Raw genomic sequence first — 43,945 nt, 5'->3', positions numbered from 1 at the left:
ACACCCCACACCCCACACCCTACACTCTCTAAAATGTACTGCCTTCTTCCTGTAAAAATTCCTCTTCTTCAGAGGTAGATACACGCCCTAAGATTTGATTACGATGAGGAAAACGCCCAAACCGGGCAATAATTTCTTTATGCCTAAACGCATACTCTATAGGACTAGCACTATCAGGATCGTGACTAAGCTGCTGAAATAATTTAATGCACTTGCGCTGGTGTTCTAAATTTTCACTGTGTTCAAAAGGTAAGTAAATAAACCAACGTTGTACAGGCAGCAATTCCCGGTCATAACCTTGTGCAACAGCGTGTTGTGCTGCTGAGAGTGCTTCCCAGTCAGTTGCAAAGGCTTGGGGGGTGTTGCGAAACATATTTCGGGGAAATTGATCTAGCAGCAGAATTAAAGCTAAACAGGTTTCCGGTGTGTTTATCCAATCGTCTAAGTATCCCTGTGCAGCTTTTTGGTAATCTGAAAAAAACCGAGTCTGTATTTCTCGGTCTATATCAGGTTCTTTGCTAAACCATAGTTGTCGGGGTTTACCGTAACCTAGTTCATCAGGATGACCAAACCAAAATTCCAAAATAGCTTTTGCCTGTGACATTACTGTTATTGACTATTACAAAGCACTTGTCGCATTTTACGCATATTCGCTGGTAATTCCAAGTTTATTGCTTGTTGAATAAAAATTGAGGGGATGGGAATATTCGGTGTTGCTTGCACTGTATAGGCTAATAGCGTACCATTACCCAAGTCTTGCAGTTCTAATTTGGCGTGAAAATCCTCAAAGCTACCCTTTTCCATGCGAAATTGAATTTGCTGCCCTATCACCTCAACAACGTTGAGATAAATTTCTACTTGGGCTGTGAAAATTAAAAAAGCTTTTTGTGCCGCTTGATACAGACGTTTGACATCACCTTTGCCTAAAACTTCGCTTTTGGTAATGTCAGGAAAATATTGTACCCACCGAGGGTAATCTGTAAGCTGCTGCCATACATTTGTACGTACTAAGGGTAAATACATCCACGCGGTGACAGCACCACCCCAGATTGTATGCGATCGCGGTTGCAGCAAAATCTCACCCTGTATCAACATCCTTTGCTTGTCTTGATTCCAGAGCATATTTGTACCTTTATTATTGGAGTCTGAGATATCAAACGCAGACATAGTGATTTTAGTTACTCCTCAATTAAGAGTTATCAGTGAACTTTCTTCTCGTTTAGCTGCTATTTCCCTGAGATTTACCCATCTTGAAATGCGTCAGGTTTCAGTAGGGGTCTAAATGACTGTAAATAAAACTTGGTAACTGAATATATATGGCAGGGAATAGGGAACTCTTAACAGAAACCAGGATTGAAAGTCTTTTGGTCTTCGTGTTTTCTGATCACTGTCTGTTTTCATCCATTGACAAATGCCATAACTGATTCCCATCATCCACCAAACTAGGAGCTGTAAACCATCAAATTTTGATAAATTTTACTCCTCTAAATTTTAATTACAGTTGAATTTTTGGAATTATGCACTTTACAAATTTACCATGATATGTATTAACATAATTTTGTCGTTTCAGACTTTTGGTAATTGTTGGTTTGCACTTTCTTTGAACCAAACCTACAAAAACTCTTCACCGAAAAGTATTGGGTCGTGATGCGTCCCACAGTTAGGACAATCCCACTCCCATGTTGTGTAAATTAGTTATAATTTTGGCATCTGTGCAGAAATTCTCAAAAATATCTTTCTCCCTACTTCCTACCACTTACACCCTGTCTCGACCGGAAATTTTTTGACCTGCTGAAATTGAGAGGAAAATCAAGTGAATCAATCTTATATCAATCGCAAATTAACCCAAATACTGGGCATTCTTTTGGGTATGGGAATAGCCCTATGGACACTCAGAGGCTTGGGAATTCTCACTTTTGTTCCTGGTGGTGTAATTTGGCTGTTGTTGTTCGGAGCGATCGCATTAGGTATTTTTGGTTACTTTCAACGCAGATGGTGGCGTTTTTAATATCTATCACCGGGTATAAGCAAATAAATACATTTATATATAAATTTATATATAAACTTATAAGAAATAGCAGAAATATACACAATGATAAAATATATATGTACTGTTTGTGGATATGAATATGACCCCGAAATAGGTGATCCTGATAGTGGCATAGAACCAGGAACAGCCTTTGAAGATATCCCTGATGATTGGGTATGTCCAGTTTGTGGTGCAGTAAAATCAGATTTTGAAATGGTGGAAGAGTAAAGGGTTTAGGGGTGTAGGGGTGTAGGAGAGAAAAATAAATTCTTCCTACTGAACTACTAAACTCCTGATAGCGCAGCGTGGCGTAAGCCATACTACTGAACTACTGATAGCGAAGCGTGGCGTTAGCCATACTCCTGAACTCCTATAGTATAGGACTTACGCAAAACAACGAAAGATAAAGGTTTTGGAATGGTAGGGTGATGGTGAGATAGATAGGAGGAAAACCCCTACACCCTTACACCCTTACACCCTTACACCCAGCCCTGACGACAGATTCTGTGCGTAAGTCCTGTAGTAAAGTAGGTGTTATTGAAAAATTATTGAAGTTGTTACCCTTGCAAATTGTAGTTATTGGTGGTGGGGCAGCAGGTTTCTTTGGTGCGATCGCCTGTGCCGAAGCTAATCCTCAAGCCCAAGTTACTGTAATAGAAGCCAGTCGTCAACCACTGGCAAAAGTTCTCATTTCCGGTGGGGGACGCTGTAACGTCACTCACGCTTGTTTTGCTGCTGAAGAGTTAGTGCAGAATTACCCCAGAGGTGGTAAAGCCTTGCGGGGTGCTTTTACTCGTTTTCAACCCTTAGACACAGTAGCTTGGTTTGCCGCACATGGTGTAAATTTGAAAACAGAAGCAGATGGACGGATGTTTCCCATTACAGATCGTTCCGAAACCATTGCCGAATCTTTAATCAAGGCTGTAGCTATTGCTGATGTAGAACTTAGTATTGGTACACCTGTAATTTCTGTAAACCGAAAAAACGAGGGTTTTGAAATTGTTCTCAAATCAGGAGAAACTCTAGATTGCCATCGCTTACTTTTAGCTACAGGTAGTAATTTAATCGGTCATAAAATCGCTAGAGAATTAGGTCATCAGATTGAAACCCCTGTTCCTTCCCTATTTACTTTCAACATTCCTGAACCCAAGTTTCGAGCCTTAGCAGGAATTAGCGTTAATCCTGTAAATATACGTTTAGCAGTTGCAGGTAAAAACCCATTACAACAAACAGGACCCTTGTTAATTACCCATTGGGGTGTGAGTGGTCCAGCAGTGTTGAAATTATCCGCTTGGGGTGCAAGAATTCTCCATGAAACCCGTTATCAAGGCAAATTATATATTAATTGGTTGCCCAACTTGCCACAAGCAGAAGTTAGACAAAGGCTGTTAAATGTAAAACAAGAATGGGGCAAAAAAGCGATCGCTCTCCATCGCGGAGTAGACTTACCTCACCGTCTCTGGCAATACTTAATCGCTCGTATCGGTATTACCACTGAAGACCGTTGGGCAGAAATATCCAGCAAAACCTTAAATCAGCTAGTTCAAGAAATCTCTCAGGGAGAATATTTAATTAATGGCAAAGGTGCTTTTAAAGAAGAATTTGTTACCTGTGGTGGGGTAAACCTCAAAGAAGTGAACTTTAAAACAATGGAAAGTAAATTAGTTCCTGGTTTGTACTTTGCTGGGGAAATTTTGGATATTGATGGTATTACTGGGGGTTTTAACTTTCAAAGTGCTTGGACAACCGCTTATTTAGCTGGACAAAACATGGCGGTGTAAAGTGTAAGGGTGTGGGGAAGAAAAAGCTCCGAAGTTGAGGTACAAGCTCCTACTTTTAAGTATGGAAACAGAAAAAAGATGTATTTTGAGGTGCGTAGTGCGAAAAATACAGCGTCCTTGCTTGAAACCCCTGATTTTAATTATGGGGTTCCCTACACCCTGTTGGTGACAAAGCCTTTAAATCAACTTTCAAGATGGAATTATGAAATTTAGTGAAATTCTTAATTTATTAGCTGAAACTGTTAAAACACACAGCCTGGAAACTAACCCAGAACAAAATCCTGAAATCACTGGAGTTGCAGCTATAGATGAAGCAACCAGTGGGAGTATCAGTTATGTGGAAGGGGGAAAATTTGCCTCTTTTATCAATTCTACTCATGCTAGTGCTTTAATTTTGCCTCAAAATGAACAATTGCAGATGCAAGCAACAGAAAAGGGTATTGCATGGTTAACAACAGCAGAACCAAGATTATTGTTTGCTCAAGCGATCGCTCTTTTTTATCAACCCTATCAACCCACCCCAGAAATTCATCCCAGCGCCGTTATTCACCCCACAGCCAAAATCGGTAAAGATGTGTATATTGGCGCTCATGTGGTCATTTCTCAAGGTGCAGAAATTGGTAACGGTGCAGTTATCCATCCCAATGTCGTTGTTTATCCAGATGCAAAAATAGGCGATCGCACCACCTTACACGCCAACTGTACCATCCACGAGCGTACCCAAATCGGTGCAGACTGCGTAATTCACAGCGGTGCTGTTATCGGTGCAGAAGGTTTTGGTTTTGTTCCTACCCGCACAGGTTGGTTAAAAATGGAACAATCTGGTTATACAGTTTTGGAAGATGGGGTAGAAATTGGTTGTAACAGTGCAGTAGACCGTCCCGCAGTGGGAGAAACCAGAATTGGCAAATATACAAAAATTGACAACTTAGTACAAATTGGTCATGGTTGCCAAATTGGATCAGGTTGTGCGATCGCAGGTCAAGCAGGTATGGCTGGAGGTGTGAAGGTAGGCAATCGAGTTATACTAGCTGGACAGTCAGGAATAGCAAATCAAGTGACAATAGGAGATGGTGCGATCGCCTCTGCTCAAGCTGGTATTCACAACAATGTTGCACCAGGAGAAATTGTTTCTGGTTCTCCAGCAATTCCACACAAACTATATCTGAAAGTCTCTGCTGTTTATAGCCGTCTGCCAGATATTTATCAATCTTTAAAGGAATTAAAACGTCAATTAGGACAAAAGTAACCTTTTAACTCAACATCCTTAACTTTTCATTTTTTCTGGGAAGCACTGCTGATTAAATGTAGAGTTTCCCTGACGGATTACAAGGGCATAAATGCGATCACTTTTATCCTACATTCCGCTGTATTCGTAGGAATTTATGCAGGTAATTGAAGGGTGAGCGCACGCCATAGGACATTAAGATTTGCTAATATTCAAGCCTTACCACTCGTAAATTTTAGCTCTTTTATTTTATCATTTACAGCACGGTGTAAATTAACCCACTATTTAAAAAATCTGAGACCATTACGAATTTCGCCATACAATACTAGCTTTTGTTTTCCAATCGTAATGGAAACCTACGGAATTTGAAGAAAAAGGATATTGGCTGTATGTCCAAACCCAAACTTAGTGATGACGAAATTACCCAACGTGGCAAAGAAATCTATGAAAATAGCATTCGTCCTCTAGTAGAAACACCAGCAAATATCGGCAAAATTATCTCAATCAATGTTGAGACTGGCGAATATGAAATAGGTGATGATTTACTAACAACAAGTCTGCGGCTACGAACCAAACAAGCGGATGTAGCACTTTGGACAGAAAGAATTGGGTTTAATGCCGTCTATGCGGTTGGTGGTACATTAGTTAGGACGGTAGAGTGATCAATGGAACTGTAGTTGGGCTGCAAGCTCAAATAGGTATAATTTTGTGTCTCTCAGGAAATCCAAACATAGAAATTAAGTGCGTAGTAGATAAGGGATTTGAAGGTTTTTTGACCTTGCCACCTGCTGCAATAGCCAAACTTGGGTTGACTTATGTCACCAGGATTAATGCCAATCTTGCCGATAATTCCAACATTGCAACTGATGTTTATCTAGCAACTATTTTATGGAATGGCGTAGAGCGCAATGTTGCAGTTTTAGCTATGGGTCGTCGTCCACTTATTGGAACTGCACTACTTCAAGATTATCATCTCAGTATTGATTTTCAAGAAGGTGGTACAGTCATAGTTGATGTAATTTAAGCCTACGATAACTGGTAAAACGTAGGCTTTTAGCTGTTAGAGTCCCAATTTTTCCAAAACTGGTTTTGTCGAAACAATATGTCTATCTAAACCCAATAACTCAGGACTAACTCCCAGTGATAAAGCAATTAATTGAGGTAAATGTAAAACAGGTAAACCTAACTTTTTACCAATGACCTTTTCTACCTCTGGCTGACGAGAATCTAAATTTAAATGACACAAAGGACAAGGTGTAACAATACAATCAGCACCACTTTCTAAAGCTTCTTGAATGTGCATCCCTGCCATTTTGAATGATTCTGTAGTAGCATAACTAGAAAGAGGCCAACCACAACATTGAGTGCGTCCACGATAATATATAGGAGTTGCACCCACAGCCCGAAATACATTTTCCATTGCTTCCGGTTTGAATGGGTCGTCATTAAGCATAGATTGTTGAGCGCGGAGGAGATAACAGCCATAAAAAGCTGCACATTTGAGACTTGATAACTTGCGGGTGACACGCTGACTGATTTTTTCTAAACCATAATCTGCCACTAGGGCATAAAGAAGATGTTTCACTTCCGTAGTACCACGATAAGGCAAACAACCTTCTTTTTGTAACAACCCATTAACTTGATGCAAGTAATCGGTATTAGTTAACTGATATTCTTTCAAACGTTCATCGACATGACCAATTACTCCTTGACAAGTGCTGCAATGAGTCAATAAAGGTAAATTTAATTCTTCTGCCAGAGCGATATTTCTTGCGTTAACCGTATCTTCTAACAATTGAGAATCTTCTTTAAACGTACCAGAACCACAGCAAGCCGCTTTTTTCAGTTCAATTAGTTCAATGCCTAATGCTTTTGAGAGAGCTAGGGTAGATTGGTGAAGCTCTCGACAAGCCCCTTGAGCAACACAACCTGGAAAATAAGCGTATTTTAGCGTTGGCAATAACATAAAATTATGTTTGAGTTTGAGATGAGGATAACAAACTTGAAAAAGACAGGCAGCAAGAGGCAGTAGGCAAGAGGTAAGGATAAGGAGTAGAGTGCAGGAAAAAATTAATCAACATTTTGCATGAGTACCCCTGGCCTTTTTCCTTTTTCCACTGATAACTGATAACTGTACTGAGGATCACGCTTTCCGATAAGATGTATATGCTCAAAAAAACATTTCTCATCAAGAGCAGATCATAGCAACTAGTTAAGGACTTTTATCTATGAGCCAAGCTGACATTTTTGAAAAAGTAAAGACTATCGTAGTCAAGCAACTGGAGATTGAGGACGCTAGTAAAGTAGTACCAAATGCTTCATTTACAGATGATTTACAAGCTGATTCTCTCGATATTGTGGAATTGGTAATGGCTTTGGAAGAAGAATTTGATATCGAAATTCCTGATGAAGACGCTGAAAAGATTTTAACGGTTCAAGAGGTAGTAGACTACATCAACAGTCACGCTGCTACATCTGCCTGAAAAATTTCTGAGTCCTGATGATCCAGTGCATTGGTCAAGCAACGCAGTCCGAGGAATCTCTCCTATAAGGCACTGCCTAGCCACAACCCTCAGCCAATGTGTAGCAATTAAATTTGCTCCGTGCTGAGTAAGTCCTACTTCTGTGAAAAGCACTAAGCATAAATATAATCTTGGCTCAGGACTCACAACTCAGCACTTTATAAATTGTTCTGCTTGCTGCTTTTTCGCTACCTTTAACTGAATCATGACAGACTATAAACGTAAACGCGTTGTTGTAACTGGTGTTGGCGCGATTACACCTCTTGGTAACACACCATCTGAATATTGGGAAGGATTGTTAAGCGGACGCAATGGCATAGACTACATTACATCTTTTGATGCGTCTAAGCATGACTGTCGAATTGCGGGGGAGGTGAAGAATTTCGATCCTCATGAATACATGGTGCGTAAAGAAGCCAAGCGCACAGATCGGTTTGCCCAATTTGCGATCGCAGCTGCTAAACAGGCCATATCAGACGCGCAATTAGTTATCAATGACCTCAACGCCGAACACATAGGTGTCATGATCGGTTCAGGTGTTGGTGGCATTAAAGTATTAGAAGATCAACAAACAGTCTACCTCAATCGAGGAGCTGATCGCTGTAGTCCGTTCATGATACCGATGATGATTGCCAATATGGCAGCAGGATTAACAGCAATTCACACAGGTGCTAAAGGTCCAAATTCCTGTTCTGTGACAGCTTGCGCGGCTGGTTCCAACGCCATTGGGGACGCTTTTCGTCTAATTCAAAATGGCTATGCCCAAGCCATGATTTGTGGCGGTTCTGAAGCAGCCGTAACACCCTTATCTGTAGCAGGATTTGCCGCAGCTAAGGCCCTTTCAACTCGCAATGACCCAAACGCAGCGTCTCGTCCCTTTGACAGAGACCGAGATGGGTTTGTCATGGGTGAAGGTTCAGGAATTTTAATTCTGGAAGAATTAGAACACGCCCTCAGTCGCGGCGCTCGCATCTACGCAGAAATGATCGGCTATGGCATGACCTGTGATGCATATCATATTACCTCCCCTGTACCCGGTGGTTTAGGTGCTGCTAGAGCAATAGAACTGGCACTCAAAGATGCTCAACTAACACCAGAAATGGTGAGTTACATCAATGCTCATGGAACTAGCACTTCAGCCAATGATGTCACAGAAACAGCAGCCATTAAAAAGGCGTTAGGCGATCAGGCTTACAAGATAGCAATTAGTTCCACCAAGTCTATGACAGGACACCTGTTAGGAGGTTCTGGTGGCATTGAAGCAGTGGCCACAGTTTTTGCGATCGCTAATGATCACATCCCCCCAACCATCCATTTGGATAATCCTGATGAGGGTTGTGACTTAGATTATGTACCCCACACTAGCCGTCAGCAAAAAGTAGATGTGGCATTATCCAACTCTTTTGGATTTGGTGGACATAATGTCACCATAGCCTTTAAGAAATACCTCTAAAACTCAAGGGTGTAGGGTGTAGGGTGTAGGGTGTAGGGGGAAGAAACTTAACTTTTGCCTCCTGCCTTTTGCCTCCTGCCTCTTCCCGTCTACCTCCTTGAACTCCTTGCCTTGTGAACTCCTAAAGTGAACCTGTGGAAAGTATGATAAATATCATTCCCAGATGAACCAAGGGTTCGGCACAACCAAATTATTAGCTTTATTCATTACCAGAAACTCAGAATATCCCGCTTGTTGATCGACAGGCAGGAATGGGATGATGAGAATGATGGGATCGCTTTATTACGAACCCAGAAATAGCAAGCTACAAAGAGTGTTAACCCGTCGTTAAAAACAAGAGATTATGGCTGTTGCAACCCAATCCCTCGAAGAACTTTGTATTAACTCGATCCGCTTTTTGGCTGTTGATGCCATAGAAAAATCCAAATCGGGACACCCCGGACTACCGATGGGCGCGGCTCCAATGGCTTTTGTACTTTGGGATCGCTTCATGCGTTATAATCCCAAAAATCCCCAGTGGTTCAACCGCGATCGCTTTGTCTTGTCCGCTGGTCATGGCTCAATGTTGCAGTATGCCTTACTGTATTTGATGGGCTACGATAGCGTTACCATAGACGACATCAAACAATTTCGTCAATGGGGGTCTAAGACCCCAGGCCACCCCGAAAATTTTGTGACAGCAGGTGTAGAAGTAACAACAGGACCTTTAGGTCAGGGAATCGCTAATGCGGTTGGTTTAGCCGTAGCGGAAGCACACCTGGCTGCTAAATTCAACAAACCCGATGCTAAAATTGTTGACCACTACACTTATGTAATTCTTGGTGATGGTTGCAACATGGAAGGTATTTCTGGTGAAGCTGCTTCCATAGCAGGTCACTGGGGATTAGGCAAACTCATCGCTCTTTATGATGACAACCACATCTCTATTGATGGTTCTACAGATGTGGCATTTACCGAAGATGTTTCCAAACGGTTTGAATCTTACGGCTGGCACGTTCTGCACGTTAAAGACGGTAACACCGATTTAGAAGGAATTGCCAAAGCCATTGAGGCAGCAAAAGCTGTAACCGATAAACCCACCATGATTAAGGTGACAACCACCATCGGTTATGGTTCTCCTAACAAAGCAAACACCGCTGGTATTCACGGTGCAGCTTTAGGCCCAGATGAAACAGCATTGACTCGTACAAATTTGGGTTGGAACTACGCACCTTTTGAAATTCCCCAGGATGTACTTAACCATACCCGCAAAGCAGTAGAACGTGGTGCTAGTTACGAAACCGACTGGAACAAAACCTTCGCTGACTACACAGCTAAATATCCCCAAGAAGCCGCAGAATTTGAACGTTTCGTCAGCGGTAAATTACCAGAAGGTTGGGATAAAGTTCTTCCCACCTACACTGTTGAAGACAAAGCACAACCCACCCGCAAACACTCAGAAATCTGCCTTAACAAACTAGGGGCTGTTTTACCGGAATTAATTGGTGGTTCTGCTGACTTAACCCACTCCAACCTCACTGAACTCAAAGGTGCTGGTGACTTCCAAAAAGGACAATTCCAAAATCGCAACATCCACTTTGGTGTGCGGGAACACGCTATGGGTGCGATCGCTAATGGTATAGCTCTACATCGTTCCGGTTTAATACCCTACGGCGCAACTTTCTTAATCTTCACCGATTATATGCGGGCTGCTATTCGTTTGGCGGCTTTGTCCGAAGCTGGGTCAATTTGGGTCATGACTCACGACTCTATCGGCCAAGGTGAAGATGGTCCTACTCACCAACCCATTGAAACCCTAGCTTCTCTGCGTGCTATTCCTGATTTAACAGTAATTCGTCCCGCAGATGGCAACGAAACTTCTGGTGCTTATAAAATAGCGATCGAGAAGTCTAAGGAAAATGCTTCCACTTTATTAGCGTTCACTCGTCAAAACGTTCCTAACTTAGCAGGTACATCTATTGAAGGTGTCGCTAAGGGTGGATATGTAGTAGTGGATAGCCAAGGTACACCAGATATTATCCTCATTGGTACTGGTTCAGAATTGAGTCTCGCTATCACCGCAGCCGAAAAACTCACCGCTGAAGGTAAAAAAGTCCGTGTAGTGTCTCTACCTTCCACAACTTTGTTTGATCAACAGGATGCAGCTTATAGAGAGTCTGTGCTACCAAAAGCTGTTACTAAGCGTCTATCTGTTGAAGCTGCTAGTAGCTTCGGCTGGCATAAATATGTTGGTAGTGAAGGTGACACCGTAAGTATTGATACCTTTGGTGCTTCCGCTCCTGGTGGTACTTGTTTAGAAAAGTTTGGCTTTACCGTTGATAATGTTTTGGCAAAAGCGAAGGCATTGTTGGGTTAATTAGCAACAGTTAATTTTTCATAATTTTCTAGGGTAGGCTGAAAAGTCTACCCTTTTGTTTTAAGACTGCATTAAGATAAGCTTTATTTCAAATACTCCTTCCTATTCCCTATTCCCTAACTTGCATAGCAAACATGACTATTTCTTTGCACCCAAACAAGCCCCTAGTCTTGGTTGTAGATGATGACCTAGTGATACAGATGCAACTACGTCATGCTATGCAAAAAGAAGGATATAAAGTTGTGGAAGCAAGTGATGGCAAAGAAGCTTTAGATATTTATAATCATTTACACCCAGATATAGTTCTTTTAGATGCCATGATGCCAGTGATGGATGGGTTTACCTGCTGCGCTCAATTGCAAGCCCTAGCCAAAGATAAATTTAGAGATGAATTCAGCGACATCATCCCCATATTGATGATTACAGGATTGAATGATCCAGATTCTGTAGACAAAGCTTATGCTGTTGGTGCTAGTGATTATATTACTAAACCGATTCATTGGGCTGTGCTGCGACAAAGAGTTCGTCGTTTGCTACAAATGAGTTGGGCAATGAAGGAATTAAGACACAAAATAGAACAAGAAAAACTCATTGTGACAATTACTCACAAAATTCGGCAATCTTTAAATTTAGAGATAATTCTGAAGACGACCGTAACTGAAGTACGCAAATTACTGCAAGCTGACCGAGTGATTGTTTATCGTTTTCAAGCAGATGGTAGTGGAACTGTATTAGTAGAATCTGTAGGTTCTCAATGGGAACCTGCTCTGGGAAAAGAAGTCACAGATTGCTACTTTGTAGAAAAATGTGGAAAAGACTATAAAAAAGGTAATGTTTATGTTATCAACAATATTTATACCGCAGATATTCCCCAATGTCAAATTGATTTACTTGCCCAATTACAAGCCCAAGCGAATTTAGTTGTTCCTATCGTCCAAGATAAAAATCTATGGGGATTACTAGTTGCTTATCAATGTTCTGGACCCCGCGAATGGCAGCAATTGGATATAGACCTACTCACACAACTAGCAGATCAATTAGTTATAGCTATTCAACAAGCACATATCTATCAACAACTAGAGGCCGCTAATCAAGAATTGAAACGACTGGCAAATATAGATAGTTTAACTCAAATTGCCAATCGTCGCTGCTTTGATGAAGTCTTATTCCAAGAATGGAAACGATTGAAAAGGGAAAAATTACCCTTGTCTTTAATCTTATGCGATATTGATTTTTTCAAAAATTATAATGATACTTATGGACATCCAGCCGGCGATGAATGCCTTAAACAAGTTGCTAAAATTATTAGTCAGGCTATACAACGCCCTGCTGATTTATTAGCCCGTTATGGAGGAGAAGAATTCGTATTAATTCTGCCCTATACAGATACGGAAGGGGCAATTCACATAGCGCAATCAATCAGATATCAAATCACAAACATGGCTATTCCTCATGTTAGTTCTCAAGTTAGTCAATATGTTACCTTGAGTTTAGGAATTGCTACTTTAATTCCTGATTCTCAATGTTCTCCTCAATGTTTAATTAGTCAAGCTGATCAAGCTCTTTATCAGGCAAAACAAGCAGGACGTAATTGTTATGCGATCGCCTCTTCAAACTAAGAGGTGACAGTAAGAAATTAAGAATTAAGAATTAAGAATTAAGAATTAAGAATTAAGAATTAAGAATTAAAAAACTTTTGCCTTCCTCTACTAACAACTGATAACTGATATGGATATTCACCACGGCAATAAATGTATGAAAACAGTTAAATTTTTCAGTAATATGAAATTATTGCCGATGTTAGTGGGAATTTTACTATTGATTATAGTAACTCTGCTCTGGAACAGGTTGTTAACGGAAGAACAAAAGGATATTCAACAACTAGTTCAACAGCAAGCTATGGCTGTTAAAACTGAGTTAACACAGGAACTAACTACCCGAATTGTAGCACTAGAGCGCATGGGGCAACGTTGGGAAAAAAGTGGTGGTACTCCTTACCAAGAATGGAAAGCTGATGCTACAAATTATGTGCAGGACTTTGCTGGTTATCAAGCGATCGCATGGTTAGATCCATCGTATCGAGTCAGGTGGATAATTCCCGAATCAGGAAACGAAGTAGTAAAAAATTTTGATTTTAATCAAAAACTTCAACAAAAAGCAATTCTAGAATCATCTAAAAATAACGACCAAATCACTTTTACACCTACAGTAAATTTGATTAAAGGTAGTAAAATATTCTTAGCATATATTCCCCTATTTATAAATGATAAAATCACCAATAATCTCCAGAATAAATTTGATGGATTTATCATAGGATTTTTGGGAAATAAAATTCTGCTTGATTCTATTTTAAAAATACCATTTGGTTATCAGATCCAGATTTTTGATGGAAAAGATTTAATTTACAATTATGGCGGACAGATTACAGAATTAACTTGGCAACAAAACCTAGTCATTGACGATTATAACCTGAATTGGCACATCATTATTGCACCTAACCATGAATTATTAAAGAAGTTAAGTTCCCCCCTACCAACATTAATACTGTTGGCGGGAATAATGCTAGGGTTGATACTGACATTATTAGTTTATTTTGCTCAAACTACTCTAATCAATCAAAATAAAATAACAGCACTTAACCAAAAATTAAATCAGAGAATATCTCAACATAAACAAACAGAAATTGACCTGCGTAGCAGCGAAAATCGGTTACGGCAGTTACTAGAAACAGTCAAAGTTATTCCTTGGGAAGTAGACCTGAAAACCTGGCGATTTATTTATGTTGGACCCCAAGCAGAAGAATTGCTCGGCTACCCAACTGCACAATGGTATGAAGAAGATTTTTGGGTTAATCATCTACATCCAGATGACCGAGAAAAGTCTATCCAATTTTGCCGACAGCTAACTTCACAGTGTGAAAATCATCAATTTGAATATCGAATATTTGCAGCAGATGGAAAAATAGTTTGGTTACGAGATATTGTAAATGTAGTAGAGCAAGCAGGAACAGCAACTATGCTGCGGGGGTTCATGTTTGATATTACTGACCTGAAGTTAGTTGAAGAAACTTTAAAATTGCGAGAAAGGGCTGTAGCCAGTACCAATAACGGCATTGTTATTGCTGATGCTAAAAGAACTCATCATCCAGTTATTTATGTCAACCCAGCCTTTGAGAAAATTACTGGTTATACCGCCAGCGAAGTTATAGGTAAAAACTGTCGATTTTTACAAAGTCAAGATATTCAGCAATCAGGATTAGAAGAACTAAGAGTAGCAATTAAAGCTGGAAAAAGTTGTGATGTGGTAATTCGTAATTACCGCAAAGATGGCACATTATTTTGGAATGAATTGAGTATTTCACCTATTTATGATGATCACGGACAGTTAACTCATTTCATTGGGATTCAAAATGATATTACCAAAAGGCAAGAAGCAGAAGCAGAAATCAAAGAAAAAGAAGAACGTTGGCAACTAGCACTACAAGGTAATAATGATGGCATTTGGGACTGGAACATCAAAACCAACGCAGTCTTTTTTTCTGCTCACTGGAAAGAAATGTTAGGTTATGAAGACCATGAAATACCTAATCATCTTGATGAATGGGTGAAGCGAGTGCATCCAGATGAATTACCGTGGGTTTTAGAGGTAATTCAAGATCACTTAGCAAAAAAAACTCCCTTTTACATTAGTGAGTATCGAGTTCGCTGTAAAGACAGTAGCTATAAATGGATTCTAGACCGGGGACAAGCACTTTGGGATGAAGAAGGAAATCCTGTGCGGATGGTAGGATCACACACGGACATTACTGAGCGTGTACAAACACAAGAAGCTCTGAGCAAAGAGTTGCAGCGAACACTGTTGTTGAAAAAAATCACTGCTAAAATCCGTCAAAGTTTGGATGTCCAGGAAATATTTGCTACTTCTGCGGCGGAAATTGGCCAAGCTTTGCAAGTGGATCGTTGCTTGATTCATTCTTATATTAGCAACCCTATTCCTTGTATTCCCTTGGTAGCAGAGTATCTAGTTCCTGGTTACTCTTCCATAGTAGAAACAGAAATTCCTGTGATGGGGAATCTCCACGCAGAAACATTGATTTTGCAGGATCAAGCGATCGCCTCTCCAGATGTATACATTGATCCCTTGTTACAGGGATTTACATCTTTCTGCCAAGAAATTCAACTTAAGTCCATGTTGGCAATTCGTATCTCCTATCAAGGGCAACCTAATGGAATCATTTGTTTGCACCAATGCAGCCATTTGCGTATATGGACTACCGAAGAAATTGAATTACTAGAAGCTGTTGCTGCACAGTTGGGCATTGCTGTGGCACAAGCCCAACTTCTACAACAAGAAACTCATCAACGAGAAGAACTAACTCTCAAAAATTTGGCCTTAGAACAGGCAAAACGCACAGCAGAAGCAGCTAACCTGGCAAAAAGTGAATTTTTGGCCATGATGAGCCATGAAATTCGTACACCGATGAATGCTGTAATTGGCATGACAGGAGTCCTATTAGATACTCTTCTAACTCCCCAACAGCAAGACTTTGTAGAAACCATTCGCACTAGCTCCGAAGCTTTGCTGGCCATTATCAACGATATTCTGGATTTTTCTAAAATCGAATCTGGCAAATTAGAACTAGAAGAACAATCTTTTGATTTGCGAGATTGTGTTGAGCAAGTGCTGGATATTTTAGCTCCCAAAGCAGCAGAAAAAGATATTGAATTAGCTTACCTAATTCATTCTCAAGTTCCCACCCAAATCATTGGTGATGTGACTCGTGTGCGTCAGATACTCATGAATCTATTGGGTAATGCTATTAAATTTACCAAAATAGGAGAAGTGATACTTTCTGTACAGGCAAAACTAGTTCCACGCAATATTAGCCATTCCCCAACCCCTATTTACGAGCTTTTATTTGCCATCAAAGATACAGGTATTGGTATTTCCTCAGACAAAATGAAGCGGTTATTTCAACCTTTTTCCCAAGCTGATGCTTCCACAACCAGACAATATGGAGGTACAGGATTAGGGTTAGTGATTAGCCAGCGGTTAAGTGAAATTATGGGTGGTACTCTTTGGGTAGAAAGTCAAGGATTTGTTGGTGGTAATCCTCATCCCAGATGGCAAGATGAAGCAGCAATTTTATCTTTGCAATCTACTTCCGGCTCAATTTTTTATTTTACTGTCACTGCCCCGGTTGATACTGATTCACAACCAGCGGAATTATCAATTTATTCAGTACCTTTGACTGGAAAAAGAATATTAATCGTAGATGATAATCCTGCTCATCGGAAAATTATCAAGGTAACAACTGAGTCTTGGAATATGCAAACTTATACGGCTGCCTCTGGACAGGAAGCCTTAGCACAACTGCGTCTGGGCGCTCATTTTGATATTGGCATTCTAGATATTCGGATGCCGGAAATGGATGGAATTACTTTAGCAAAAGAAATTCGCCAGCAATCAAACTGTCAAAATATGCCCTTGGTAATTCTGACTTCTTTAGCTCAGGCGGAAATTAGTAAAGAATTTAATGATATCGAAATTGCTGCTTATTTGACTAAACCTATTAAACAATCTCAGCTTTATAATGTCCTTGTCCGTATTTTAGTGAATCAACCCATTAAACAGGATATTTTACAGACGAAAACACCAGAAATTGATTTGCATTTGGCAGAAAAATTACCTTTGCGGATTTTGTTAGCAGAGGATACAGTGGTCAATCAAAAAGTGGCTTTATTAATGCTCAAAAAAATTGGTTATCGGGCAGATGTCGCAGCTAATGGTTTAGAAGTTTTGGCAGCATTACAACGTCATTCTTACGATATTGTATTTATGGATGTACAAATGCCAGAAATGGATGGACTGGAAACAACTCAAAGAATTTGTCAACAATGGGAAGCTAGTCAGCGTCCTTATATTATTGCTATGACTGCTAATGCTATGCGGGGCGATCGGGAAATATGTTTAGCTTCTGGTATGGATGACTATATTAGTAAACCAGTTCAGATTGAGAATTTATTTCAAGCACTGATTCAATATGGACAGAAGGCAGAAGGAAGAAGGCAGAAGGTAAAATGTATAAATGAGGGAATGTTTTCGATTACTGATACTCCATGTTCCATAGATCCCAAAATTATTGAATCTTTAAAAGATATGTTGGCAGGTAACGAAATAATATTTGCTGAATTAGTTGAATGTTATTTAGTAGAATCTCCTCCACTTATACAAGCTATGAAAACATCTTTAATAACTAAAAATTCTCAGATGCTCGAACAAACAGCCCATAAATTTAAATCCAGTAGTGCTTCTATGGGAGCAATTATTCTTTCTCAACTTTGCTTACAGTTAGAAATAATGGGAAAAAATGGCAATCTCGAAGAGAGTTTAGAAATATTCTCTCAAGTTGAACAAGAATACAAGAATGTTGAAATTGCTTTGCGACAAAACCTTAAAAATTAACAATTAAACCCCAATATGCTTGAGTTAATCGTAAGTATTCATACCGTTTCTTTATGAGGCTGCGCTAAATTTCTTTAGCTATTTCTTTGTGTACTTTACGTCCTTTGCGGTTATTTATAAAATTCGGCGCATCTTTAGACAGAATTGGTATCAGCAGTCAGTAATCAGTAAATGCCTACGCCACGCTACGCGGTAAGCGCAGCTATGCCCGCAGGGCTTTACAGCTATAGCAGAAGGCAAGAGGCAAGAGTGAAACCCTGCTTATTATTAGGTTTCAAGGATCAATAATGTCCTAATTAAAGAAAATGTCCTGGAGTTGCAGATGGGATCATTAATATTCTGTTAATCATATTTATTCATTAAAGAAAGAAAATTTAGGAGAATAAAAAGATTTTTGATACATCATCAAGAATTTTGCAAACATCTTCTACACCCTCCTGTTCCCTATTCCCTACTTCAAATTTCAACAGTAAAAACTGCCCCTTTTGGTTGATTGCTTTCTACTTGAATTTTTCCTCCATGGGCTTCTACAGTCATTTTACAGAAAGCAAGACCTAACCCAATCTGAGATGCGGCTTTGTTGAAAGTGCCGATTTCGTATTTCTCAAAAATGACCTCACGTAATTCTGGTTTTACTCCTGGACCTGAATCAGCTACTTGAATTTTAGCTCGTCCTGGTGCTGGATAATCAGCCCGTAAAATAATTTGACTATGAGGATGAGAAAATTTCAGTGCATTAGAAATTAGATTATCAATAACTCGACGAAATAAATTCACATCCAAGCTGATACTGCCTCCGGGCTGAGGTAAATAACTAATTAGTTCTATATCTTTGTGAATTATAGCTGCTTCCATATCAGCAATTGCTGAAGAACAAATTTCACATATATCAATATCTGTACGTTGCAAAATCAATTTACCCGCATCTAATTTTGCCATCAGCAGCAAACTATCAATCATTGATTGTAGTTGTTGTCCAGCAGCGATGATCTGACTACTTTTTTGCACCTGACGTTCCTGTGGTAAATTAGCAACTCGCAGCATTTCTGCGGAAAGAATGATTGATGTTAAAGGATTTCGCAAATCATGAACAATCATATTGGAGAGGTCTTCCCGCAATTTTAGAGCGTCTTGAAGAGAGTCGTATTGTTGTTTGATGCGTAGCATTGATCTAACCCGTGATCGCAATTCCATCCCATTCACAGGTTTACTGATAAAATCGTCTGCACCTACAGCCATACATTGAAATAAATCTTCTTTAGCACTCAGCGCCGTAACCATAATCACTGGAATATGTTTCCACTGAGGATTGGATTTAAATTTCTCACAAAATTGGATGCCATTCATTTGCGGCATCATCACATCCAGCAATATCACATCTGGCTGGAAATGAGCTAGGAGATCAAATGCTTGCTGTCCATTGGCAACATAGCTTAATTCATAACCTTCAATATCTAATAGGGCATCAATAACATCAAAGTTATCCGGTTCATCATCAATAATTAAAATTTTTGCTGGGTTTTCCATTATCGGTGATCAGTTATTATTTCTCCGTTATTATTTATCAGTTATTCAGGTATCGCTTATCAGTGATTTCTGTCACTTGTCACCTATGTTAAGATTTAATAATTTCTGAATTTTCTCTGCTAGAAATTTCAGTTTGACGGGTTTGGTTAAATATTCATTAGCTCCAGCAGCAATACATTTTTCTTGATCACCAGGCATTACTAAAGCAGTCAAGGCAATAATAGGGGTATGTATAAACTGCTGATTGGCGCGAATGAGTCGCATTGCTTCTAATCCATCTATACCAGGCATTTGAATATCCATAATAATTAAATTAGGGTGTTGTTGTTCAGTTAGAGTAACAGCTTCTTGACCATTTTTTGCTAAAATTAGCTTATATCCCCTTGCACTCAGATAACTAGATATCGTAGTAATATTAGCTTCATTGTCTTCTGCTAATAGAATCAAGGGTGAGGTAGCTGATTCAGCTGTTCCAGGACTGGGAGTAGCTGTAAGATCAATGATCAGCGCCGTTGTTCGGGAATTATCTTGCGGTTGGAGTTTATTTAATGTGGTACGAATTTGCTCACGGCTAATCGGTTTAACTAAATAATCAGCAGCCCCTAAAGATAATGCTTGCGATCGCTCATCAACTACAGAAATTACCACTACTGGAATATTTTGCGTTTGTGGATTGGTTTTCAGTTGTCGCAATACTTCCCATCCACAAAGGTTTGGTAACATAATATCCAAAATTATCAGTACGGGTAGGACGCGGATGGCTTCATCAATTGCTTGATCACCTCTTGTATAGATGAAGGTTTGCATATTTAGTTCACTCAAACATCTAGCCACTTGTTCTGCTGCTACCATTGAATCTTCAATGATTAACACTGGTGCGTTAGGGGTTTGGGTAATGCGTAGGAGTTGACTATTCGGGGATAATTGAGTATTTTCCTCACTGGACAATTTATCTATACAGGGTATGCAAGCTGTAAAACAGCTACCCTTATTTACTTCGCTCTTCACCGTGATGTAACCACAATGCAGGTCTACCAATCTCTTTACTAGAGCTAAACCCAATCCTGTACCATTGTGCTGACGGTTCAAACTGCTGTCAATTTGTACAAAAGGTTTAAACAGTTTATTTAAATCTTCTGGTGCAATACCAATTCCAGTATCAATCACTGAAAAGCAAATCCATTGATTTGGTAAGTAGTAATTGGTAATTGGTAATTGAGAAAGCTCCTCTCCCCCTGCTTCCCGCTGCCTGGGTTCTTGACTTTTCAGAGTCCCTATTTCTTGCCTGACAATTAACTTCACTTTACCACCACTGGGAGTGAATTTGACGGCGTTATTCAGTAAATTAATGAGAACTTGACGAATACGACGCTCATCTACAATCAAATCTGGTAGATGGGGCTGTATTTCCACAGAGATTTGAATATTTTTCTTCAATGCCTGTTGTCTAACAAATGTCACACTGGAATCACAAAGATAGCTACAAGCAACAGGAGAAAGTTGAATTTCTAGTTTACCAGCTTCAATTTTGGAAAGATCGAGAATATCGTTAATCAATTCCAATAGATGTTTGCCACTGCGTTCGATAGTGTTGATGGCACGTTTTTGGATGTCTCTCATTTCCCCAAACACGCCCTCTGTTAATCCTTCTGACATTCCCAAAATGGCATTGAGAGGGGTACGCAGTTCGTGGCTCATATTTGCTAAAAACTCATCTTTGAGACGAGTAGCGCGGGCTAGTTCAGCATTGGTTTGACGTAGTTCTGCTTCTATCTGTTTGCGTTCGGTGATTTCCAAAGCCGCCCCGATAATTTGTTTGGGACGGTTTTCAGCATCCCGGTTAAACACTGTATCGTGACTCAGAAACCAGTGCCAATTACCTTGATGATCGCGCATCCGATATTCTATTTCCCAGACATCTTTATCTGTTGCTGTTGCAAAACGGGCATGGTGTTCAGCAAGTTTCAATAGGTCATCAGGATGGGCAAATTGCCACAGTAATTCTGAACCTATGCTGTGCATTTCTTGGTCAGAATAACCTAATAATCCGCCCATTTCTCGGTTAATGTAAACATTACGGTTTTCCTGTAAATCATATATATAAATGATATCCGGGCTGGCTTCTGTGATTCTTTGGATTAAATACTGACTTTCTTTTAAAGCTAATTCAGCTTTTTTGCGATCAGTGATATCAAGTCCAGCACAGGTAATGCCCTCGATATTACCATTGCGATCGCGTAGGGGGTCAATTGTTAGCACGTAGCAATTAAAATTATCTTCCGTACCAATAATAATTTCTTCTCTCATGCCTTGACCTGTGATTAACACCTGACGTTTCCAAGTTTCCAATCTTTCGGCATCTTTGGCCAGGAACAGATCAGCATCAAACTTACCAACCACATCTTCTGCTTGATAACCCAAGGCCGGATTGTAAATCCAGGTGTAACGCAGGTCAAGGTCTTGGTTGAATACCACAATGGGAGAATTATGTAAAGCAATGCGGAAGCGTTGTTCACTGTATCGCAAGGCTTCTTCGGCACTACGTCGGCTGGTAATATCTTCATAAGTTCCCAGAATCCCAATAATATTGCCATCAGCATCCCGCAACGGTACTTTATTGGTTTCTATCCACATGATAGAACCATCCGGTTTATGAAAAGTTTCTTGGATATGCATTTGTGGTTGACCAGTTGTCATCACCAGGTGATCGCATTCCAGGTAGAAATCCACTTCTGCACGAGTTGCAGACATATCATAAGGATCTTGTCCGATAATTTCTTCTGGGGCTTGACCAACATCTTCAGCAAAGGTGCGGTTACAACCTCTTACCACTGATTGTCGATCTTTCCAAAACACACGCTGCGGTATGGTATCCAGCACCAATTGCAACATGGCCTGTGATTCTCGTAAGGCTTTGGTACGTTGCTCTACTCTAGCCTCTAGTTCCTCATTCAGCTGCTGTAATTCTTCCTCTGCTTCCTTGCGTTTGGTAATATCTTCAGCAAAACCAGCAATGCGGTAAATTTCTCCAGTATCATTCTGCACAGGAAAAGCGCGATCATGTATCCAACGCATCTGGCCATCAGGTTGAACAATGCGATATTCTTCATCATACTCACCTAATGCAGCCTTAACAAAAAAAGCTTGATTGATCCGTTCTCGATCATCTTCGTGAATAGCAATTAGCCAAGTTAGAGGTTCTTGGTAAATTCTTTCACGACTACGACCCCAAATTTTTTCATATTGTTGGCTGATAAAAATTATTTCTGACCCTTCTATATTGGTCATCCAAATCACTTCTGGCAAATTTTCTGCAATTTGCCGAAATCTTTCTTCACTATCTTTGAGGGCTATTTCTGCTTGCTTGCGTTCTTTCAGGGCGGCTTGTCTTTCGCTAATATCAACAAATGTGACTATTACTTGTTGCAAATCGCCATCATTGTTAAATTCTGGAAAAGCATTCACCAATAACCAAATCTGGGTTTTACTGTCAGGTCTATTCACCCCAACCACATAGTTAATCAGGGGTTTAAGTGTGGAAATCACCTGATTAATGGGGTATTCTGAAGGTGGCATTACTGTTTCATCTTCCCTCAAAAAATGCCAAGCGGAATCGAGATCAGTTTTACCCTCCATTTGTGAGCGAGTAAGTTCTAATAATTCGCACGCTTTAGCATTGCAGGTAATAATACTAGTATCAACTGCATGAACAATTAAACCCACAGGTAAATTTTCCACTAACAGTCGATATTTGGTTTCACTACGACGCAATAATTCTTCAGTTTCTTTGAGTTCAGTAATATCTGACAATGACATCAAAAAAGCCTGTTGACCTTGCCAGTCAATGGTAGCCGCTTGCATATTTACTATGCGTCTTTGTCCAGATGCTTGCAAAATTTCAATTTCTTCTATTTGATGGGTATCATAACGATATGGTAATGCAAAAGGCCAACCGCAGAGTATTTCTACATCTCGACCAAACATTCTTCCAGCGGCCGGGTTAACAAATACTATCATACCTTCACGATCCACAGTTACAAGACCACTGGCACTGGTTTCGACGATAGTTCGCAAGCGTTTTTCGCTGTCTTTTAATGCTTTTTCTACTTGTTTGCGTTGAGTAATATTCCGACAGCAATATAATATCGTACCTTCACCAATTTGTACTTGTTTGACATTGATTAAGACTGTATATGTTCTGCCATCTTTATCAAGAATATCACGTTCAATGTTAGCAATTTCACCAGATACAGCTAATTGTTGCGGGTCAAATAAATTTTGCCCCAGGAGAACTTGAATGTTTCCCATCAGAGCTATATCTGCTACTGAATAACCAAAGAGGATATTGATATTTGGGCAGATAAAAGTAAATTTACCCCCATCATCAGTAATAAATAAGGCATCAGAAATATTGCTGAGAGTGGTACGATAAAGCTCTTCCGATTCAGCTAAAGCGACTTCGGCTTTTTTGCGTTCTAGCAGTTCTTGCTGCACAAGGTGATAAAGTTCAGCTTGCTGAATAGTAATAGCAACATGATTAGAAAGCTGTTTGAGTAATTCTATTTCTTCTAGTTGCCAATTTCGGGGCGCATCATTTTGACAAGCCAACATCAATCCCCAAAGTTCTCCACTGACAACAATGGGAACTAATATCTTGGCTCTGATTTGCAAACCTACCAGTAATTGTTGATGACAAGGAGTGATAATATTGTTGTTAATGTCATCAACAACTTGAATTTTGCCATTGATATATTTTTCAACCCAATCTGATGTAAAACAAGGATCATTAACTCCTTCTCCTACCAAAGAGATCCATCCAGGTTTAACATTTTCAGAAATAACGATACCGTTACCATTGCCATGATATTGATAGATGAGGAGGCGATCACAATTTAAAAATTGTCTGACTTCCGTTGCGATCTCAGTCAGAGTTTCCTGCAAGTCTACTGATAATCTAATTCGACTGGTAATCCCACTCAACAGCCGTTCTCGTTGTGCCTGTTTCTGCAACTCTACTGTACGTTTTTGTACCTCTATCTCTAATTCTGCATTTCTAATTTGCAATAACTCCAGTTTTTCTACTTCTAACCGCGATACCTCCTGCTTGAGATTATCCACCAAACTATAAATATCCAGCGGATTCAAAGCTTGCAACAAAGTAGTTTGGGTGACAATCCCCAATAATTCTCCCTGTTTACCAGTAATTACCACCCGATTGATCCGTTTTGATTGCATCAGCATTAACACTGACCACAAAGATTTATCAGGAGACAAGGAAAAAACTGGACTACTCATCACTGTCTGCGCTTGAGTATGAGCCAAATCCAAAGCTAATGCCTGAAACTGGACAATATCGCGTTCAGTCATCACCCCTACAGGTATGAACAGAGAATTTTTCTCCTCGACAACTATCACTGAACTCACATTTTCTCTAGCCATTAACTTGGTGATTTCCAGCACTGAATTGTGTGGATAAGCTTTGACTATGCGAAGGCTCATGACTTCCGAAACTAGACGCAACTGCAATAAATCTACTGGTCGCAACAGTTGACGCAAGCTTTCATGGGTGAGCAGTCCTACTATTTCGCCATTATCATCTAGAATTGGTAAGTGACGAATTCTATGGCGTTGAAATAAATTCAGAGCTACAAAAATATCTGTCAACTCAGATTGACGGATAGTAATCACAGAGCAAGTCATCACCTCACCAACTGTCATTTCCTCAATCCTTTGTCCTTCAGCACTCAACCTCACCACATCTCGCTCGGTAAAAATACCTTTTAGTTGAGTACCTTCCATTATTAATACACAACTAGCCCGACAATCAGTCAAAAAATAACTTTTATCACCCCCATCTTCCGGCCATGAACAACTTCCCCGTGCGTTACTCATGAGAGTGATTACGTCACTTGCTAGTGTATCCGAAGTCACTGTCAGTGGCTGATCAGCAACTGCCTGTTGTAGATGATTGGGTTCTATCAGGGAGGAGAACAACATTAGTGACAATGTGGGGTGTAAGGTGTTGCGGTTAGACCAATTCGTAATTCGTAATTCGTAATTCGCAATTCAGAAATTCAGATTTTATATCAATTTACATATTCCCTACCCGTCTAAGGTAGGGATTCTGGGGTCAAACAGCAAATGCTCGCTCCCGCAAGTCTAACATCACCTCACCCCAGCAACATTTATCATCCAGTTGAGGTGTCTATTTCACTTGTTTTCGTATAGTTTAAACTTCAGTTTCTTCATACCATTAGACTAGATGAATGAGCATCAAATTCTACTCCAACATATTTTTGCAGAAATCAAACTCAAATAGTTGACACTCCCCTGGCTAAAGCCGTTCGCGCAAGCGTCTCGCCAGAGATGGGGATTCTTGGTTCACAGACTCGCCATTAGACGACAGGTTTGCACCCTTACGGGTTCGGCAGTCGCACCCTTACGGGAAGGCTTACGCCAACATGGGAGAAACCCCCAAGACCGCGCTGACTCACCAATCGCCCGTATTATTCTCGCACTTAGTGTGTACTGGATTCCACCTCCAACTAAGGCAACTATATAATTCAATCCGGTTCAGTTAAGCCCAAAACTCTTTTTTCAAACGTTAGCGGAGCTTGGCGTATGAATCCTACGTCGTCACACAGCACACACTTTTGTGCAAACGTACCGAGTCTGGGAACTTGTGTAAACAGGATATTAGGATTGCGAAATCTTAAGAATCCCCGTCTCTTTAGAGTCTTTAGAGCGGGGAGTGTCAATTTTGGAGAGTGATCATAAACTGAATTAGTCCCCATTTAGATCAAAAATACTATGCTTGATGCATTTTCAACTAGATACAATTTTTTACCCCGCTTTTCTCGGCTGGCGAGTGTGAGTGTCTTTTCTAACATGATGGTTCCTTTAGCGGGCTTGGTAGATATTGCCTTTCTGGGGCATTTGGCAGATATCCGTCACTTGGCTGGGGTCATTTTGGGAACTATTCTTTTTGACTATCTTTATCGGGTTTTAAAATTTATGCGGTCGAGTACCAATGCTCTGACTGCTCATGCAGCAGGACTTGATGATCCTAAAGCTGTGTTAGTGGCTGGGTTAAGAAGTGGTTTGATTGCCATAACAGTTAGTCTATTGATTCTACTATTGCAATACCCTATTCAGAAGTTTGGTTTTTTTCTATTGAGTGGTTCTCCAGAAATTGAAGCCTCTGGGGTGAATTATTTCTACGGACGCATTTGGGGCGCACCTGCTGTTTTATTGAATTTTGTGTTATTTGGTTGGTTTCTAGGACGGGAAAAAAATGGTGTAGTGTTGCTAATGTCAATCGTTGGCAATGGTTCTAATGTGTTGTTAGATTACCTCATGATTGTCAAATGGGGTTGGGAAAGTGCTGGAGCAGGTTTAGCAACTGCTTTAAGTCAGTATTTGGCACTAATAATAGGTTTAGTTGCGGCTGGTTTAAGTATAGAGTGGCAAGCGTTACCAGCGGCAGTTTCAGAAATGTTTGATTGGGTAGCACTCAAAGAAGCTTTTGCACTCAAAAGTAGCATTCTGATCCGATTTTTAGCCTTGGTTTCTGTCTATTCTATTTTCACTAATTTGAGTGCAATGATGGGAACAGATGTGTTGACAGAAAATGGTTTGTTACTTCAGATTGCTTTTTTGAGTCAATTCACAGTTCAAGGTGTGGGAATGACCACACAAACGCTGATTGGTAGCTTTAAAAGCAAGGGCAATAGAGAACAAATGATCCCATTGCTCACTGTTTCTATGATAGTTAGTTTGGCGATCGCATTATTTGTTGCTGTGGTGTCAATTCTTTTCCCTGAGCAAGTTTTTGGGCTGTTGACTAATCATCAAGATGTGAATGCCAATATTACTGGTTATACAATCTGGTTGCTACCTGTTTTAGTCATCACTGCGATCGCTTTCATTCTCGAAGGTTACTTTATCGGCTTAAAGGATGGTACAACTCTACGTAATGCCATATTACTGGCTTTTTTTGTGGGTTTTATCCCTCTGGCGATCGCTGCTTGGTATTTCCAAAACAACAATTTACTATGGGCAACTATTGTTTCTTATATGACAACTATTATGCTAATTTTGGCGTTAAAAGTACCACAAACTTTACATAATCAAGACTTAGAGAAGCAAAAATCTCTGGCTAATTCTTGATCACCGAAAACAGGTTGTAGGGTGTAGGGAAAAATCAAGTCAAAAGTCAAAAGTCAAAAGTCAAAAGTCAAAAGTCAAAAGTCAAAATTAAATAACTCTTTTCTCCCTGCCCCCCTGCCTCCCCTGCCTCTTACCTATTCCCTATTCCCTATTCCCTATTCCCTCTTCACTGTCACCTGTCACCTGTCACCTGTCACCTAAATTTTTGAATTTTTAATTGTTATTACCCTGCTGACGACGTGATTTAACATTCTGTTGCATTTGTTGGAGTTTTTGACGTTGTGCTGGAGTTAGGATAGCTTTTATTTGTTGTTTTGATGACTCCTTAATTGAGCGCATTTGGTTTTTTTGGGCTTCAGTTAAGTTTAAGGATGCAAAACCGTCTTTTTTCCATTTACCTTTACCTTCACCCTGTGAACCCTGATTTCGACGTTCTTGCATCGTCGCTTTTAACTGTTCTTTTTGTTCAGGTGTTAGAATTTTGTACATTTGTGTGAGACTATTGCGGCGAATTTTCTGCATTTCCGCTTTTTGTGCATCTGTTAGTCCCAAATTTTTCCAAGACCCTTTTTCTGATAACTCTTGACCTGGTTGATCTGAAGAAGAAGTTTGTTGTGCTTGCGCTACAAAGGGGGTTGCTGTTAAAGTTAGAGCAAAAGCAGCTGCTATAAGTGATAATGTCTTGCTTTTCATAAATTATGTTGTGTTGTTTCTGGTTGGATGTCACCATAATATGATTTTACCTTCACCAAGCACATGAGGAAAAAGTCATATTTATACCCATGACCTTGGTCATGATCTAAACTTGACTAGTATGCTGCACAATAAAGTAGTCATACCAATTCTTCATAGTGCCAGAACTTACGCAAAACAGAACGAAAGTGGCGGTAATTCATGAATTACTGCTACGTAATCATAGGGTTTTCAGCCACATCTTGCGTAAGTCCTAAGTGCCTCCGGTTGTCTTACAGCATCTGGATTTTTAGGTTTGATGCTGTTGCTGGACATTGGATAATTGGATCATACCTCAGCCAATTTTTAATTATTCTATTTCCTATTCCTATGTCCCGTCCTATCAAAATTAATAATCACCCATTTAGATTTCTCTTGTATTTAGAATGGCTATTACTGGCGTTTTCTGTATTAATGGTAATTTTACCCTCACCATCACCAAAATTTGCTGCACTGTTTCCAGAGTTAACTATCTGTAGTTTAGCTTTATTTGGTGTCATGGGTTTAAGATTACCCACAAGTAGTCAATTTTGGAAAATTATATATACAGCTACTGAAGTATTTCTAATTTTAATTACTGGCTTTTTCGGCGGGAGAACGGCTAGACTTTTTCCTTTTCTATATTTAATTTTGGTAACTCGTAGCTGTTTGATTTTTCAATTGCCCGGACGTTTAACAGTTACCATGTTATCATTTATTTTATTTTTAATGACCCTAAAAACACGCTTACCTCCTAACAAAATAGCACCAGTTTTACAAGAAAAATTTAGATTTTTCAGTTTTAGTTTAGCTGTGTTATTTGGGTTAAGTTTAATATTTGTTTTACTATTGATGAATGCTGTTTTATCAGAACGTCAGAGCCGAGAAAAACTGGCTGTCGCTAACGACAAACTGCGTCAATATGCTCTGAAAATCGAAAATCAAGCTACTTTAGAAGAACGCAACCGCATTGCTAGAGAAATTCATGATTCTTTGGGACATTCTCTCACTGCGTTAAATTTACAATTAGAAACTGCTCTCAAACTTTCTAAATCTGATATGCCTAGAGCTATGACATTCTTAGCAAGAGCTAAGGAACTTGGTTCTAAAGCATTACAAGATGTACGTTACTCTGTTTCTACCATGCGATCGCCAGAGGCTGGCATTTCGCCATCGCACCCTTTAGAATCACAATCTTTAGAACAGGCAATTGGTATCTTAGCAGACGATTTTCAACGCGCCAATGGGATTTTACCAAGTTGTCTCATCTCTCTAGAATATCCACTACCTACTGAAATGAGTATCCCCATTTACCGCATTATCCAAGAGTCATTTACCAATATTTCTAAATATGCCAAAGCATCATCTGTACAACTTGAATTAACCACAACAGATGGAGGTGTAAAGTTAATAGTCCAAGATAATGGTAGAGGTTTTAATGTTACTCAAAATACAACAGGTTTCGGTTTACAGAGTATGCGCTATCGCACATTAGGATTAGGAGGAGAATTTACAATTAACTCTGCTCAAGATGCTGGTTGTCAAATTATAGTTGATATTCCTTTAACTAGGTGGAAAACATAGAATTTCTATGTGAGTTGTCAACTAACTCATGAAGAAAATAGGAATAGAAAAAAGGATTTGTGTAAGCATTCAGCTATCAGTAATCAGCTAACAACATCAAGAGCAAAGATTTATAAGCATTAGTTTCAGGAAAGTTACACGCTCTTGATTTGTTCTCATTCTTTGTATTTCAGTCTTCAAAGCTGATAGCTGATAGCTAACGGCTAAATACTTACGGATTTGTAAATGATTTAGGATTGCTATATGATTAAAGTCTTACTTGTAGATGACCAAAGTTTAATTCGTCAAGGTTTAAGAGCATTATTAGAATTAGAAACAGATTTAGAAATAGTCGCAGAAGCAGAAAACGGTGAAATTGCCATTAACTTGGTGAAAGAATTACAACCAGATGTGGTATTAATGGATATCAGAATGCCCATCATGGATGGAGTGGCAGCGACAAAAACAATTCACACCAGGTTTCCAACTACAAAAGTACTAATCTTAACTACATTTGATGATGATGAATATGTCAAAGCCGCATTGCAACATGGGGCAATGGGTTATTTACTCAAAGATACACCCTCAGAAGAGTTAGCTGTTGCCATTCGCGCTGTTGATAAAGGATATTCTCAACTCAGTCCAGGAATTGTCAAAAAACTTTTGACTCAATTTCCACCCACATCATCCAACCCAGTACAGTCTATTCCACCGAGTTTATCGGAACTTACACCCAGAGAAAAAGAAGTTTTACAGTTAATTGCTACTGGTGCTAGTAACCGAGAAATCGCCCAGACACTCTACATTTCTGAAGGAACAGTGAAAAATCATGTTACTAACATATTAACTAGATTGAATCTCCGCGATCGCACTCAAGCTGCTATTCTGGCTAATACATATTCATCCTATTTAGCTAAATCAAAAAGGTAAGAATTCAGGAGTCAGGAGTCATATCATGTCCGGTTGAATACTTATCATTAAGACAGCAGGGGACAGGGAGCAGGGAGAAAAGAATTTTTGGATTTCTGCACAACCAGTTAAGTAAGTCGGTGTGAAAAAACAGAGGTATGTAACAAGATGTAAACTTGCTAAAAGTCCCTTCCCTCATGCAAGAGGCAAAAGGGTTTTAGAAGATTTAGGTGTACGGAGTTTTGTATGGCTACGCCACGCAAGCTATCAAAATTCAAATATTATTCCTATAGTTAATTTTTGTTAAGCTAAATATACGAAAACAGCTAAGTAAGTCGGCACGAAAACCAAGGTATGTAACAAAATGTAAAACTTCTAAAAACCTCTTCCCTCCTGCCTTCTGCCTTCTGCCTCCTGCCTTGCCATAACGACAATTTTTAACGCCTACCGACTTAAAATAGAGCCTATAACCAGCAAGCTATAAATGAGTATCCACTCATTATTAACTTAAATTATATTTAATATAATTAAAACTAAATCCAGTATTTTCACGGTGTGATATTGATTCTGACTTCAGGATAATTAAGTCAATAGGGAACTCAGGGTTAAGTATATATTTACATACCCCACTATTGATACAAAAAGAATAGGAAACATCAATATTGGAAAGCTAATTTTTTCCTTATTCACTTTGCAAATTTAAACCAGCGGAAAATAATTATTATGTCCATAAACACAGAAAAACTAAGCATGATTTTGCAAAACTTTGTAGCTTCGACAACAGATGTTCAAGGAGCAGCACTTGTTACCCCAGACGGTCTACCTTTAGCAGCAAGTTTACCCGGCGGCATGGACGAAGAAAGAGTATCAGCAATGTCAGCATCCATGCTTTCTTTAGGTGAAAGAATTGGGATTGAATTAGCTAGAGGTACAGTTGAGCGCATCTTTGTAGAAGGTAAAAAAGGCTTTGGTATCTTAACTGGTTGTGGTGAAGATGCAGTATTCCTAGTTTTAGCGAGTGAAACTGCTAAACAGGGTATATTAATGCTAGAAATTAAACGGGTATTGGCAGAATTAAAGCTGATTTTAATGTAAATGATTTCTCTCTTAGGTAACTCAATTCTCAGTTCCCTTGTAGAATAATACTGCTTAATCTAGGGAACTTTATACCTCTGATCAAAAAGCTATTCAGGGCATTTAGGAACTTACTCAAAACAGTGAATAATCAATCATTATTTGTTTATTTATGGAGTAAATAAACATGGAGATTATGCGCTTAATTGTCACAGGATCGGTAGGTGCAGGTAAATCCACCTTTATCCGTTCCATCAGTGAAATTGAAGTTGTAGATACAGATACCCGTGCCACCGATGAAACAGCATTGCTCAAACAAAGAACCACCGTTGCCTTTGACTTTGGCAGGTTGCAATTTGGTCCTGATATGGCTTTGCACCTTTATGGCACACCTGGACAATCTCGCTTTGATTTCATGTGGGATATATTGATTCGCAAAGCTCATGCCTACATTTTACTCATAGCTGCACACCGACCGAGAGAATTTCGTCATGCGCGTAAAATTCTCAACTTTATGCAAGAACGCGCCCAGATTCCCATGATTCTTGGTCTAACACATACTGATTGTCCTGGTGCATGGTCAGAGGAAGATGTGTACCTTGCCATTGGATACGTGAATGAAGCCGAAAGACCTCCTATGGTTAGAGTTAATCCCAATGCAGGAGATTCTGTAGCTGAGGCTGTCATTGCCCTAGTACAACATTTAATGGAAAGTTGTGCAGTTTAATTTATTTGATAAGTCTTCATTTTTAGGAATATTTCCTCAAGAAAATCAGAGTTTATTCAAGTTAATTTTCGATCACTACGTATGCTGGCTAGTTAAATATTTTAATGCTTTTATAATAGGAGATAAATTATGACTATTACTGGTAATTTTGCAGATTTTTCCTTACCTGAATTACTCCAGTTTTTAGATCAAGGAAAAAAAACAGGTATACTTTATATTGAATTTTTAGCCGCAGAAAATGATAAAAAGAAAAAGCAAGTTTATTACATCTGGTTGCATCAAGGTCGTGTGGTCAGTGCAGCTGATCGTTTAGACCAACAAGGCTTAACATTAATGATTGCTCAAAGGGGGTGGATCAGTGAGCGAGTAATTTCTAGAGTCACGCAAATTTCCTCTTGTTTTATTAACTCACCACTGGGATTATGCTTAAAATCTCAGGGATTAGTACAGCCAGAACAACTAAAACTACTATTTAATAGCCAAGTTCTGCGTCCAGTCTGTGCCTTATTTCAAGTCAAGGATGCCCTATTTAGATTTGAGCCAACATCAACATTGCCTTTAGGGGAAATGACAGGTCTGAGTATGTCTGCAACTGAGGTCATCTTAATTGGCCTGCGTGCGCTAAAAGATTGGACAGCTTTGGAAGAAAAACTCCCAGATCCAACTTCAGGTTTGTCAGGATTGATGCTCAAACAACCCAAGGTACAGCTAAATCCTCAAGAATGGCAAGTATGGGAATTTGTTAACGGACAAGTTTCTCTACAACACATTGCTAATCAACTCAGTATACCCATAACAATTATTCAACAAATTGCTTTCCGATTAATTGTAGTTGGTTTGGCAGAAGAGTATTTTATGGTTGCATCTGCACCCACATTTACTTTAGAAGATCCTCTTTCTACTCCTGCTCCCACAATTACTTTTCCAGAACCAGTACAGGAAACCGTACCTGCAACTAAAACCACAGAAAAGCCAACAGAAAAACCCGCTGTTAGTCAATCATTCCTGAAAAATTTAGTTGGTTTTCTCCGCAGTAAAACTGCTTAATTTTAAAAAGTAATTTTGGTGTTCACAGGGAAGATACATAGTAAACAATAAACAATAAAAAAGGACTAGTTATGACTGTAGAACCTAGCGTTTTTATGCAAACGATGGAAAGAAGAATTGGTTTAACTTCTGAAGATAAATCTGTTCTTAACTCCCACGCAGATTGGGGGCTAGAAAGCGCATCCATCATGGCTGATCACTTCTATGCTTATTTAGGACGCGATGAAGAAATGAATGCCATTTTAAATAAAACTGAGGGAAGAATTCATCGTTTACATGAAACTTTTATTCAATGGTTTCATCAAATGTTTACAGGCATAGATGATTGGGGTCAAGCTTACGCTGATTGTCGTTGGCATATTGGACTTGTCCATGTCAAAATTGGCATAGGCCCTCAGCACGTAGTTCCAGCAATGGCAGTTGTTGTGCATGAAGTTGGTAAAAAGTTGAAACTTGATGGCAAACCAGAGGCATTGCAAGAAGCATTAGGTAGAATTTGTATGATTGATTTAGCTTTTATTGAACAGGCTTATGTAGAAGTTTCTTCATCTGCTGTGTTACGAGAAACTGGCTGGTCAGAAGCATTATTCAAACGTCTCATTGCTACTGGTGCATCTAGTATGTAATAGTAAGTCTACTCAAAGACTGAATCATTAAGGCAGCACAGGTCCAGGGGCAAAGGAGCAGAAGATTAGGCGTTAGCGATGGCTAAACGCTGCTGCAAGCAGATCACTTTTCTCAGAATGAGGAGAGCGATCGCTTTATCATCAAAGATGAACATCTTTTCTTTGTCAGTGTGCTGCAACCGATTTTTTAGGCTGCGATCGGTAAGATAGAATCGCCATAAAATCGTAAATTACAAGATATCGAAAAAATTTCAACATCACAAAAATCCTGACATTCAAAAAATACCAAACTCAAACTAACATCCTGTAAATCCTTAAATCCTGGACATCCTGATTCAGACTTACTAATTTTCTGTAACCTTTAAATGTTACAGCTTACAAGTCTCGACGCGAGAGAAGAAAAATTGTCAGAGTTTCCGGGAGGCAGCAAGAAAAAATCAAACTGACCTTTCCACACAATCTCTATCCCCGCTGGGAGATGCCCTGAAGGCGCGGATGTGTCAAAAGTTACTTCAGAGTAAATTATCCATCCTCTTATCCATCCTCCCTTTCTCCATCCCACACGATCACATAAGTCTTCGTAGTTTTTGTCAACATTTTCCCAAATGCGTTTTTGCACACTAAAACCAAAACGCCCATTACTGTGTTTTACCCACAACTTGTCAATGGTACAGAGGTCTTCACAGGGAAAATCATCAATATCTTCTACCCTTAACCAATCTTCTTTTTCCCGCTTCGTAACCGCTAACATAACCCTTTTTGTTTCCTCGTCTGCTTCTTTCCAGCGTCCTGCTTTGAGTAAATCCCGCAATTTCCTGTAGTCCATTCCACAAGATGATTTTAATTGTATCTCTGCGGTTTGTTGTTGTTGTTTTTCTTGCTCTAAACGCTGACGTTGTTGTTCTGCTTGTCGTTTAGCCTGAGTAGCGGCTTGTTCTTGTTGCTGTCTTCTTACTTCAACAATCATTTGACTAGCATCAGGATGTCCAGAACTTTGAGCTTGTTCAAAATCAGCAATCGAACGCTCATAGTTACCATTTTGTAAATGATATATTCCCCGATTATAGAAATCATCAGCTATAGTTTTTTGTTGTGCTTCCACAATCATACGACTAGCATCAGGATGTCTATAACGTTGAGCTTCTTTAAAATCAGCAATGGAACGCTCATAATTACCATTTTGTAAATGATATATCCCGCCATTATAGAAATCATCAGCTTTCTTCTGAAGTTCTGCTATCTTTCTTAATAAATCATCTACTTCTATAACTTCTTCTGTATCCCCTACTTTGGCTAAACATTTTTGTAACTTCTCAAAATATTCTCTATCTTGAGATGTTAAATAACACCTGATAACCGCTAATAAACCATTTAAGAACCAATCACTACTTAGTGTCATACTGGTTCTTCCTCGCAAATAGAGCCAATATCTAACAGAATAATTTAACTGTTCCCTAGCCCAATATTCATCAGGTAAATAACTTAAACTATGAGCTAAATCTAAAACTAATTCAGGAATCCAAGCAGAACGATCATTTTCAAAAGATTGATAAACTCCTTGATAACCTGATACAATTGTGTCTATTATTTGCCTTTCTAATCCATCTTCAATAAACTTAGGTAATAACTGGGGTAATAATGGTGTCACATCATGATAAATCAGATAATGAATATCAATTATCCAGCCCGCAAATAGAGTATGAACAGTAATCAAAAACTGACAAAGAGCGTCAAAATCTTTGTTATTTAATTTGTAACGACGCGGTAAATTGCTAATATCAATATCAAAATTTTTGAGTTGTTCTTCCTCTTCTAATATCTCTAAATTGTGGGTATCAGGCTCGTTAATTGCTTTAGGATTCTTTCCCTGTTGAATTAGCATATCTCGCGCTGATTTCCACTTTCTCGCTCGTGCCTTAGCTGAATCATACATAATGTCCATATAAGGTAATCGAGCCAGTACAGTTTCATATCTGTAAATAGTTTGTCCATACCCCCAATAAGCTATCCGAAAATTAAGATAATCTCCTTCAATTTCTGATTCTAAAATTAAAAGAGGCTCAGACTTTAGCATTTTAAAAAGCACTTGGATACTAGAACCACCATGATATTTATTACTATCCCAAGCTCCATCTAATAATTGCACAGGTCTAATTTGACTATTTAGATGATAGTTTTTATCTAAAAATAGTCGTAAACCTTGAGCTAAAGTATTCTCCATTTTGGGTAAACCTTGAGTTGCACTGCCAAATTTATCAAAGTTTACTTCTGGAGGAGCAATAATTACTTTCAAAGGAGGGCGATTATTATGAATGTGAGAATCGAGAATTAAAGACGGAACAATTCTCAGCGGCCAATGTTCAAATATTTTATTAACTTCTGGTAATGCAAGGGCTGTTTCTCGCTGTTTAGCTGCTACTTCTAATTGAGTTTCACGGGTAAACTCTGCTAACTCTAGTTGTAGTTGTTTTTGTCTGTCAAATTGTTCTAACTCAGATGCTTTTTTTAGTTCGTTTCTAAGCTGCTCTAATTTTAATTGTGTTTCCTGACTTTTATCGGCTAATTTTAATTGAGTATCCCGATTAATCAAACTTGCCACTACTGTACAGCCACCAGAAATTAAGCTGGAAAAAATAGATATATCTGTCATAGGTGATTTTTCTGGTTGATTTGGTTGTGTTGGAATTGGTAAATCTGACATATAGTAAGGTTATAAGTATCATTATTTGTCAGAATCAGGATATCCAGGATTTAAGGATGTACAGGATGTTTATTTTGGTTCAGATTTTTTGGATTTAAGCATATTTTTAATTTGAGAATTTTTGGAGATTATTTATCATTGAGATTAATGCTCTCATCAGTCCATGCTTTAAATACAAAACTCACATTCTGTAAATCCTGATTCTGACAATTAAAATTCTAACTCATGAAAATTTCTAAAAATCAATCTTCAATAAATCACACTAAACTAACATCCTGTAAATCCTTAAATCCTGGACATCCTGATTCAGACTTAATAATTTTCTGTAACCTTTAAATGTTACAGTTATCAAGTCTCGCCGCCAGAGAAGAAACCCCAATAACTGCTAAATAGGCAAAATATGGGTCATCTGTATTACCACCTACCCTACTGCGATCGCACTAATCCATCCTACGCGATCGGCTCATATTATAGTCTGAAGAAGAGAAAATGGTAACCACAACAAAACCCGCTCTCACTACTACCACCACCCTTCCACCATCTATACCCATACGGGAGATGTCCTTTGCTACTAAGTACTATTTCAAATGAAAGATCATCATATAGCTTCCAGTCATTACCTATAACCCATCCATTACTTATACCCAAAAAACCTTTTTTCTTCCATCCCACTTCTTGACCAAATTTACACACCAGATCATAATCGTATCCATATCCTCTACCACCCATTTTAGTAAAGATTTCTTTCTGCACACTAAAACCAAAATGTCCATTACTATATGTGACCCACAGTTGGTCAATAATTTTCAATTCATCTTTGGGGAAATTTTTACAACCATCTATATCTAAATAACCTTGAATTTCTCTACTCATAATTTTCAACATAATATTGGCAGTTTCTTGATCTGCTTCTTTCCACTTCTCCGCAGCAAGTAAATCTTGCAGTTTTCTATAGTCCATCCCTACGGCTGACTTTAGTGATACCAAAGAACTCGCGGCTGGTTTAATTTCCTGCTGTTTTTGAGCTTGTAATTTAGTCTGCGCCGCAGCTTGTTGTTCTTGTTGTCGTTTTTCTTGTTCTAAACGCTGACGTTCCGCTTCTGCTTGTTGTTTAGCTAAAACCGCTTTATCCTGCTGCTTTCTCACTTCCACAATCATTCGACTAGCATCAGAATGTCCATAACTTTGAGCTTGTTCAAAATCAGCAATGGAACGCTCATAATTACCATTTTCTAAATGATAAATGCCGCCGTTATAGAAATCATCAGCTTTTTTCTGACGCTCCCTTTCTTCAATTTTTTGTTGTGCTTCAACAATCATTTGACTAGCATCAAGATGTCCATAACTTTGAGCTTGTTCAAAATCAGCAATGGAACGCTCATAATTACCATTTTCTAAATGATAAATGCCACCATTGTAGAAATCATCAGCTTCTTTCTGACGTTCCGCTTCTGCTGCTTGAAGTTTCAGTGCCTCTTCTCTAATATGCGCCTGTAAGTGTAAAACCATTTCCCGCCGTTCAGCAGCTTTACCATAACCTAAAGCGATCGCTCTCTCAAAATCCTCACAAGCTGCTTGATAATCCCGCCGCTTGAAAAAATCTTCACCCCGCCGATAATAAGCACCTCCCATATCAACTTTGTCAGTAATCCCCACTAATTGCCAAACCTGATAAAGAGAATCAAAATAGGACTCATCCTCTGGCTGGGAAACCTCTGCTAACAAAGGAATAACGGGTGTAGAGATATCCCAGTCCACACCGCGATAGGACAACCAAGCTTTGAGAGCAGCATTAATCTGAGCCATACCAGTATCACGGCTAGAGAGTTTGAGCAAACAAGCTGCTAACTCTAACCTTAACTCTGGTTCCCAGTCAGGAATATCATTGATTAAACCCTGATATAACTCCTGATAAGTTCTCACACTTGTATCAATAAACTGTTGCTTCACAGCCTCACTCATCCCTGAAAGCAACTCAGGTAATAACTCAGGTAATTTTGGCTGCTGACGGCATTCAGGACTAGCATCCAGCAGAAAATATTCATCTGTAACCCACCCAGCGATCGCACAATGACAGAGAGCAACAAAACGCTTCAATTCATCCCAATCTCTCGGTGCAAGATTGTAATTCCGAACTAACTCCCGAATATCTTCACCACGTTCAAGCCAACGCCGTTCCCGTTCCAGAATCGCTCGGTTATCTTGGTATTTACGCACAAACTCTTCACCATATTCCTTAACCCATTCCGCCTCGCTACTCCCTTCCTGATCGCGACTGCGAAACCAAGCCTCAGTTCGTTCTTTGACAAAACCATAGAGAACTTCCAACCAGGAAAAACTCATCAAGGTTTTGTAGCGTTCTTTAATATGCCCTAAACCCCAATAAGCAAAGCTAATTGATAAATTTTCCCCTTCTAAAGCTGACTCTAAAATTAGCGTCGGTTCACTCTTTAAACCCAAGAAAATTTGCCTTGCAGCCGCTTCACTATTAAATTGTTTACTCGTCCATGCTCCAGCCAAATAATCAATCTGGTGATGCCCACGGCGAGCGAAGCTATCGCTAGTTTGGTATTTTTGAAAAAATTTTCGTAATTCTTCTTGCAGATATTTTTCCATCGGTGGAAAGCCTTTAGTATCCGTGCTTTCCTTGCTGCGATCGTATTTTAATACAGGAGGCGAAAAGAACACATTTAACGGCAAAATACCCGCATTATTTCCTCTTTTCAGTAAATCCCCAGCCACCAACCATATCGGCGAGCTATTTTGACGCTTTTGTTCCTCCACAACATTAATCGCAGTTTGGCGATCGTATTTCCGCAATTCCGTTGCTAGGTCAATATCCTGCTGTTTAAGTTCTAGCTGAAGTTGTCGTTGTTGCTCAAAAAAATACTGCTGTAAATCTGCTCGAAATACCTCAATCTTTTCACTAAAAGCGCGACTCAGTTCACCTTGTTGAGATTGAAATTCTTGATTTAATTCAGCCAATTTAAGTTGCAAATTTCGATTCAGCAAATTTTCTTGAGCTTGAAACTCACGATTTAATTCAGCCAATTCAGTTTGAAATACAAAACCATCTTGCTGCTGTACCTTTTGAGCTAGTAGCCGCAAAATTTCTATCCGTTCTTGAGTTTTGATTCTCTCTTGCTCACGAATGGCGATTTCTTGATGCTGAGAAGCTTGCATTTCCCTGGATTTTTCTGCATTTCTGCTATTCACAAACCCATTAACCAAAGACGTAGTAATACCAGCTATTAAAAAAGTCGGTTCCATTATATTCCTTTAATGAAATCTAAATGATTTATATAACTGTGTACAAGTTATTTCTCAAAAGCTTATTGTAGCTATAGATGGCTTGAGGACTTACGCAAGATGTAGCTGAAACCCTTATTCTTATGTAGGGGTAATTCATGAATTACCCCTACTTTCGTTCTGTTGTGCGTAAGTCCTGGGTTTATCTCTACAAACTCATCTAAATTATTGATTCAAATTTTCAGCCGCTTTTTGATGGTAATAGTCCGCCTCTTGTTGCAATGAATCAGCCATATCAAAAGACCCATCATTTGCCCAATCTGCGGCTCTATCATTGAAATGTTTTGCCCAAGATTCATTATAAGCCGCTTCCGCATAATCTGGTGTCGCCTCACGAGGTATCACCTCAGCATGAAAATTGCTTGTGGATAAATGGCTTTCAAAACTAGGCGTTTCGATATAAACAGAATTGTGCAAATTATCAAAGTTCGACTGGAAATCAGCACCAGAAAAAGAAACGCAATCAGAATGTAGAATAGTGCTTGAATGCAAATCGTTTAAAAAATCGTGAGAATGTTGGTCAAGTCCCTGAGAGATTGATTCAACATGACTGGAATAACTTGAGTTTAAATCGTGATTGAGATCACTGAAATTCTGCGCTGCATGATCAATAACCGCATCTGGGAAATGATGATTACTGACGATTTCCCCATGATTTAATGCGTCCATCTGATTAACCCTTTAGTTAGTAAAATATAGTATAAAATAATTATAGCTGCCATTATTGAGTTCAACTATAGGAATCTTAATTAAATATTTCTCAGTATACTGAGTTCAACCTTTGATGTGAAGGTACTTCCAGGGTTGAAATTGTTCAAGGCTTGGCAATTTTTTACAGAAAGCTAAGTTGCTCGAAAAGATGCGGCACAACTAGCTTTCCACTCTTCAGATTGATTTTACAATAACTTAAAACCGAAGTTATTCAGAGTCTCGCGCAAATACTGACATCCTTTGAGATAATCTAAAGTAGCAACTCTCTCGGCTGAATGCTGTTACCAATCAACAGCAACATTCATTTTTTGTTCAGTGTAAAACTGTTTCATAATCTCATTGTAATGAGCGATCGCTTCATCTGTGTGAGGAATAATGTTCATGTCCTACTTGATAGCGACGAAAACCAATATCCATCACACAGTTTTAAATGCTATACCACATCGAAATTACCTTTTTCTAGGTAACAATGGCTGTGGTTAAAACTCTTGTCTGTCATTAATATTACCATCTACCATCATTGATGCCCGAATTTCAGAAATAAATTGAAGCGGTTCTTTTTAATTGTCAATTATCAATGGGTAAACAATTGTAGACATTCCTTTCTTAAAATTCCTTTTGTTACCTTGATATTTCTAAATGATTTAGCGATAACCTCTTCACAAGATATATTAATTTGCGCTTGATTTATGGAAATTAAATCTGCAATGGAAGCACCATAGATAATTTCTGATATACCAGTCCATACACAAGCAGTAGCACACATGGGACAAGGTTCACCAGTGGTATAGATAGAATAACCTTGCAAAGAAGGGTTTTTTAGTTGAGCAGTTAACTTGCGAATGACATTAATTTCTGCATGAGCCGATGGATCACTGTCTTGGCTGACGGTATTATAAGCTGCTGCAACTACTTGATCATCTTTAACGATGACAGATCCATAAGGTGCATCTCCTTTTTTTGCTTGTTCTACGGCTAGACGCATAAAATATTCTTGGTTCATATTGACAGTAAAATTTAGTAGTATAGTTTCTCATAATAGCTGATTTTGGCTGTTTTCCCAGTGAATGAATGATTTTATGTTAGTCCTATGATATTACTCAACCGATCAAAAATAGAATTCTATCTAACGGATATAGAAACACCTATAGGTAAAGCAATTAATTTAATAATTGCCGCCTTAGTTTTAGTTTCATCAGGAATTTTTGTGGCAGAAACCTATAATATTTCTGATGATGCTCGCTTAGAATTACGAGCTTTAGATAACTGCATATTAATAATTTTTATCGTAGAATACTTGCTACGCTTATGGAGTGCAGAAGATAAAATTAAGTATATAGTCAGCTTTTATTCAATTATTGACTTATTCTCAATCTTACCCTATTTTATTGGGTTAGTAGATATTAGATTTATTCGCTTGTTACGATGGTTGAGAATTTTACGGTTAATTAGGTTTATAGATGAAGAATTTTTATTAGGGGCTGTTAGCAGTGAAGACGGCGTAATTTTTGCCAGGATATTATTTACATTATTTACAATCATCTTTTTTTATTCTGGGTTAATTTATCAGGTTGAACATCCAGTTAATCCAGAAAAATTCGCCACTTTTTTAGATGCTTTTTATTTTTCAGTGGTGACAATGACCACTGTGGGATTTGGTGATGTGATACCCATTTCTGAACTAGGGCGTTTACTTACAGTTTTAATGATTTTAACAGGAGTAGCCTTGATTCCTTGGCAAGTGGGGGATTTAATTAAACGGTTGGTGAAGACAGCAAATCAGGTGGAAACAGTGTGTTCTGGTTGCGGTTTAGCTTTTCATGATGCAGATGCAGAATTTTGTAAACGGTGTGGTACTAAATTACCAGTGAGAAAGTTTGATCGAGATATATAATATTCTGGGTCAGGAGTAGGACTAGCGATTGTGCAGAAGGGTATTGAACGCATGAAAGGAAAGGTGGGAGTTAATTCTCAACCCGGAAAGGGAAGCCAGTTCTGGATAGAACTACCAGCAGTCAGCCTTTTTCTTATAAAATGAGGCTAATCCCTGTTAAAAATTACAAATCCTGAAACTTTCTTCATATTCCAAAATGTCTCCAGAATTCCCTATAGGTAGTAAAGTCCGTGTTATCGCCTTACCACCCTACATCAAAACCGCTGACCCTATGCCCATGCTGCGCCCTGCTGATGTCATCAGTATGGGTGAAGAAGGTATAGTTCTTGACCGTCGTCCTGGAGGTTATTGGGGTGTACGCTTTACCAGAGGTGCTTTCCTCATAGATAGTCAATACATTGAAAGTGCAGATTGAAAGGGGAGAAGAGGCAAAAGTTGTTAATTTTCTGACCCTTACACCCTGTTTTCTCTCAGAATAGCAGCAATCAAAAATGTTAACTTGTGTGAAGTGATCATTTTCGTTTGCAACTATGATTTCTCGTCGCACTTTTATCAGCATTTTATTTGCCGGTTGTTTTGCCATTCTTAGTTGGTTAAACTTTACTCCCACAGTTTATGCTTTGGGTGGTAAATTACCTACAATTAACCAACCTGCACCTGATTTTACTTTACCCACCAACACAGGAGATGGAAAAATTTCCCTTTCTGATTTACGTGGTAAATGGGTAGTTTTGTATTTTTATCCCAAAGATTTCACTTCTGGCTGTACTATTGAAGCGCGGCGTTTCCAACAAGACTTACCCAAATATTTAAATAGAAATACACAAATTATTGGTGTAAGTGCAGATGATATTGATTCCCACGCCGAATTTTGTGATTCTGAAGGTTTAAAGTTCCCCCTATTAGCTGATACCAATGGTGCTGTGAGCAAGGTTTATGGTTCTTGGATTGGCTATGTATCTATGCGCCACAGTTTTATCATTGATCCTCAAGGTATTCTCCGCGAAACTTTTGTGAAAGTAAATCCCAATCTTCACAGTACAGAAGTTTTAACACGACTGGAAAATTTGCAGTCAGAAGAGAGGGTGTAAGGGTGTAGGGTGTAGGGTGTGGGGTGTGGGGTGTGGGGTGTAGGTTAAGAAT

General features: G+C 39.1%; 32 protein-coding genes and 1 pseudogene. 23 read left to right on the top strand and 10 right to left on the bottom strand.

Annotated elements, in window-relative coordinates; translation table 11 throughout:
• Positions 1 to 28: 28 nt before the first annotated feature.
• Positions 29 to 604 (bottom strand): DUF924 family protein, encoded by a 576-nt coding sequence (locus A0J48_RS14210; RefSeq protein WP_200324039.1) that lies wholly within the window; start codon positions 602 to 604, stop codon positions 29 to 31.
• A gap of 5 nt (positions 605 to 609) precedes the next feature.
• On the bottom strand, positions 610 to 1,167 hold the full coding sequence (locus A0J48_RS14205) for an SRPBCC family protein (RefSeq protein ID WP_200324038.1): 558 nt from the start codon (positions 1,165 to 1,167) through the stop codon (positions 610 to 612).
• A gap of 646 nt (positions 1,168 to 1,813) precedes the next feature.
• Here A0J48_RS14205 and A0J48_RS14200 point away from each other — a divergent pair.
• The 6 genes from A0J48_RS14200 to A0J48_RS14175 all read left to right on the top strand — a co-directional run bounded on the left by A0J48_RS14200 (position 1,814) and on the right by A0J48_RS14175 (position 6,062).
• Positions 1,814 to 2,008, top strand: a complete 195-nt coding sequence (locus A0J48_RS14200) for a hypothetical protein (protein ID WP_200324037.1) — start codon at positions 1,814 to 1,816, stop codon at positions 2,006 to 2,008.
• Positions 2,009 to 2,092: 84 nt separating this feature from the next.
• Complete coding sequence (rd, locus tag A0J48_RS14195; protein ID WP_200324035.1) at positions 2,093 to 2,257, top strand: rubredoxin; 165 nt, start codon at positions 2,093 to 2,095, stop codon at positions 2,255 to 2,257.
• Between the two features lie 326 nt (positions 2,258 to 2,583).
• Positions 2,584 to 3,810 (top strand): BaiN/RdsA family NAD(P)/FAD-dependent oxidoreductase, encoded by a 1,227-nt coding sequence (locus A0J48_RS14190; protein ID WP_200324043.1) that lies wholly within the window; start codon positions 2,584 to 2,586, stop codon positions 3,808 to 3,810.
• 202 nt (positions 3,811 to 4,012) lie between these two features.
• On the top strand, positions 4,013 to 5,059 hold the full coding sequence (gene lpxD / locus A0J48_RS14185) for a UDP-3-O-(3-hydroxymyristoyl)glucosamine N-acyltransferase (protein ID WP_200324033.1): 1,047 nt from the start codon (positions 4,013 to 4,015) through the stop codon (positions 5,057 to 5,059).
• A gap of 368 nt (positions 5,060 to 5,427) precedes the next feature.
• Positions 5,428 to 5,700, top strand: coding sequence for a hypothetical protein (locus A0J48_RS14180; protein ID WP_200324032.1), 273 nt, complete (start codon positions 5,428 to 5,430; stop codon positions 5,698 to 5,700).
• On the top strand, positions 5,697 to 6,062 hold the full coding sequence (locus tag A0J48_RS14175) for a clan AA aspartic protease (protein WP_200324031.1): 366 nt from the start codon (positions 5,697 to 5,699) through the stop codon (positions 6,060 to 6,062). Before A0J48_RS14180 ends, A0J48_RS14175 begins: the two co-directional genes overlap by 4 nt.
• A gap of 36 nt (positions 6,063 to 6,098) precedes the next feature.
• Here the strand turns inward: A0J48_RS14175 and A0J48_RS14170 are convergent, their stop codons facing one another.
• The gene (locus A0J48_RS14170) at positions 6,099 to 7,004 is read right to left on the bottom strand and encodes a CoB--CoM heterodisulfide reductase iron-sulfur subunit B family protein (protein WP_200324030.1); all 906 of its coding nucleotides are present in this window, start codon (positions 7,002 to 7,004) and stop codon (positions 6,099 to 6,101) included.
• 262 nt (positions 7,005 to 7,266) lie between these two features.
• On the opposite strand from A0J48_RS14170, the gene acpP reads away from it, so the two are divergent.
• From acpP to A0J48_RS14145, 5 genes are all read left to right on the top strand, one after another.
• Complete coding sequence (gene acpP / locus A0J48_RS14165; protein ID WP_200324029.1) at positions 7,267 to 7,521, top strand: acyl carrier protein; 255 nt, start codon at positions 7,267 to 7,269, stop codon at positions 7,519 to 7,521.
• A gap of 244 nt (positions 7,522 to 7,765) precedes the next feature.
• On the top strand, positions 7,766 to 9,013 hold the full coding sequence (fabF, locus tag A0J48_RS14160) for a beta-ketoacyl-ACP synthase II (RefSeq protein ID WP_200324028.1): 1,248 nt from the start codon (positions 7,766 to 7,768) through the stop codon (positions 9,011 to 9,013).
• A gap of 343 nt (positions 9,014 to 9,356) precedes the next feature.
• Positions 9,357 to 11,369, top strand: a complete 2,013-nt coding sequence (tkt, locus tag A0J48_RS14155) for a transketolase (RefSeq protein WP_200324027.1) — start codon at positions 9,357 to 9,359, stop codon at positions 11,367 to 11,369.
• Between the two features lie 134 nt (positions 11,370 to 11,503).
• A complete protein-coding gene (locus tag A0J48_RS14150; protein WP_200324025.1) occupies positions 11,504 to 12,988 on the top strand; it encodes a diguanylate cyclase domain-containing protein in 1,485 nt (494 codons plus the stop codon).
• A gap of 136 nt (positions 12,989 to 13,124) precedes the next feature.
• Complete coding sequence (locus A0J48_RS14145) at positions 13,125 to 17,834, top strand: PAS domain S-box protein (RefSeq protein ID WP_234300921.1); 4,710 nt, start codon at positions 13,125 to 13,127, stop codon at positions 17,832 to 17,834.
• Positions 17,835 to 18,290: 456 nt separating this feature from the next.
• Here the strand turns inward: A0J48_RS14145 and A0J48_RS14140 are convergent, their stop codons facing one another.
• Together A0J48_RS14140 and A0J48_RS14135 are read right to left on the bottom strand one after the other, a co-directional pair.
• Positions 18,291 to 19,361, bottom strand: a complete 1,071-nt coding sequence (locus A0J48_RS14140) for a hybrid sensor histidine kinase/response regulator (RefSeq protein ID WP_200324021.1) — start codon at positions 19,359 to 19,361, stop codon at positions 18,291 to 18,293.
• Positions 19,362 to 19,433: 72 nt separating this feature from the next.
• Positions 19,434 to 25,358 carry a PAS domain S-box protein gene (locus A0J48_RS14135; protein WP_200324019.1) on the bottom strand — a complete coding sequence of 1,975 codons (5,925 nt, stop codon included), beginning with the start codon at positions 25,356 to 25,358 and terminating at the stop codon, positions 19,434 to 19,436.
• A gap of 379 nt (positions 25,359 to 25,737) precedes the next feature.
• Between A0J48_RS14135 and A0J48_RS14130 the strand changes: the two genes are divergently transcribed.
• Positions 25,738 to 25,923, top strand: a complete 186-nt coding sequence (locus A0J48_RS14130; protein WP_200324017.1) for a hypothetical protein — start codon at positions 25,738 to 25,740, stop codon at positions 25,921 to 25,923.
• A gap of 248 nt (positions 25,924 to 26,171) precedes the next feature.
• Positions 26,172 to 27,530: a guanitoxin biosynthesis MATE family efflux transporter GntT gene (gene gntT / locus A0J48_RS14125; RefSeq protein ID WP_200324015.1), complete on the top strand. Its 1,359-nt coding sequence runs from the start codon at positions 26,172 to 26,174 to the stop codon at positions 27,528 to 27,530.
• A gap of 213 nt (positions 27,531 to 27,743) precedes the next feature.
• Here the strand turns inward: gntT and A0J48_RS14120 are convergent, their stop codons facing one another.
• Positions 27,744 to 28,223 (bottom strand): Spy/CpxP family protein refolding chaperone, encoded by a 480-nt coding sequence (locus A0J48_RS14120; protein ID WP_200324013.1) that lies wholly within the window; start codon positions 28,221 to 28,223, stop codon positions 27,744 to 27,746.
• 369 nt (positions 28,224 to 28,592) lie between these two features.
• Here A0J48_RS14120 and A0J48_RS14115 point away from each other — a divergent pair, with 369 nt between their 5' ends.
• The 6 genes from A0J48_RS14115 to A0J48_RS14090 all read left to right on the top strand — a co-directional run bounded on the left by A0J48_RS14115 (position 28,593) and on the right by A0J48_RS14090 (position 34,187).
• The gene (locus A0J48_RS14115) at positions 28,593 to 29,825 is read left to right on the top strand and encodes a sensor histidine kinase (RefSeq protein WP_200324011.1); all 1,233 of its coding nucleotides are present in this window, start codon (positions 28,593 to 28,595) and stop codon (positions 29,823 to 29,825) included.
• Positions 29,826 to 30,068: 243 nt separating this feature from the next.
• A complete protein-coding gene (locus A0J48_RS14110) occupies positions 30,069 to 30,734 on the top strand; it encodes a response regulator (protein ID WP_200324009.1) in 666 nt (221 codons plus the stop codon).
• Positions 30,735 to 31,436: 702 nt separating this feature from the next.
• Positions 31,437 to 31,808, top strand: coding sequence for a roadblock/LC7 domain-containing protein (locus A0J48_RS14105; protein ID WP_200324008.1), 372 nt, complete (start codon positions 31,437 to 31,439; stop codon positions 31,806 to 31,808).
• A gap of 166 nt (positions 31,809 to 31,974) precedes the next feature.
• Entirely contained in the window at positions 31,975 to 32,514 is a 540-nt protein-coding gene (locus tag A0J48_RS14100; RefSeq protein WP_200324007.1) for a GTP-binding protein, read from the top strand.
• Positions 32,515 to 32,643: 129 nt separating this feature from the next.
• Positions 32,644 to 33,561 (top strand): DUF4388 domain-containing protein, encoded by a 918-nt coding sequence (locus A0J48_RS14095; RefSeq protein ID WP_200324006.1) that lies wholly within the window; start codon positions 32,644 to 32,646, stop codon positions 33,559 to 33,561.
• A gap of 71 nt (positions 33,562 to 33,632) precedes the next feature.
• On the top strand, positions 33,633 to 34,187 hold the full coding sequence (locus A0J48_RS14090; protein ID WP_200324005.1) for a protoglobin domain-containing protein: 555 nt from the start codon (positions 33,633 to 33,635) through the stop codon (positions 34,185 to 34,187).
• A gap of 361 nt (positions 34,188 to 34,548) precedes the next feature.
• Here the strand turns inward: A0J48_RS14090 and A0J48_RS27025 are convergent, their stop codons facing one another.
• From A0J48_RS27025 to A0J48_RS14065, 4 genes are all read right to left on the bottom strand, one after another.
• Positions 34,549 to 36,888 (bottom strand): GUN4 domain-containing protein, encoded by a 2,340-nt coding sequence (locus tag A0J48_RS27025; RefSeq protein WP_234300920.1) that lies wholly within the window; start codon positions 36,886 to 36,888, stop codon positions 34,549 to 34,551.
• A gap of 468 nt (positions 36,889 to 37,356) precedes the next feature.
• On the bottom strand, positions 37,357 to 40,158 hold the full coding sequence (locus A0J48_RS14080) for a GUN4 domain-containing protein (protein ID WP_200324004.1): 2,802 nt from the start codon (positions 40,156 to 40,158) through the stop codon (positions 37,357 to 37,359).
• A gap of 204 nt (positions 40,159 to 40,362) precedes the next feature.
• Positions 40,363 to 40,866 (bottom strand): hypothetical protein, encoded by a 504-nt coding sequence (locus A0J48_RS14075; RefSeq protein WP_200324003.1) that lies wholly within the window; start codon positions 40,864 to 40,866, stop codon positions 40,363 to 40,365.
• Between the two features lie 616 nt (positions 40,867 to 41,482).
• Positions 41,483 to 41,911: a nucleoside deaminase gene (locus A0J48_RS14065; RefSeq protein ID WP_200324001.1), complete on the bottom strand. Its 429-nt coding sequence runs from the start codon at positions 41,909 to 41,911 to the stop codon at positions 41,483 to 41,485.
• A gap of 90 nt (positions 41,912 to 42,001) precedes the next feature.
• On the opposite strand from A0J48_RS14065, the gene A0J48_RS14060 reads away from it, so the two are divergent.
• The 4 genes and pseudogenes from A0J48_RS14060 (at position 42,002) to A0J48_RS14045 (ending at position 43,893) form a co-directional block, all read left to right on the top strand.
• The gene (locus tag A0J48_RS14060; RefSeq protein WP_200324041.1) at positions 42,002 to 42,802 is read left to right on the top strand and encodes a potassium channel family protein; all 801 of its coding nucleotides are present in this window, start codon (positions 42,002 to 42,004) and stop codon (positions 42,800 to 42,802) included.
• 15 nt (positions 42,803 to 42,817) lie between these two features.
• Positions 42,818 to 42,946 (top strand): annotated as a pseudogene (locus tag A0J48_RS27460) (ATP-binding protein); the annotation flags it as partial.
• A gap of 52 nt (positions 42,947 to 42,998) precedes the next feature.
• Positions 42,999 to 43,217: a regulatory protein SipA gene (sipA, locus tag A0J48_RS14050; protein WP_200323999.1), complete on the top strand. Its 219-nt coding sequence runs from the start codon at positions 42,999 to 43,001 to the stop codon at positions 43,215 to 43,217.
• A 115-nt stretch (positions 43,218 to 43,332) separates the two neighbouring features.
• On the top strand, positions 43,333 to 43,893 hold the full coding sequence (locus A0J48_RS14045; protein ID WP_200323997.1) for a peroxiredoxin: 561 nt from the start codon (positions 43,333 to 43,335) through the stop codon (positions 43,891 to 43,893).
• Positions 43,894 to 43,945 lie beyond the last annotated feature (52 nt).

It is taken from the genome of Sphaerospermopsis aphanizomenoides BCCUSP55, assembly GCF_001586785.1.
In the GTDB taxonomy this organism is placed as follows: domain Bacteria; phylum Cyanobacteriota; class Cyanobacteriia; order Cyanobacteriales; family Nostocaceae; genus Sphaerospermopsis_A; species Sphaerospermopsis_A aphanizomenoides_A.
Note: the sequence above shows the minus strand (reverse complement) of the source record. Positions and strands in the feature narration are given on the sequence as shown.

Bases quoted from the DNA above. Each gene is read 5' to 3' on its own strand.
- A0J48_RS14080 (WP_200324004.1), bottom strand. From the start codon at position 40,158: ATGGAACCGACTTTTTTAATAGCTGGTATTACTACGTCTTTGGTTAAT.
- A0J48_RS14140 (WP_200324021.1), bottom strand. From the start codon at position 19,361: ATGGAAAACCCAGCAAAAATTTTAATTATTGATGATGAACCGGATAAC.
- acpP (WP_200324029.1), top strand. From the start codon at position 7,267: ATGAGCCAAGCTGACATTTTTGAAAAAGTAAAGACTATCGTAGTCAAG.
- A0J48_RS14065 (WP_200324001.1), bottom strand. From the start codon at position 41,911: ATGAACCAAGAATATTTTATGCGTCTAGCCGTAGAACAAGCAAAAAAA.
- A0J48_RS27025 (WP_234300920.1), bottom strand. From the start codon at position 36,888: ATGTCAGATTTACCAATTCCAACACAACCAAATCAACCAGAAAAATCA.
- A0J48_RS14045 (WP_200323997.1), top strand. From the start codon at position 43,333: ATGATTTCTCGTCGCACTTTTATCAGCATTTTATTTGCCGGTTGTTTT.
- A0J48_RS14210 (WP_200324039.1), bottom strand. From the start codon at position 604: ATGTCACAGGCAAAAGCTATTTTGGAATTTTGGTTTGGTCATCCTGAT.
- A0J48_RS14145 (WP_234300921.1), top strand. From the start codon at position 13,125: ATGAAAACAGTTAAATTTTTCAGTAATATGAAATTATTGCCGATGTTA.
- A0J48_RS14135 (WP_200324019.1), bottom strand. From the start codon at position 25,358: ATGTTGTTCTCCTCCCTGATAGAACCCAATCATCTACAACAGGCAGTT.
- A0J48_RS14170 (WP_200324030.1), bottom strand. From the start codon at position 7,004: ATGTTATTGCCAACGCTAAAATACGCTTATTTTCCAGGTTGTGTTGCT.
- A0J48_RS14205 (WP_200324038.1), bottom strand. From the start codon at position 1,167: ATGTCTGCGTTTGATATCTCAGACTCCAATAATAAAGGTACAAATATG.
- A0J48_RS14095 (WP_200324006.1), top strand. From the start codon at position 32,644: ATGACTATTACTGGTAATTTTGCAGATTTTTCCTTACCTGAATTACTC.
- A0J48_RS14075 (WP_200324003.1), bottom strand. From the start codon at position 40,866: ATGGACGCATTAAATCATGGGGAAATCGTCAGTAATCATCATTTCCCA.
- gntT (WP_200324015.1), top strand. From the start codon at position 26,172: ATGCTTGATGCATTTTCAACTAGATACAATTTTTTACCCCGCTTTTCT.
- A0J48_RS14105 (WP_200324008.1), top strand. From the start codon at position 31,437: ATGTCCATAAACACAGAAAAACTAAGCATGATTTTGCAAAACTTTGTA.
- tkt (WP_200324027.1), top strand. From the start codon at position 9,357: ATGGCTGTTGCAACCCAATCCCTCGAAGAACTTTGTATTAACTCGATC.
- A0J48_RS14180 (WP_200324032.1), top strand. From the start codon at position 5,428: ATGTCCAAACCCAAACTTAGTGATGACGAAATTACCCAACGTGGCAAA.
- A0J48_RS14100 (WP_200324007.1), top strand. From the start codon at position 31,975: ATGGAGATTATGCGCTTAATTGTCACAGGATCGGTAGGTGCAGGTAAA.
- sipA (WP_200323999.1), top strand. From the start codon at position 42,999: ATGTCTCCAGAATTCCCTATAGGTAGTAAAGTCCGTGTTATCGCCTTA.
- lpxD (WP_200324033.1), top strand. From the start codon at position 4,013: ATGAAATTTAGTGAAATTCTTAATTTATTAGCTGAAACTGTTAAAACA.
- A0J48_RS14150 (WP_200324025.1), top strand. From the start codon at position 11,504: ATGACTATTTCTTTGCACCCAAACAAGCCCCTAGTCTTGGTTGTAGAT.
- A0J48_RS14115 (WP_200324011.1), top strand. From the start codon at position 28,593: ATGTCCCGTCCTATCAAAATTAATAATCACCCATTTAGATTTCTCTTG.
- fabF (WP_200324028.1), top strand. From the start codon at position 7,766: ATGACAGACTATAAACGTAAACGCGTTGTTGTAACTGGTGTTGGCGCG.
- A0J48_RS14110 (WP_200324009.1), top strand. From the start codon at position 30,069: ATGATTAAAGTCTTACTTGTAGATGACCAAAGTTTAATTCGTCAAGGT.
- rd (WP_200324035.1), top strand. From the start codon at position 2,093: ATGATAAAATATATATGTACTGTTTGTGGATATGAATATGACCCCGAA.
- A0J48_RS14090 (WP_200324005.1), top strand. From the start codon at position 33,633: ATGACTGTAGAACCTAGCGTTTTTATGCAAACGATGGAAAGAAGAATT.
- A0J48_RS14120 (WP_200324013.1), bottom strand. From the start codon at position 28,223: ATGAAAAGCAAGACATTATCACTTATAGCAGCTGCTTTTGCTCTAACT.